We start from the raw sequence: 55160 nt of genomic DNA, 5'->3' as shown, positions 1-55160 counted from the left end.
GTTCGTGGGCCAGGTCGTCGGAGAATTGCGACAGTTGCTGCACGCCCGCGTCCAGGCGGTTGAGCATCACGTTGAAGCCCTGGGCCAGCTCGCGCAGTTCCTGGGGCAGGTTGTCCAGGGCCAGGCGATGGGTCAGGTCCTGGGTGGTGACTTGGGCGGCGACGTGGCTGAACTGCTTCAACGGTGCCAACCCGCGCTGCACCAGCCACCAGGCGCCCATGCCGATCAATAGCAACAACAAGGGCAATGCCACCACCGTGGCACGCAGGTAGGCGCTGAGCAGGGCCTGGTCGTCCATGCGGTCCAGGGACAGCAGCACGCGCACGCGTTCGCCACTGGCCAGGCGCATCAGGCTGGACGCGCTGAGCACCTGGTTGCCGTCGCTGTCTTCCCAGTTGAGGTAGCCGAGGGTTTCCCGGTGCGGGTAGTCGGTGAGCAGCGGCACCTGGGGCTTGGCACCGACGCTGAGCAGCACACGCTCGTCGGGCGCGGTGCCGACGATGCTCAGGTAGAAGTTATCGTGGCCGACGACCAGGTCCAACAGCGAGTGCGGGCGCGCGCGGATGTCGCGAGCGTCCAGGCCCTGGGCGAGGCTGTGCTGGATCTGTTCCATCTTGCTTTCCAGACCCTTGCGCGCAAGTTTTTCCAGCTCATGGGTCAGGGCCAGGTAAGCCAGGCTGGCCAGCAGCAGCACCAGGCCGGCACCCATCAGGCTGACCGTCAGGCCGAGGCGCATCGACAGGCTTCCGGTCTTCATGGGCGCGCTTCCAGCACGTAGCCGACGCCACGAATGGTGTGGATCAACTTGACCTCGCTCTGGTCATCCACCTTGGCGCGCAGGCGGCTGATGGAGACTTCCACCACATTGGTGTCGCAGTCGAAATTCATGTCCCACACCAGGGAAATAATCTGCGTGCGGGTCATCACTTCGCCGGTCTGGCGCATCAGTACCTGGAGCAGGGCGAACTCTTTGGTGGTCAGGTCGATCCTGCGGTTGCCGCGATAGGCGCGATGGCGGCGCGGGTCGAGTTCCAGGTCCGACACGCAGAACACTTCCGGCTGTGGGATATGTTCACTGCGTCGCAATAACGTACGCACCCGCGCGAGCAATTCGGGAAACTCGAAGGGTTTGACCAGGTAATCATCGGCCCCCATGTCCAGGCCCTTGATCTTGTCATCCAGGCGCCCACGGGCGGTGAGCATCATCACGCGCTGGCTGCCGTCGCGGCGCAGTTGTTCGAGTACTTCCCAGCCATCCTTGCCTGGCAGGTTGACGTCGAGAATCACCAGTTCATAGGCATGCTGCCGGGCCAGGTGCAGGCCGTCGATACCGTTGGCGGCGCAATCGACCACGTAGCCGCTTTCAGTCAGGCCTTGCTGCAAATAAGCGGCGGTTTTTTGCTCGTCCTCAACCACAAGGATACGCATGGGGGGTTTACCTTTTTCGAAAAGAGAAGGGAGTCCATTTCCTTATGGAGGCTGTTGTTGGGGGAGTAGGAAAATTCTGAACCGTGAAGTGACTTCAGGGTCAACTGCGACGTTCTGTCGCAACTAAGTGAGCACGCAAAAAAAACGCCCCAATGGGGCGTTAAAAAATCCATCTCTTTCCAAAGGAGCTACACAAAAGCTTCAGAGATGAATGTGCTCGGTGTTGCAAGTTGAAGCCAGTCTATAAAGTTCAACTTAACGAGAAGGTGAGGCCAATATTACAATTTTGATAACTGGCTAGTTGTGAACAGATGTTAGTCAAGCGCGAACGAATGTAATGATTCAGAGAATCGCCAGCGGGTATTCGGCAATCAAGCGCACTTCTTCCAGGTCCGACTCGAATGCACTGGAACGCACCGTGGCTTGGCGCAAGCGCAGCGACAGGTCTTTCAAGTTGCCACTTTGCACCACATATTTGGCTTCGATGTCGCGCTCCCAGCGGCGCTGATCGGTCAGTGGGTCGCCTGCTGCATCGCGGCGCATATACACCGCGTTGGCGTTGCTGTAGTCGGCGCCTGTGCCTTTGCCGTAGCGGGTCATGAACGACAGGCCGGGAATGCCGAACGGCTGCATGTCCAGGTCGTAGCGCACCATCCACGAACGCTCCTTGGGGGAGTTGAAGTCGCTGTATTGGATCGAGTTGTTGAGGAAGATCGAGTCCGACTGGCGCAGGTAATCGAAGTCGTCATCACCGTTGTTGCGCTGGTGCGACACGGCCACGCTGTGGGCGCCCATCTTCACGCCGAGCCTGGCGCTCCAGATGGTGTTGTCGAACTCACCCAGCCGTTTCTTGCCCTCATCCACCGCCTTGTAATAGTTGAAGTCGCCGAACAGCGAAACCTCATCGTTCAGCGGGTAGTTGGCGGCGCTGCCGAAGTAGTACTGGTCCCAGGCGTCCTTCAAGCGGCTGCTGTACAGGCTCAGGCTCAGGTGTTTGTTGAGTTGGTAATCACCGCCGAAATAGCCGATCCACGGTGAGTCGACCTTGCCCGCATAGAACGTCGCAAAGCCTTTGTCCATGCCGCTCTCGGTGGGCTGGCTCATACTGCTCAAGCGTCCGCCTTGCAGGCTCAGGCCCTCCAGGCTGGTGTTTTGCGCGGTCACGCCACGAAAGCTTTCCGGCAACAGCCGCGAGTCGCCGTACGCCACCACCGGCGTGAGCGGGAACACGTCACCGGCCTTGATCACGGTGTCCAGCACGCGCAATTTTGCGGCGCCGCCGAATTTACTGTAGTCGGACTCTGGATGGTTGCCGCTGTCCACCGGCAGCACGCCAAACGAGCCCTTGCCGCCGCTGCGGCCGGTGCCCGAGTCGAGCTTGAGGCCGTACATGGCAAACGCGTCCAGGCCAAAACCGAGCGTGCCCTGGGTAAAGCCGGATTCGAACTTGCCAATGAACCCCTGCGCCCAGGCTTCGGAGTAGCCATTGCCGGTAGGGCTGGACTGGCCCTTGCGGTCATCGCGGTTGAAGTAGAAATTGCGTGCCAGCACGTTCACGCTGCTGCCTTCGATAAAACCTTCGGGCTTGTCTTCCACGGCCACGGCGGCCAGGGGCAGCGCCGCAATCAATGAAAAGGGAAGGGTGTAGTAAGCACTGTGCATGTTGCGCTCCTCGGTATTGGCAGTGATCAGCTTCTTATAGAGGTGGGCGTTCTTATTGATTTGGCCCGGGCTGATAGTTGCAAATCACAGATAACAGTGAAGTGGCACGCACATTACAATTTTGGAATCTCACGGTTACCTAACAAATAAGTAATGTTCTGGTGAACGTCGCGTCAGGGTTCGCTCGTTACTCTGGGCACTCAACTTTGAGCGAGGAACTTGTGATGAACTTTTATAAACTTGGCCTGGGTGTATTGGCGGCAGTCTTGTCGTTCGGTGCTTTAGCCGAAGGCGGCGGCGACCGGACCTTTGCCTTGATGATGGAGCGCAATGAAAAGGCCATGGCCGATTACGCCGCGCGCAATGGCAAGCCCGCGCCCCAGGTGCAGGTGTATCGCTACGGCATGCCACTGGATATTGCCAAGGTGGTCAGCGTGACGCCGCCGATCAGCGGCTGCCGCCCGGTGCCGTCGCGCATGACCTATGAAGACTCCAGCGGCAAGCTGACGACGCTTGAGTATCAAGTGATGGGCGCGTGCCGCAGCAATGGCGGCTGAGGGGAGCAAAAATATAGTTGGGCCCGGGGCTAAAGGCCTATTAAGAAAACGCCGGCAGGGCCGATGCAGGTCAGATCTTTCTCTCCCATTGACCATTGGTGCCCCATGTTCAACACCCGCCTGAAGCAGGAGCTGTCCGCTCTTCGCGAAGAACTGTCCAGCTTGGAGCAGGTCAAGGAGAGCCTGGAAAGCGAGATGCTGTGCCTGACGCTGGACGCCGCAGGTCGTATTGAATGGGCCAATAGCAACTTCCTGCAAGAGTTGGGTTACCAGAGCACGCAGTTGTTGGGGCGCCCTGTTGAAGAGCTGGTGCCGGCCCATGTGCGCCGGGACGAGTTCCAGCAGCGCTTCAACAACGCCCTGACGCGTGGCGAACACTACGCCGGCACCGTGCGCTTGATGCGCGGCAATGGCGAGGAAGCCTGGCTGCGCTCGATCGTGCAACCGGTGCGCGGTTCGGACGGGCGCATCAAGCATTTTTCGATTTATTCCAGCGACCTCACGCGCACCATCGAGGCGTCGCGCGAGCATGAAAACCTGATTGCCGCGTTGGTGCGTTCCACGGCGGTGATCGAGTTCGACCTCAGTGGCCATGTGCTCACCGCGAATGATCGCTTCCTGGGCGGCATGGGTTACAGCCTGGCGCAGATCAAGGGCAAGCATCACCGCATGTTCTGCGAACCGGAGGAATACAACAGTGCCGAGTACCAGAACTTCTGGAAGCGCCTGAACAACGGTGAGTTTGTGGCAGCGCGCTTCAAGCGGATCGACAGCCATGGCCGCGTGGTGTGGCTGGAGGCGACCTACAACCCGGTGATGGACGCCACCGATCGCTTGTACAAAGTGGTCAAGTTCGCCACGGTGATCACCGATCAGGTCAACCGTGAGCAAGCGGTGTCCGACGCGGCCAACATCGCCTACGGCACCTCGCTGCATACCGATGAAAGCGCCCAGCGTGGCACCAGGGTCGTGACCCAGGCAGTGGACGTGATGCGTGACCTGGCCACGCACATGCAACAGGCCGGCGAAGGCATCGAGGCGCTGAATGCCCAGTCCCAAGTGATCGGCAGTATCGTCAAGACCATCAGTGGCATTGCCGAGCAGACCAACCTGCTGGCGCTCAACGCGGCCATCGAAGCCGCGCGTGCCGGTGAGCAAGGCCGTGGGTTTGCGGTGGTGGCCGATGAAGTGCGGCAATTGGCGTCACGCACCAGCAAGGCCACCGAGGAAATCGTCGGGGTGGTCCGTCAGAACCAGGACATGGCCCGCGACGCGGTGGCGCTGATGACCGACGGTCGCCTGCAAGCCGAGCAAGGCCTGGCCCTGGCGGCTGAAGCGGGCACGGTGATCGTCGAGATCCAGGACGGCGCGCAGAAGGTCGTCAGTGCGGTGGGCCAGTTCGCCAACCAGCTGACCAACTGACCCGTCGGGTTCATGCTTGAGGTATCGTAGGTTTTTTCTCGTTTGAAGAGCCGACCTTTCATGAGCCCGATCCACCGTCGCCCCGTTCCGCTGTCCAAGGCCTACCGCTTGCTCAACCACGGGCCGACTGTGCTGGTCAGCGCGGCGCATAACGGCCAGCGCAACATCATGGCTGCCGCCTGGGCGATGCCGTTGGATTTCGAACCGCCGAAAGTCGCCGTGGTGCTGGATAAGTCCACCTGGACCCGCCAGTTGCTGGAGGCCAGTGGCACCTTCGTGCTGCAAGTGCCGTGCGTGGCCCAGGCCGATCTCGTACAGACCGTTGGTAACACGACTGGCACCGAGACAGACAAATTCGCTACCTATGGCCTACAGGTGTTCAGCGGTGAACATACCGAGGCGCCGTTGCTGGAAGGTTGTGTCGCCTGGCTGGAATGCCGCCTGCTGCCTGAACCGCACAACCAGGACACCTACGATTTGTTCCTTGGCGAAGTGGTTGCGGCGTATGCCGATACGCGGGTGTTCAGCGACGGCCACTGGCACTTCGACGGCCAGGATTCGTTGCGTACCTTGCATCACATTGCCGGCGGCAACTTCCTGAGCATCGGCGCACCGATTATCGGGCGCCAGCTTTAAGCCTTACCAGCGCGCGTTTGCCAGCGCCTCGGCAAACGCCACCAACTTCGGCGAATACTGGCGGGACGGCGGATACACCAGCGAGATGGCCCGGCTGCGCCCGGCGAAGTCCTCCAGGATCGGCACCAGGCGGCCGTCGGCCAGGTCGTCGCGTACGGCAAAATCCATCACCTGGGCGATGCCAAAACCGCCCACGGCGCCGTCCACCAACGCGTCGCCAATGTCAAAGATCAGCCGCCCTTCGACGTTCACGTCCTGCACCTTGCCATCGAGCATGAACTGCCAGTCCACCATGCGCCCGCTGCGCAGGTTGCGTACGGTCAGGCAGTGGTGGTGCTTGAGGTCCTCGACGCGTTGCGGTGTGCCGAAGCGGGCGAGGTACGCGGGGGCGGCCACCGTGACCCAGCGCAGCGGCGCCAGGGCGCGGGCGATCAGGCGTTGGTCCTGGATCTCGCCGGTGCGCAGCAAGGCGTCGAAGCCTTCGTCGACGATGTCCACCAGGCGGTCGGTCATGACCGCTTCGATGCGTAACTCGGGGTAGCGCAGGGTCAACTCGCCAATGACCGGCATCACCACCTTGCGCCCGAACAGCGACGGCGTGCTGATCTTCAGCAGGCCGGAGGGGCTGCCACGGCGGTCGAGCATCAGCTTTTCGGCTTCGGCCAATTCCGCCAGCAACGGCGCGCTGCGTTCGTAGAGCATCTGCCCGTCGGGCGTCAGGCTGACGCTGCGGGTGTTGCGTTGCAGCAGGCGTACGCCCAGCTCGTTTTCCAGGCGCGAGATGGCGCGCGACAGCCCGGACTGAGTCAGCCCCAGGTCCGCGGCCGCACGGGTGAAACTGCGGGTTTCGGCCACGCGGACCAACAGGCGGACAGCGTTCAGATCCATGATTAAAGTCATTACTGAAAGAGAGGTAGCGCTATTTATCATCTATTGCGCATAAAACACACTGGCCGCACTTCATTTTCGGACAGGACGCTGTGATGTCTCCCTCTCAACCCTGCGGCTGGATGCTGATGCTGCTGGCCACTGCTCAACTGATCATCGCCCTCGATGCCACCATCGTGTTTGTCGCGTTGCCGCAGATCGGTGCGCACCTGGATTTTTCCGCCCAGCAATTGCAGTGGGTGGTGAGTGCCTACAGCGTGGCATTCGGCGGCTTTTTGTTGCTGGGTGGCCGGGCCACGGATTTGCTCGGCAAGCGCCGCTTGTACCGGGTCGGGCAGTCGCTGTATGCGCTGGCCTCCCTGGCGGCGGTGCTCGGTGGCAGCGCGGTGTTGCTGGTGCTGGCGCGGGCGGTGCAGGGTGTGGGCGGGGCGTTGTTGTTCCCGGCGACCCTGGCGCTGATCAATACCCACTACGCCGAAGGGCCTGCGCGTAATCGTGCGTTTGCGGTGTGGAGCGCGGCGTCGGCGGCGGGCCTGGCGCTCGGCGCATTGCTCGGCGGCGTGCTGACCCAGGTGTGGGGCTGGGAAGCGGTGTTCCTGGTGAACGTGCCGCTGGCCGGCGGGTGTGCGTGGGCGGCGCGCTATTGGATTCCCGCCGATGGCGAACGGGCGCGCGGGCGCAATTTTGACATCAGCGGCGCGCTGACCGTGACTGTCGGCGGCACCTTGCTGGTGTTCGCCCTGGTGCAAGGCCCGGAGTGGGGCTGGACGGCGCCGCCGACCCTCGGTTGCCTGGCCCTGGCCATGGCGTTGCTGGCGATGTTCGCCTGGATCGAACATCGCGGCCGCGACCCGCTGATGCCGCTGCGGCTGCTGGCCTACCGCGAACTGCGCATGGCGATGGTGCTGACAGCGGTGTTCATGAGCAGCTTCGGCGTGCAGTACTACTTCCTCGCGCTGTATTACCAGCAGGTCTATGGCTACAGCGTGTTGCAGACGGGCTTGGCGTTTCTGCCGGCGACCTTGGTGTGCACGTTCGGCATCGGGTTGGCGGAGCGTGCGTTGGCCAGGATTGGCTTGCGTAATACGCTGGTCAGCGGGCAATTGGCGGGGGCTGTGGGGATTGCGCTGGTGTGCTGGGCATTACCGACTGGCGTGGGATTCTGGTCGCTGCTGCCGGGGATTTTCATCTTGAGCATCGGCCAGGGCATGACGTGGACGGCGATGTGGGTGGCGGCGGGGTTGGGCATCCGGCCGGGCGAGCAGGGCGTGGCGGCGGGGATGGCGTCCACCAGCCAGCAGATTGGTGGGGCGCTGGGGCTGGCGGTGTTGGTGTCGGTGGCCAATGTCGGCGGGATCGAGCGGGCGTTGTGGTGGAGTGCGGGGATTGCGTTGGTGGGCGCGGTGGTGGCATTGGGGTTGAAGGATCGCAGCATTGAGCCGAGCTCAATTCTGGAAACAACTTGAAGACCAATGTGGGCGCTGACTTGCCTGCGATAGCGGCCGGTCAGCCGACATGTGCAGTGACTGACACTCGGCCATCGCAGGCAAGCCAGCCCCACATTGATGGCATTGCAAATCAGGTTTTTTCAGCGCCCGAGCATCTTCACCCAGCGCGACGGCGGCATGCCGTAGGTGCTGCGAAATTGCCGGGTCATATGGCTTTGGTCGGTGAACCCGGCAGTCATCGCCGCATTCACCAGCGATTGTCCCTGTGCCAGCAGGCTGCGTACCAGGTCCAGGCGGCGCATGGTCAGGTAACGGTAGGGGCTGGTGCCGAACAACAAGCGAAAATCCCGCGACAACGCCCAGCGGTCACGCCCGACGTGCTCGGCCATTTCATCCAGGGTGATGCTGCGGCCCAGGGCGCTGTGGATGAATTCCCGCGCGCGTTCGGCGGCGACGTAGTCGAAGCTCTTGCGGCTGGTGATCACCCCGGACGCCTCGCTCAGGGCTTGCGCCAGGTCATACATCGCGTCCTGTTCCTGCAGCGGATCAATCGGGCAGTCCAGGCTTTGCAGCAGTACTTCGCTGGCGCGGAACAGGCGCGGGTCGGTGGTATGGCCAAAGGGAATGAATGGCAACGGCTTGCCGCCGAGGATCTGCTGGATCAGCGCCGGCTCCACGTAAATCATCCGGTACTTGAAGCCCTCCTCGCTGCTGGCGCGGCCGTCGTGGGTTTCGTCAGGATGAATCACCATGGTCGTGCCGGGCAGGCTGTGGGTCATACAGCCGCGATAGTGAAAGCTCTGCACGCCGAACAACGTACGGCCGATGGCGTAAGTGTCATGGCGATGCGGGTCGAACGCGAAGCCGGCAAAGTACGCCTCGATACGGTCCATGCCGCTGGCGTGCGGGGCGCGGTGCATCCAGTCGAGAGGAGAAATTGGATTGCCCATGGTGGCTTGTCACAAATTGAGGTGGAAACACGTTAGCCGAGTCTGCGCTCCCTGTCTGCCGAGGTCTTGTACGATTGTGCAGGGTAACGGCGAGGTCTATGATCGCCGTTCGCACCCTGCGCAGATGGAGTTGCCTCCCATGGACTTTTTCAACCCCGCCTATGCGGCACCGCTGGTCTCTCTGGCGCTGTTGTGGACCGTGGCCGTGGTGACACCAGGCCCCAACTTCTTCAATGCCGCGCAGTTGGCCGCCAGTTGCTCGCGCCGCCATGGCGTGGTGGCATCGGCCGGTGTGGCCACGGGCACCATCATGTGGGGGCTGGCCGGTGGCCTGGGGATCAAGTCGCTGTTTACTGCCGCTCCGATGCTGTACCTGGCCTTCAAGATTATCGGCGGTTGCTACCTCATCTACCTTGGGCTGAAACTGTTCAAGCGCTCGGCGCCGACCATGGCGCAGAGCTTGCTGGCGGATGAGCCGCGGCGCTCGTTGTTCTGCGCGTGGCGCCTGGGTTTGCTGGGTAACCTGTCCAATCCCAAGGCCGCGCTGTTTGTCGCCACCATTTTCGCTTCCACCATGCCACCTTCGCCGTCGCCGATGCTATTGACCCTGGCGGTGATGACCATGGCTACCTTGTCCTTCAGTTGGTATTCCTGCGTCGCCCTGGTGTTTTCCAGCCAGCGTATGGCCAACCTGTACAGCCGTTCGCGCAGGTGGCTGGACCGTTTTGCCGGCAGTTGCTACCTGTTGTTCGGCGCACACCTGGTAGCGAATCGCTGACGGCCCGTGGTAAGAAGCCTTACTTTCAACCGTGAGGCCGAGTCATGAGCAAGCTGCGTGTAGGGATTATTTTTGGTGGGCGTTCGACCGAGCACGAGGTCTCGCTGCAGTCGGCGCGCAATATCGTCGATGCCCTCGACCGCACGCGCTTCGAGCCGGTGCTGATCGGCATCGACAAGGCCGGTCACTGGCACCTCAACGACACCTCGAACTTCCTGATCAACGGGGAAGACCCAGCGCTGATCGCGCTCAACCAGTCCAACCGCGAGCTGGCGGTGGTGCCAGGCAAAGCCAGCCAACAACTGGTGGAAACCTCCGGCGGCGGTCTGCTGGCTCATGTCGATGTGATATTCCCGATCGTCCACGGCAGCCTGGGTGAAGACGGCTGCCTGCAAGGCTTGCTGCGTATGGCCGACCTGCCTTTCGTCGGCTCCGACGTGCTCGGTTCGGCGGTGTGCATGGACAAGGACATCAGCAAACGCCTGCTGCGCGATGCCGGGATTGCCGTCACACCGTTCATCACCCTGACCCGGCGTAACGCGGCCCGCACAAGCTTTGAAGCGGCCGTGGGCAAGCTTGGCCTGCCGATGTTCGTCAAGCCGGCCAACCAGGGCTCGTCGGTCGGCGTGAGCAAAGTCGCTGACGCAGCCGAGTACTACGCCGCCGTTGAGCTGGCGTTGGGTTTTGATGAAAAAGTGTTGGTGGAGTCTGCGGTGCGGGGGCGCGAAATCGAATGCGCCGTGCTGGGCAACGACGATCCCATCGCCAGCGGTTGCGGTGAAATCGTGGTGAACAGTGGTTTCTATTCCTACGACAGCAAATACATTGACGCCCAGGCCGCTCAGGTCGTAGTGCCGGCGGCGATCAGCGCCGAGGCCAGCGAACGCATTCGCCGCCTGGCCCTGGAGGCATTTGAAGTCTTGGGCTGCTCCGGCCTGGCGCGCGTCGACGTGTTCCTGACCGACGACGGCGAAGTGCTGATCAACGAAATCAACTCACTGCCCGGCTTCACCCGCATCAGCATGTACCCCAAGCTGTGGCAGGCGACGGGGATGAGTTACAGCGAGTTGGTGAGCCGGTTGATTGAGTTGGCGTTGGAGCGGCATGTGGGGCGCAGGGGGTTGAAGATCAGTCGGTGATCGCTCTACGAGCAATCCACGAATACAGCAGGGTCTTGGGCTCGTCCGGGTGGTGCGTCCTGCGCCGATAGCTGGCAAACGCTGGCGAGGTGCAGTAGGTGCACACTGCGCTGACTTCGATCTGCTCGCGCCGAATGCCCGCTGCTTGCAACAGCATCACGCCGTACCCGCTGAGGTCGAACCAGGCGCTGCCCGTTTGTTGCGCCTGGGGCGGCGCAATTTGCGCTGGCAGCAGCGGCGCAGGTTGCACAACGCTCCACGGCGCCGGAGTGTCCGGCCACAGGTGTCCCTGATCTGCCTGGAGCTGCCCGATAAACCCTTCGCTCACTTCATAGCAGCACGGTTTGATCGACGGCCCGATTGCCACCAGCAACTGCTCGGCGGCAATCCCTTCCTCGGCAAAGCGCTGCACGGCATTGGCGATGATTCCCGCTTGCAGCCCCTTCCAGCCGCCATGCACCGCCGCCACGCTTGCGGCGTTTTTTGCGGCGATGAGAATCGGCAGGCAGTCGGCGGTGATCACCGCGATCGGTTGCCGCTCGCCGGTGAACACCCCGTCGGCCGGAACCGTGTTGCTCTGCTGATCCGCCTCCCACTCAATCACCGTTGCACTGTGCACCTGCTTGCAGATGAACACGTCATCCGGGCGCAGTGGGTCGTTGATCGTACAAAAACCGTGATCGACGCCGGGGAGGGCGCCGAGATTGTCTGCTTGCTGCATGGGGTGCTCTCCGTCGATTGAATGTTCAGTCGCCCAGGGCTTGGCCTTCACGCCGCGGGTCGGCGCCGCCGCTCAATGACACCTTGCCCTGGGCATCCCGCGTGCGCACGATGGCCTGGATGCCGCTGGTCATGTCGATTTCATTCAGCGCGTGATCTTTGTCCTTCAACGCCTGTTTCAACGCCGGGCTGAACAAGCCGGCTTCCAACTCGGTGGCGCCGTTGCGACTGCCGAAGTTGGGCAGGTTGATGGCGGCTTGTGGGTCGAGTTTCCAGTCGAGCATGGCCACCAGGGACTTGCTCACGTACTCGATGATCTGCGAGCCGCCCGGTGAACCCATCGTGGCCAGCAACTCGCCGCTGTTGCGGTCGAACACCAACGTCGGGGCCATCGCCGAGCGCGGGCGTTTGCCTGGTTCGACGCGGTTGGCGACTGGCTGGCCGTGTTCTTCGGGGATGAACGAGAAATCGGTCATCTGGTTGTTGAGCAAAAAGCCCTGGACCATCAGGTGCGAACCGAACGCCGCCTCGACGGTGGTGGTCATCGACACGGCGCCGCCGCGGTCATCCACCGCCACCACTTGCGACGTGGAAATACGCAATGGCGAGCGGTCCGGTGCGTACGCCACCTGGATGCCCGCAGGCTGGCCCGGCTTGGCGATGCCCATGCTGCGCTCACCGATCAGCGCGGCGCGCCTGGCCAGGTAGTCCGGGGCGACGAGACCGGCGACCGGCACGGGGACGAAATCCGCATCGGCCACGTACAGCCCGCGATCGGCGAAGGCCAGGCGGCCCGCTTCGGCGAGCAGGTGCACGGCTTCAGGCACAGGTTCCAGGCCAGCGGGGGAAGCGCTCTTCAGCGGTTTCATCGATGCGATTGCCAGTGGCGGGTCGCGGCTTTCCAGGGCTTGCAGCGTGCCCAGGATTTGCGCGATGGCAATCCCGCCCGACGACGGTGGCGGCATGCCGCAGACTCTCCACTGTTTGTAGTCGGTACACAGCGGCGTACGTTCCTTGGCGGAGTAGCCCTTGAGGTCAGCTTGGGACAGGCTTCCCGCGTTGCGATGGCCTTGCACCTTGCGGGCAATTTCAGCGGCAATCGGCCCGTGATACAACGCGTCTGGCCCTTCGTTGGCGATGCGTTTGAGTACGGCGGCCAGCGCCGGATTTTTCAAGCGTGTGCCGGTGGCCTTTGGCGTGCCATCGGCATTCAAGAAGTAAGCCGCCATGTCGGGGGACTGGGGGATATAACGGTCGGCGGCAATCAGCGCGTGCAGGCGCGGGGAAATCGCGAAACCCTGTTCCGACAGGCGGATCGCCGGTTCGAACAGCGTGGCCCAGGGCAAATGCCCGCTGTCTTTGTGTGCCCGTTCCAGCGCACGCAGCACCCCCGGCGTGCCGACCGAACGTCCGCCGATCTGCGCCTCGGCAAACCCCATCGGCGTACCGTCGGGGCGCAGGAACAAACGCTCCCTCGCCCCGGCCGGTGCGGTTTCGCGGCCGTCGTAGGCGCGCACGTTCTTGCCATCCCACAGCATGATGAACGCACCGCCGCCGATGCCCGACGACTGCGGTTCCACCAAGGTCAACACGGCTTGCATCGCAATCGCCGCATCAATTGCCGAACCGCCCTGGCGCAACATCTGGCGCCCGGCTTCGGCGGCCAGTGGGTTGGCGGCCGCTGCCATATGACGCTCGGCATGGCGGGTGGCGAGGTCGGTACGGTAGCCCGAGCCCAGCTCCGGTGCCGGTGGTTGATCGGTGATCGGGGTATGGCAGGCCGCCAGGGCGAGGGTTGCCACCATGACCGACAACTGCCGGCGGGAAATCGAAAGCACGCGTTGAACTCCGTTCATTTTGAGAATGATCTGTTGTCCTTGGGGTAGTGCTTTTTACAGGTAAATCGTGCCTTGCAGGTAAAGCACTGCGCTGCCGGAGATGATCACGCGGTCGCCCTTGAGTTCGCAGCGCAACTGGCCACGGCGTGTACCGCCTTGCTCGGCGGTCAACACCGGCTTGCCCAGGCGTTCGGCCCAGAACGGCGTCAGCGACGTATGGGCGGAGCCGGTGACCGGGTCTTCATTGACGCCCACGTTCGGTCCGAACCAGCGCGAGATAAAGTCGAACCGTGCGCTTTTGGCGGTCACCGCGATGCCGCGTTTGGGCAAGCCCTTGAGGCTGGCGAAATCCGGGGTCAGTGCGGCGACCTGGGCTTCATCGTCCACCAGCACGATGTAGTCATCGGTGCTGAACACCTCGGCGTGTTCGATGCCTAGCGCGCTCAACATCCCTGCTGGAGGCTTGCACGGCTGGGGCTGCTTGGCCGGAAAGTCCATCGCCAGCTCGTCGCCGTTGCGCGTCACGCGAAGCTCGCCGCTGCGCGTGGCAAAGCGCAGCACCTCAGGTGCACCGGCCAGTTTGTGGATCAACACCCAGGCGGCGGCCAACGTGGCATGGCCGCACAGGTCCACTTCGACTTGCGGGGTAAACCAGCGCAACTCATAGACCTCGCCGCGCGGTACAAAAAACGCGGTCTCCGAGAGGTTGTTCTCGGCGGCGATGTTATGCAGTTGTTCGTTGGGCAGCCATTCGGTCAGTGGGCAGACCGCTGCGGGATTACCGCCGAAGACGTGGGAGCTGAACGCGTCGACTTGGTAGATATCCAGTTTCATCGGGGATGCTCTCCGTGTGGGGAGGTTGGACACTAGCAGTGGGCCAGGGGAGCGTCGCCGTACAGATGGCGGTTTTTTTTGCGCGCATGTGCGCTGCACTTTCTTGCAGGCATAAAAAAACGGCCTACCTTTCGGTAAGCCGTTTTTAGTACTTGGTGGCTACACAGGGACTTGAACCCCGGACCCCAGCATTATGAATGCTATGCTCTAACCAACTGAGCTATGTAGCCAAGTGGCGCGCATTATTCGCTCAGAACGCTAATGCGTCAAGTATTTATTTTGAATTTTTATCTGCGCTTTCAACTGTTTAAGCAAAATCGGCTGAAACGGCGACGAGTGGCGTGCCACTGTCGGTGTTCCCCCATGGGCTTTGCGTCGATTTTCCGGTGTGCGACTCGGTTGGGCAGATATCCCTGCTGCCCAACGCGGGGTCTGGCTTACCGGGGCATCGGGCTGTGGGTGACACGCTTGAGTTGTTCGCGGGCGCGCGACAGGCGTGAGCGTACTGTGCCGATCGGAATATCCAGCACGTCGGCGGTGTCCTGGTAGCTGCCGTCGGTTTCCAGTGACGCGTACAGCGTCTTGCGCATCTCGGCCGGCAGGCGGTCGATGGCGCTCAAGGTTTTCTCCAGGCGACGGTTGATCTCAAATTCCCAATCCAGGTTGTGATTGTCTTCGTGTCCATGCCAGAGCGCCTCATCAAACTCGCAATGCACGGGCTTGGCGTACAGGCGCCTGAAGTGATTGCGGATCAGGTTTTGCGCAATGCCGCACATCCAGGTACTGAGGGTGGCGTTGCCGCTGAAGCGCTCGCGGTTGCGCCAGGCTTCCAGGTAGGTCAGTTGCAGAAGATCGTCTGCATCTTCCGGGTTGAGCACACGCTTGTGAATGAAGCGCCGAAGTTTCTTTTGCTGGTCGTCTGTCAGTTGGAGCATGAATTGAGGCGAGCTGCCAACGAGGTGAGCCAGAGCTTCAATTGGGATATTCATGTTGTTTTTCCTCAGGGTAGACGCTGCCGAAATGGTTTCGACGAGAACCCCTTTAGCACTGGCTGTGCCAAACTAAAAAACTACATAAATATATGATTTATAAGGATATATATCTTTATGCGAGGTGTATTTGCGCAAGAGTTTGCAAATATCCTTGATGGTGTTGTGCAGGCTTTTTCAAAAAGCCTGCGTCGATGATTTTGATGGAACTGTTTGGAGACGGTTTGCCACATAGGGAAACACTCTTCCAATCCTGATCTGTCCATGAAAGTTGAATCGCCCAGCGATGTACAAAAAGTCCTGCAACAGGATCTGCCCAACGTCGATGCCGCCCAGGCGCAGACGAGGAGTCCGGGTGTCGATGAGCTTGCCTTCAATCAGGACCTGATGTTTAACAACGTGCCGAGGCGCCAGGCGGTGGGTGAGAGCGTCATGCCTATCGAGCAACTGGCGCAGCTTTACGACCAGTTGGGCCACCCGGCTCAGGCGAAGCTTGCCGCGATCACCCGCATGGTGCGGCACTATCTGATGCGCGAGCCAAGTATCGACACGCTGCTGGAAATCACCGGCAACGATCCAGCGCGAACGTTTGTGGTGCTCCACCAGGTAATGGCCCAGGCGCAGGCCGCAAGGGACAAAGACGAGGCAAGGTTGGCCCAGGATGCCCTTGCCAGGCTCAATATTCGCTTTAAAAGGGAAATCCAGGCCGGCCTGAACATCGCCATGACCTTGCAGGCCGCGGGTGCCGACCCGCAAGAACGCCAGGCGGTGCGCGATCTCTATTACGCCAGCGTGGTCACTCGTCAGTCCCTGGCGACGATGATGAAAGAGCTGTTGCGCGTGTACGGTGCCGAACGGTTTTCGCAAGGCCTGAAGGTCATGCGGGGCGCCTTGTCGGACGACATCGCGGCTCACGTGCCGTCGGTGCCTACCGCCTTGTTGCGCTCGTTGCTGCGGGGGCTGCAAAGCTGCTCACAGCTGAGCGGCGTGTTGTCCAACTGCGAATCGTTGATCCGGCGCCTGAACCTTGAGCAGGATGCGGTGAGCCTGTTGCAGCGCCTGCTGGGCTATGCCGGTACGGGCGTTGCGGCCTCTGAAGTGCAGCGCCTGGCGGATGATCTGTTGGCCGCTGGCCGGCCTTGCCAACTGATCTCCCTCAATGCGCTGTACCCAGTGATTCAACAGATACCCCTGGGTATTTGGCTGGACGGCCAGACGCGCCGAGACGCGCTGCACAACTTTTTGTTGGTGATGGATGAGTTTGCCCGGGTCGAGCGGGGGCCTGGGGGCCCGGTTGCTCAGAGGAGGGGTCTGTGACTGCGCTGTCGAGCATCAATGGGCTGCTGCTCAAGGTTGCGCAGCGCGCCGAAGTGCTGGGCGCCGTGGTGGTCATGGCCATTGTGTTTATCTTTATCGTGCCACTGCCCACTTGGCTGGCGGACATCCTCATTGCGGTAAACATCTGCATCTCGTGCCTGTTGATCGTACTGGCCCTGTACCTACCGGGGCCGTTGGCGTTTTCGTCGTTTCCGTCGATTTTGTTGCTGACCACCATGTTCCGCCTGGCGCTGTCGATTGCCACCACACGCCTGATCCTGCGGCGACGCTGTTTATCATGGCGCCTGTCGGCTACCAGATAGCGGAGGTGGTCAAGGTTTCGCCGCTGGACCTCAGCAGTGTGCAAAGCATGCTGCAGACCGGCCAGGAGGCCATCCAACCGCTGCGTACATTCATGCTGCGCAATGTTGACCCGGATGTGCTGACCCATCTGCTGGAAAATACGGCGCGCCTGTGGCCTGCCCAAATGGCCCGGGAGGTCCAGCGTGAAGACCTGATCCTGCTGGTCCCGGCGTTCGTGTTGTCGCAGTTGCAGGCCGGGTTCGAGATCGGCTTTCTGATCTACATCCCGTTTATCGTGATCGACCTGATCGTCTCCAACCTGCTCTTGGCGCTGGGCATGCAGATGGTCTCGCCGATGACCATTTCCCTACCGCTCAAATTGCTCCTGTTCGTGCTGGTCTCCGGCTGGTCACGGTTGCTCGACAGCCTGTTCCTTTCTTATCTCTGAGTCGCTTATGGAACCTATCGTGCTGTTCAAGCAGGGCATGTTGCTGGTGGTGGTGTTGTCGGCGCCGCCGTTGATCGTGGCCGTGGTGGTAGGGGTGATGACCTCGCTGGTGCAGGCGCTGATGCAGGTTCAGGATCAGACGCTGCCCTTTGGCATCAAGCTGGTGGCGGTGGGGATCACGCTGATCCTTACCGGCCGCTGGATCGGTGTTGAGTTGATCCAGTTGATCAACCTGACCTTTGAAATGATCGGCCGTTCGGCCCTGAACTGAGGTCTGGCCTGTGCTGCCGTATGTGGAGTATCTACCGAGCCTGGTCATCGCCATGGCGCGGATCTATCCGTGCGCCATATTGGTGGCGGCATTCTGTTTTCAACATATTCGCGGTATGCCCCGGCATGCCATCGTGATGGTGCTGGCCTTGCTGCCGGCACCGGGCATCCATGCGCTGTTGGCGGGCCAGGACTATTCGATGCTGATGCTTGGCGGGTTGGTCCTCAAGGAGGTCATCCTCGGGCTTCTGCTGGGGGTGTTGCTGTCGATGCCGTTCTGGATGTTCGAGTCGGTGGGGGCGTTGCTGGACAACCAGCGCGGCGCCCTGGCCGGTGGGCAGCTCAACCCGTCGCTGGGGCCGGACGCGACACCCTGCGGGCACATGTTCAAGCAACTGGCGATATTTCTGTTGATGGTCAGCGTCGGCTTGGGGGCACTGACCCAGGTGATCTGGGACAGTTATCGGATATGGCCGCCCACGGTCTGGTTCCCGTTGCCGTCGGCCAACGGGATGGGGGTGTTTGTGGATCTGCTCGGCGACACCTTCATGCACATGATGCTCTACGCCGCGCCTTTCATTGCGGTGCTGTTGTTGCTGGAATTCGGTATTGCGTTGCTGGGGGTTTACAGTCAGCAGTTGCAGGTAAGCACGCTGGCGCCGCCGCTCAAATGCCTCGCGGGGCTCGGCATTCTGCTGTTGTATTTTGCGTTGTTACAGGACTTGATTGTCGGTCGCATGGGCCTGCTCGGTGATCTCAAGCATTCACTGGCGCTGCTGTTCAAGGTCGGTTCAGCATGAGTGACTCAGGCGAAAAGAAGCACCCCGCGTCGGCCAAAAAACTGCGGGACCAGCGTAAGAAAGGCCAGGTCTCCCAAAGCCAGGATGTGGGCAAGTTGATGGTGTTGACGGCCATCAGCGAGATCGCGCTGATGACGGCCGAGACCAGTATGCAACGTTTCCAGCAGTTGATAGTGCTGCCGATGTCGCGCATGAACCAACCCTTCATGCGAGCACTGGAAGAAGTGTTGTTCGAGGGGCTGGCGCTGTTTTTTTCGTTCGCCCTGTTGATGGCCGGGGTGGCGATTGCGATGAAGCTGATCAGCAGTTGGATGCAAATCGGGTTGCTGTTTGCACCGGAGGTCCTGAAACTCGATTTCAATCGCCTCAATCCGCTCAATCAACTCAAGCAGATGTTCTCCGCACAGTCGTTGATCAACCTGTTGATGAGTATCGCCAAAGCGTTGCTGCTGGGCCTGGCGTTGTACATGGTGATCATGCCGTCGCTGGGTGCATTGATTAACCTGGCCAATAGCGACCTGCAAAGTTACCTCCTCGCGTTGATCACGTTGTTCCGCCACTTGCTGCACGCTTGTCTGGGGTTGCTGCTGGTGTTGGCGCTGATCGATTTTTCCATGCAAAAACACTTCTTTGCCAAGCGCATGCGCATGACCCAGGTGGAGGTGCTCAAGGAATACAAGGACATGGAAGGCGACCCCCACGTGAAAGGGCAACGGCGCTCGCTCGCCTTCCAGTTGTCCCAGGAGGAGCCCAAGGTCAAGCTGCCCAAGCTGGAGGAGGCCGACATGCTGGTGGTCAACCCGACGCACTTTGCCGTGGCCTTGTATTACCGCCCTGGAAAAACCCCACTGCCTCTATTGGTGGACAAAGGTACGGACGCCGATGCTCGCCAGTTGATCGCGCGGGCGAAGGCCGCAGAGGTTCCGGTGATTCAGTGCGTATGGCTGGCCCGCACCCTCTACCCCCAAAAGCTGGGGGCCAGCATCCCTCGGGAAACCTTGCAGGCCGTAGCCATCATCTATCGCACGTTGCGTGAGCTGGATGATGAAGCCAAGCGTGAAACCCTCGAGCTGCCTGAGCTTGAACAGCGTTGAGCAGCAGGCAGCTCGGGGGCAGTCATCGCTCCAGCGACACCGTTTGATAGTCCGCACGTTCTCCCGCCGGGCCGGGTTCGACGCGCATCTGCGGTGGCCACCAGATGATCAGCTTGTTCGGAGACGATTGCGGGCGAGAGCAGGAGTCGCCCTTGCAGGTTGGGGTGCAACCGGCGACAAGCAACACCGCGCCGATCAGGGAGGCGTATAACATTTTGTGCTTCATGGTTTGGCCTTCTGGGCTGGGCTGATCAATGAGGGGCGAGGTACACCGAGATGTTCATCCTTGACCACCGGGCGCATGGCGATAAACACCTCGGCTTCTTCACCCGGCTTGAGCCACGCACGTGGCCAGACGCTGACGGCCAGGGTGTGCGAATTGCTGCACTCCTTCTCATCGATGCGCACATTGCGGTTGAACGTGTTGCGCAGCACCACGACGGCCACGTTGTATTCCGGGCCCGCATACCACTGGCTGCGTTCGGTGTTTAGCTCAAGTAATTTTCGGGTATCGCACAAGGTGTTCAGGCTCAGTGGCATGGGGGCCGCCTTGAACGTCTTGGGCACTTCGCCACTGACCAGGCGCGCCAAGGTGTTGATAATGTCGCTGCGCTTGATCACCGGTGCGTGAGGGGCCGTGCGCCTGGCCAGCGGCGCGAGGGCGGTCTGCAGTTCTGCCTGGTCGGCCTGCGGCAGGTAGCGCGACGGGTCGGACTGGTCGCCGATCACGCGTGGGGTCAGGATGAACAGGCGTTCACGCCGGTTGTTCTGCCGTTCGGTGGAGGAGAACAGCGCCTTGCCCAGCAGTGGAATATCCCCCAGCAGCGGCACCTTGTTTTGCTTGTCTGTGCTTTCGGTGACATGGAAGCCACCGACCACCAAGGAGCGTTTTTCCGCCATGACCGCCTGGGTGCTGACCTTGCCCTGGCTGGTACTGGGGTTGCCGTTCACGGGGTTGGGCGCACCGAAATTACCGTCCTCGATATCGATCGCCAAATGCACTTGATGGCTGCCGCGGCTGGTGATGACCCGCGGTATGACACGAAAGCTGGTGCCAACGACGATCGGCATGATCGTTACGTTGTCGCGGCCGGGCGTGAGGTACTGGGTGCGGTTGAAGTCGATGACCGCAGGCTGGTTTTCCAGGGTCAGTACGGAAGGGTTGGAGACCATGGTTGCCAGCCCCTTGGCCTCCAGCGCGCGGATGTCGGCGTAGAAGCGATCGCGGTTTTCAATTGATAGCTGGGAAGTGGTACCGGGTGCGAAATTCGTGAAGCCCGCGCTGAAGCGGCTGTTCTGGAAGCCCCAGTTGACCCCGAACTCACGCAGTTGCGTGCGCTCGATGTCGAGGATGATGGCATCGATTTCCACCAGCTTGCGTGCGACGTCGAGTTGGGTGATCAACTCGCGGTACATGACCTGGCGCTCGGGTAAGTCGTAGATCAGCACAGCGTTGTTGCGCACGTCGGCTTCGACGCGGATGCGGCTGCTGCTCGCAGGCGCGCGAGGGGTCAGCGTCGCGCCCGTTTCCAATTGCCCGGTGTTGGTGCCGAGCATCTGGCCTAGCAGCGGGTTTCCCAGGCGCGGAACATTCGGCACCAGAGGGGAGGGCTGGGTAGCCGCGGGACGTGAGTTCATGCCTGGGATCGTCGACGAGGGACGTGGCTCCAGCAGCCCTCGCAAAATGCTGGCCACCCCGGGGATTTTCAGCTTCTCTCCGCGATAATCCACCAAACGATCCGCCGCGTTAGCGAACTTCAACGGGTAGCTCAACACATTTTGCTTCTCGTCCGGCGAGCGACGCTGGCTGCTGAATTGCTTGATCTGCTCGATGTACCGCCGCGGGCCGGAAACCAGTACGACGCCTTCCTCGGGCAACTCGCCCCAACCGAACCGGCTGTCGAGCAAGCCGATATCAGTCAGTGCCTGCTTGAGGTCGGCGATGGTCTCGGAGGAAACCTCCAGTCGCGTCGACTCTTGCTGGTCCAAGGTGCTGATATAGAGCGTGTTGTTGTACAGATACCACTGGAAGCGGTGTTCCACGCCCAGCCTGTCGAGCATCGATTGTGGGGTGTTTGCGCGTATCTTGCCGTTGACGATGCCTTCCAGCAGGCCTTCGACTTGCAGTTGGGTACCAAAGGTCTGTGCGAAGTCTTCGAGCACCTCGCGCAGCGGTTTGTGCTCGGCCTCGTAGGCGTAGGCCGTGTTTTTCCATTCGGGAGGGACGGCAGCGAAGCTACTGTGTGAAGCGCTCAGCAGCCAAGGCAGTACGATCAGACCAGGCCAACAGCGGCGTTTTTGCGTGTGATTGGGCGAAACGTTGCGCAAGCAGTCAGGCTTGTCAGTCTTGTTATTCATGGGAAGTCTCTGTATTTGGCGGGAGCGGAGGTTGCGGGGTGAACGAGGACTACAGCGTGTTGGCAGGGAGGGGGCCTCGATTCGCGAGTGCCCACGTCCTGTATTCAACCGATACTCAGGGAATACCATCGAAGACGATTTTTCCCTGATCGGCCCGGTAGTTGGTCAGGGCCTGAGTGGTAGTCAGAAGCTGGTTCGCACTCATCTTTATGTCCAGCGCCTGATTCAACAACGCCGCGAATGTTTCGCTATCCAGTTCCTCGTCGGGCGTTTTTCTTATCTGATCCATTTGTTTTCTGACGGTGTCCAGCTCTCGGTACTGCCGTTGGTGCTGCCGGTAATCAAAGTTCATAGGGGCATCCTCCAGTGACGTGCCCCTGTGTGTGGTTCAAATTTGGTAACGGTTCCAGGCGCCGATCATGCAGTGGCAATGTCCGGGCATTTCCTACTTGCGCGGCGGCTGCGGGTCCAGCAGAAACAAGCTCTCGACGGCGCGCTGCCATTCAACGTGGAAACTGCCTTCTTCTGTTTCCAGGATGAGTGTCTGGGGCGGGAGGGCGTCGTCCAGACGCAGGCTCCAGCGTACCTCGGTGTTGATATGCAGCCACTGCTCCACGTGTGCTTGATCAGCGGGGTGGCAGGCCAGCGCGGCGTTGGGGCGGGGGATCAGTGGGTCCAGCAACTTGTTGAGCAAGGCACTGATGCGCTCTGCGGGAGGGGTCATCTCCAGCAAGCTGCTTAGCGCTTGTTGGGTGATGGTGGTGGCGAATCTTTCACACTGGTCGCCGATTGTCTGTCGTTCGGCTTCCCACCGCTGCAGTTGGTGGTTGGCACGTTGCCAGAACTCTTCGTGCGCCTGCTTGAGTATTTGCGCGCTCTGCTCTTGCGCCTGCTGCAGCAGCGTCTCGGCCTGCGCCTGGGCGTTGTCGAGCACATGCTCTGCGCGCTGGTTGTCGGCGAGCAGTTCCCTTGAGATCACGGGCTGCGACAGGCTTGCAGAAGACGTCAATAATTCAATCTTGCGTCGGCAGAGCATGATTGAGGTTCTCCGCGGGTAGGGTGACATTGTTGGCCAGGGCGCTGGCACGCCAGATCACGGCTTGCCAGACAGTGTCGAGCTTGCTGGCGGCTGGCATCTGAAGTGCGCTCTCGAGTTGTTGCACCCGCTGGCGGGAGAAGCTGAGCCGCAGGCGCTGCCAGATGGCTGGGTCAACCCAGCTACGCAGGTAATACAGAGGGTCTACGCTGGGTTTGTGGGACGCGGGGGGGAGCGCCATGGACAGACGCGCGCACCATTCGCGTTGATCCGTGCTCAAGGCGCTGTCGTGCTGTGGATGGTAAATGCCCTCGACCAGCGCCAGCATCAGTTCCCGTTGCGCGGTCGGTGCCAGCACCAAGTGCAACAGGGCTGGGGAGGGGTGAATCGGCAGGCACGGGGTAATGCCCATTGCGACACCTATGCGTTCATGCCGGCTTCGGCACAGTGTCTTGGCGGCAGGTGAGTCCAGGTCGAAGGGCCACCAGTCCTGTTGCGAATGGCTCCAGGGAGATGTCCACCAGCGTGCCCATTGGTACAGCTCATTCATGGAGTGCGGTGCTTGGTGGGTCATTGACCTGTGCCATTTCCGGGCGTAGTTTTTTCCGAAGCCAGAATGCCAGCCCTGCGGCCGATAGCGCCAACGCAATCAGCAGTGCTGCCAGCGCTGTCTGCCAAAACGTCAGATCTTTCTCGGGTACCAAGAAAGCCCCGAAATAGGTCAGGCGTTCCTGTTCGACATAGGCGGTTGCAGGTACGAAGGTGACGGTGAGTTTTTCTGGGTTGTCCACCGTGGTAGTCATGCCTGGGATGCTGCTGGCGACCATTCTGCGCACACGTGGCCTGATGTTATCGGGGTCCAGGCGCGGGTCATGCTTGATAAAGACCGAGGCCGATGCAGGTTGAACGGGTTCGCCCGGGGCCACGCGTTCGGGTAACACGACATGCACCCTCGCGACGATGACCCCGTCGATGTTGGATAACGTGGCCTCCAGTTCCTGTGATAACGCGTAGATGTAACGGGCCCGTTCCTCCAGGGGGGTGGAGATGACACCCTCCTTGCGGAAAATCTCTCCCAGCGTGGAACGCGCGGTTTTGGGCAGCCCCGCAGCCTCCAGCGTGCGTACCGCGCGGGCGATGTCGCTGGTTTTCACCCGAACGACCACACCGTCCTTTTCCAATGTCTTTTGGGCGCGGATTTGTTTATCCGCCAGCTCGGCAATGACATCGTTGGCTTCCTGCTCGGACAGTTGGCGGTGAAGTTCGATGCGTTCACTACAGCCGGCAAGGAGGAGTGCCAGCGTTAACAGTAAACAAGTGATGAGACGGCTGCGCATAGGTTTCCTATTGCAGATTGGTGGTTTTTTCCACCATCGCAATACCGTGTTTGATGACTTTCACTGACACTGACAGGAGTTCCTTGCTTTCAACCAACGCCAGGGGCACTTGTGCTGCCTTTAGGGAGTGCTTGCCGCTGGCGAAGTCTTTCAACCCTCTGGATACCAGGTCTGACTTGCTCTTGAGGGCAGTGGATTGCTCCGCCAGATAGTGAGCGCTAATGGCCGGAGCCGAGGGCTTTGGACCGCTATCGTTCATCAACGCCGAGGCAAAAAAATGGCTGTCGAGCGTGGAGTCGGCAGGCGTTGCCATGTCGTTTCTTTGTACAAGAGTTTGAGGCTGTGAGACCCACTCGGTTTTCGAAAGCATTTGACACTCCAAGTATATCGGTGGGGACTTGCCTCCTCCATCAATGAACTGAGGAGACAAGTCGTTTTATGCTTAAGCCCTTGCGGAGCCAATCTGCGTCATAAGTTTGGTGGAGAAGTCGAGCTTCATGCCTTCTACGGTTTGGTGGTAGTTCTGCGCATTTTTCTTGCGCAGATTTTGTTGTTGAAGCACCGCCGCGGTGTCGCTGTCCATTTCGCCGAATGCGCCGCTGACATCGTTTCCGCTTCCGTATCCGTTTGTGTAAATATTATTACTGTTGTATCCGGTAATAGTGTCAATAGTCATATTAATTACCTGCTTTCAATATGGTTAGTGCCTAAATAATAGACATATAGCATGCCTAAAATCTTTAGAGCCTAGGCTCATCAATTGAGTGGTCGAAGAGGTAGAAAACGTTCCAGAATTATATTTCTAAAGTGTTTCTGAAGTGTTTCTAAAGATGTTGTCGTCGAGTTTAGGTGGATGCCTAGGTCAATATATTCAAATGCTTCAAACGGTAATACAGTGTTCGCTTGGCAACGCCCAGTTCTGCGGCGACACGCTCCACGCAGTCCGCATGACGTTTCAACGACTCCTCGATCAATGACTTTTCGATTTGCTGCAGGCGCTCTTTCAACGGCATGAACCGAGCATCTTTTACCGGCGAATCGAGGGGCCGCATGCCCAACACAAAGCGTTTGGCTGCCGAACGTAATTCGCGGACATTACCCAGCCAGCGGTGGCAGAGCAATTGTTGGAGTAACGTATCGGTTGGTGTAGGCGCGGGGCAGTCGAAGTATTGCGCTTCTTGTCGCACCATATCCATAAACAGCGGAATGATTTGCTCTTGCCGGTTACGCAGTGGCACAAGGTTGATGCTCACGACATTCAGGCGAAAGTAAAGATCACGTCGAAAGGTGCCTTGTTCGACCATGTCATGCAGCGATTGCTGAGCGGACGCGATGACGCGCATGTCCACTGGGATGAACCGGGTCGACCCCAAGCGCTCGACACCGCGCGACTCCAAGACTCGAAGCAGTTTGGCCTGCAGGGGCAGCGGCATGCTGTCGATTTCATCCAGGTACAACGTACCCAGGTGTGCGGCTTCGATAAAGCCTGCCCTCGACTGCACTGCACCGGTATAGGCGCCACTATTGACCCCGAATAATTGGCCTTCGGCGAGAGTTTCCGGGATGGCTGCACAGTTAACGGCGACCAGGTTTCCACGGCGGCCAGACAATCGATGTACCCGCTGCGCCAAGGTATCTTTGCCGGTGCCGGTTTCTCCTAGTAATAGGATGTCTATATTAAGTGTTGCGGTCGTATTGAGGGTGCTTTCAATTTCCGAGCCTGCAATAAAGAGGGGATCTACTTCATTGTGCTTGTGAATAAAGACCGACATTGTAAAGAGGCTCCGCCAACGCTATTGCTTTATGGCTGGGCGAACGACCTGTTAGCCTCGCCAGCAGGTCGAAACTTATCAGGGTGGGAGGTAGGGTTGAAAGGGGTAAGCAGCTAAAGTGTTGTAGGATAAACGGAGGGCCTATGGTGGTTGAGTGGTTTTGATGCTCACTGTATATGTAAGATTAATCTTAAATTTGTTTATCTATGACAATCAGGCAGGTACAAAAAAGCCGATGCATTGCATCGGCTTTTTATCTGCAGCGTGAAACTTATACGTTGAAACGGAAGTGCATCACATCGCCATCTTTCACGATGTATTCCTTGCCTTCCAGGCGCCACTTACCCGCTTCCTTGGCACCGGCCTCACCCTTGAACTGGATAAAGTCGTTGTAGGCGATCACTTCGGCACGGATAAAGCCTTTCTCGAAGTCGGTGTGGATCACGCCGGCGGCCTGTGGCGCTGTGGCGCCGACCTTGACGGTCCATGCACGGACTTCTTCGACACCGGCGGTGAAGTAGGTCTGCAGGTTGAGCATTTCGTAACCGGCGCGGATCACGCGGTTCAGGCCAGGCTCTTCCAGGCCCAGGGCCTCAAGGAACATGTCCTTCTCTTCGCCGTCATCCAGTTCGGCGATTTCGGCTTCGATCTTGTTGCACACCGGCACCACGATCGCGCCTTCTTCGTCGGCGATGGCCTTGACCACGTCTAGCAGCGGGTTGTTTTCGAAACCGTCTTCGGCGACGTTGGCGATGTACATCACCGGCTTGGTGGTCAGCAGGTGGAAGCCTTTGATCACGGCCTTCTCGTCAGCGCCCATGTTCTTCATCAGGCTGCGTGCCGGCTTGCCTTCGGTGAAGTGCGCGATCAGCTGTTCCAGCAGCGCTTTTTGAACCACTGCGTCTTTGTCGCCGCCCTTGGCGTTACGCGCGACCTTCTGCAATTGTTTCTCGCAGCTGTCGAGGTCGGCGAAGATCAGTTCCAGGTCGATGATCTCGATGTCGCGTTTCGGGTCGACGCTGTTGGAGACGTGAATCACGTTCTCGTCTTCAAAGCAGCGGACCACGTGGGCGATGGCATCGGTTTCACGGATGTTGGCCAGGAACTTGTTACCCAGGCCTTCACCTTTCGACGCGCCAGCCACCAGGCCCGCGATGTCGACGAATTCCATGGTGGTCGGCAGGATGCGCTTTGGATTGACGATGGCCGCGAGGGCGTCCAGGCGTGGGTCCGGCATCGGCACGATACCGCTGTTGGGTTCGATGGTGCAGAAGGGGAAGTTCTCCGCCGCAATACCGGACTTGGTCAGGGCGTTGAACAGGGTGGATTTGCCGACGTTGGGCAGGCCGACGATGCCGCAATTGAATCCCATGGTGTTTCCCCTCGGATAAAGAGTCAGGCCTTCTGGCTGTGCAGGTTTTTCATCGCGCGGTTCCATTCACCGGCGAAGATATCCGGCAGCACGCCGAGGGCAAAGTCGATGCTGGCATCGAGTTTTTCCTGTTCGGCGCGTGGCGCACGACCCAGGACGAAATTTGAAACCATACTGGCAACGCCTGGGTGGCCAATGCCGAGCCGCAGACGGTAGAAATTATTCTGATTGCCCAACTGCGCGATGATGTCGCGCAGGCCATTGTGCCCGCCATGCCCACCGCCGAGCTTGAGCTTGGCAACACCGGGTGGCAGGTCCAGTTCGTCATGGGCCACCAGGATTTCTTCGGGTTTGATCCGGAAGAAGTTCGCAAGCGCCGCCACGGCTTGGCCGCTACGGTTCATGTAGGTGGTGGGAATCAGCAGACGAACATCCTGACCCTGGTGCGAGAAGCGCCCGGTCAGGCCAAAATACTTGCGATCGGCCACAAGGTTCACACCTTGCGCGTGGGCGATGCGCTCAACAAAAAGGGCCCCCGCGTTATGCCGGGTCTGTTCGTATTCGGCGCCTGGATTTCCCAGGCCAACGATCAGTTTAATGGCAGTCACGACAGGGGCCCTTCCTTTGGAGTTGTGGATAACATCGCCAAACCAAGGTGCGGCGAAAGTGGACAACAGTAGCTCATTTACTCAAGAGTAAACGTCGCGTTATCGCCCGCTTTCTCGCTACGTTTCGGTCCGCGATGTTTCCTCAAGCTCCGACGTTACAGAGTGATTTACTCTGCAGCGTCTGCTTCTGGAGCAACGCGTGGAGCGTGTACGTTTGCAACAGCTTTGTCATCACCGTGAGCCAGTGCAACAAACTCAACGCCTTTAGGGGCCTTGAGGTCGGACAGGTGGATGATGGCGCCAACTTCAGCGGTCGACAGGTCGACTTCGATGAACTCAGGCAGGTCTTTCGGCAGGCAGGTCACTTCGATTTCGTTCACAACGTGAGAAATCTCGCCGCCTTTCTTGACCGGAGCTTCTTCGCCGACGAAGTGCACAGGCACGACAGCGGTCAGTTTCTGGCCAGCTACAACGCGAACGAAGTCAGCGTGCATGATGAACTGCTTGGACGGGTGACGCTGCATCGCTTTAACGATGACGTTCTGCTTGGCGCCGTCGACGTTCAGCTCGATAACGTGGCTGTAGGCAGCTTCGTTTTCGAACAGCTTGGCGATTTCCTTGGCCAGGATGGTCACGGATTCAGCAGGCTTGTTACCACCGTATACAACGGCTGGGATGTTGGCGGCGTGACGCAGGCGGCGGCTCGCACCTTTCCCCAGGTCAGTACGCGCTTGAGCGTTCAGAGTAAAGTCAGTCATTTTGTATCTCCAAAATAGCCATCATCGAGTGGCGTTTGCGACCAGCGCCGTTCTCGATATGGGCAAAAAAGCCCCGCCCCGACAGAATGCCGGGGCGGGGCGCTTTTCGTCAGTGAAATGATCCGAAGGTTTGACCCTTAACGGAACATCGCGCTGATCGATTCTTCATTGCTGATGCGGCGAACCGCTTCGGCAACTACCGGTGCAATATCCAGTTGGCGGATACGCGAACAGGCTTGAGCTGCAGCGGACAACGGGATGGTGTTGGTCACCACCAGTTCGTCCAGCATGGAGTTCTCGATGTTCTCGATCGCTCGACCCGACAGCACAGGGTGTGTGCAGTAGGCGAAGACTTTTGCGGCACCGTGCTCTTTCAAGGCTTTCGCCGCGTGGCACAGGGTGCCGGCGGTGTCGACCATGTCATCAACCAGAATACAGGTACGCCCTTCGACATCACCGATGATATGCATCACTTCAGAGTGATTGGCTTTTTCACGGCGTTTGTCGATGATCCCGAGGTCCACGCCCAAGGATTTGGCAACAGCCCGTGCACGCACGACGCCACCAATGTCCGGGGACACGATCATCAGGTTTTCAAAGCGCTGGTCTTCGATGTCATCCACCAGGACTGGGGAGCCGTAGATGTTATCTACCGGAATATCGAAGAACCCCTGGATTTGGTCAGCGTGCAGGTCAACCGTGAGAACACGGTCGATACCTACCACGGTCAGCATGTCAGCGACAACTTTCGCGCTGATGGCCACACGTGCGGAGCGCGGACGGCGATCCTGACGGGCATAACCAAAGTAAGGGATTACAGCTGTGATTCGAGTCGCTGAGGAGCGGCGGAAGGCATCAGCCATCACGACGAGTTCCATCAGGTTATCGTTGGTCGGAGCGCAAGTCGGCTGAATAATGAAGACGTCTTTACCGCGGACGTTTTCATTGATCTCGGCTGTAATTTCACCGTCGGAGAATTTACCGACAGAGATGTCACCGAGAGGGATATGCAGCTGACGTACGACACGTCGAGCCAGATCGGGGTTGGCGTTCCCCGTAAAGACCATCATCTTGGACACGCGCAGTACCTAGAGGCTGAGGGTAACCTGGATGAGTATTAGAAAATGGCAGGGGCGGCTGGATTCGAACCAACGCATGGCAGGATCAAAACCTGCTGCCTTACCGCTTGGCGACGCCCCTGTATCTGTTGCAACGAGTGCCTAACACTCGGTTCCTTTTAGAGCAGACTTTGCAGCTTGCGATGCAACATCGAAACGTTGCTTCCCTTTGCTACAAACCCTGTAAGGGTCTCTGTAAGAAGGGCCGAGACTTTATCAGCTTCAGCTTTGTTTGGGAAGCCCCCAAACACACAACTTCCAGTTCCGGTTAATTTTGCTTCGGTAAAATTACCTAACAAATTCAAAGCGTTACGTACCTCTGGATAACGCCTTGCTACAACCGGTAAGCAGTCATTTCGACTGTTTCCCTTGGGAACGGGGCGCACTTTAATGGGAGAAGAGTTACGTGTCAACAACGGATCTGAAAAAATTTCTGCTGTACTTACAGATACTTGCGGCACAAGTACGACATACCACGGTTCTTCGGGCTCTACAGGGGTGAGTTTTTCCCCGACACCCTCAGCAAATGCGGCGTGTCCACGCACGAAAACCGGGACGTCCGCGCCCAGCGTAAGGCCCAGCGCCGCCAGGCGATCGTGGTCCCAGCCGAGTTGCCACAAGTGATTCAGACCCAGCAGTGTGGTGGCCGCATTCGAACTGCCGCCGCCGATACCACCGCCCATGGGCAAGATTTTATCGATCCAGATGTCGATGCCGAGCGAGCAGCCAGATTGTTCCTGAAGTTTTTTTGCGGCCTTCACGATCAGGTTGCTGTCGTGGGGCACGCCTTCGAATTCGGTATGCAACTGGATCACGCCATCGTCGCGTACGGCGAACGTCATCTCATCGCCGTAGTCGAGAAATTGAAACAGCGTCTGCAACTCGTGGTAGCCGTCTTCACGACGACCCAGGATGTGCAACATCAAATTGAGTTTTGCAGGGGAGGGCAGGGTCAAGCGTTCTACGGTCACGTTATTGTCCCAGTTTGCGTGGTTGCCAGTCCTTGATCACCAGCGTGACGTCAAGGTCGGTGCCATGCAGCTTGATTCGTTCAGGCAGCCAGTAACCGCTTTGCTGCACGTAGCTCAAATATTCGACTTGCCAGCCATCCTGCTCCAGGGTGGCCAGGCGGCTATCACTGTTAAGGCGCAAGCGGCTTTTGCTCTCAGGCGCGGGCAAGCCGCGTACCCACCACACCAGATGCGACACTGGCAGCTTCCAGCCGATCTGTTCTTCCAGCAATGTTTCCGGCGATGTCGCTTCATAGCGGCCCTGATTGGCCACTTCCAGGCTTACTTGCCCCGGTCGGCCGGTCAGGCGTGCCGCGCCACGGCCCAATGGGCCGGACAGGCGGATGTCGTAGTAATCCTGGCGTTGCAGCCAGAACAACGTACCGCTCCCGGAATCTTTCGGCGCACGAACACCGACTTTCCCTTCGATCTGCCAGCCATCGATGCTGGCGAGCTGATCCTTGTGCTGTTGCCATTGCGCCGGGTTGCCCTGGCCCTCAACGGATTCGCGGGTGCCGACGCCCGCGCAACCGGCGAGCAGGGCGATGAGACTGAAGACTGCAACGTGGCGCAAGAACATAAGCTTAAAGGGTCTCGGATCCGGTCAGGCGTTTGATGGTGCCGCGCAGGATGGGGCTTTCGGGTTGTTCCTTGAGGAATTTTTCCCAGATCTGGCGCGCTTCGCGTTGTTTGCCATTGGCCCACAGGACTTCACCCAGGTGGGCGGCGACTTCCTGGTCGGGGAAACGCTCCAGTGCCTGGCGCAGCAAGCGTTCGGCTTCATCCAGGTTGCCTAGGCGGTAATTCACCCAGCCCAGGCTGTCGAGCACGGCCGGGTCTTCCGGGTTGAGCTTGTGCGCTTGTTCGATCAGCGCCTTGGCTTCGTCGTAGCGCGTGGTCCGGTCGGACAAGGTGTAGCCCAGGGCGTTGAGGGCCATGGCGTTGTCCGGATCACGCTTGATGATCAGGCGCAGGTCTTTTTCCATCTGCGCCAGGTCGTTGCGCTTTTCCGCCTGCATGGCGCGGGTGTACAGCAGGTTCAAGTCGTCGGGGTATTGCAGCAACGCTTGTTGCAGCAGTTTCCAGGCGCGCTCGCCCTGGTTATTGGCCGACAGGGTTTCGGCCTGGATCAGGTACAGCTGGATCGCGTAGTCAGGCTCGGCATCACGCGCAGCCGCCAGGCGTTTTTCCGCCTCGTCGGTGCGACCGTTGCTCATCAATATGTCGGCCTGGCGCAGTTGCGCCGGCAGGTAATCGTTGCCAGGGCCGACCTGGGCATACTCAAGCAGGGCAGCCTGTGGGTCATTGTGCTCCTCGGCGATGCGGCCCAGGTTCAGGTGCGCCGAATCCACGTGGCTTTCGCGTTCGATCAGCTCTTGCAGGTAACCCTTGGCCTCATCCCAGGCCTTGGCTTCCAGGCACACCAGTGCGAGGGAGTAGCGCAGTTCGTCGTCGTCCGGGTATTGCTGGACCAGGTTGGCGAACTGCACTTTGGCGTCTTCCATGCGGTCCTGCTCCACCAGCATGCGCGCGTAGGTCAGGCGCAGGCGCTTGTCGTCCGGGTACTTCTTGATACTTTTTTCCAGCAGCGGAATCGCTTCCTTGCCGCGATTGAGGTTTTGCAGCAGGCGCGCACGCAGCAGGATCGGCGCGATCTCACCCTCTTCCGGTGGGTTCTGCTCCAGCAGCTTCAGCGCCGCATCGGCCTCGTCGTCTTGCTGCAACAGCAAGGCCTTGCCGAAAATCAGCTGACTGTTCTTGGGATGTTTTTGCAGCAGGCGGTCGAAGCTCTTCATCAGACCATTGCGCGTGTCCTGGTCGGTGTCGGCAGCCGACAGCGCAAGAAAGTCGAAATGGGTGTCGCCCTTGCCCTGCAAGACCTTCTCCATATAGACCATGGAGTCGTCGTAGCGCCCCGCACGCGCCAGTTGCACCGCCGCGGCGCGCTGCGCCTCGAGGTCGTCCGGCGCGTTTTTCGCCCAGATCAGCGAGGTATCCAGCGCAGCCTGATCGGCGCCCAGGTACTCGGCGATACGAAACGCCCGCTCGGAAATCCCCGGATCCTGCGTATTTATGGCCTGCGTCACGTAGTTATCCAACGCAATGTCGAAACGATTGCGCTGGCCAGCCAGCTCCGCGCTCAGCAGGCTGAACACCGTTTCTTCACTGAATGAAGAATAAACCTTGGGCTTTTCAGGGGCGGGGGTGCTGTCTTCCACCGGCGGCGTACCGTCCGGCGACACGGGGGCCAAGGCCTGGCAGCCGCTGAGGAAGACAAAAGCAAGGAGCAACGCGGAGGATCTATTCATATAGGAAGAGGACGACTAACCTGCGGTCGGATCATCATGACACAAGCCTTCGGCCAAACATAACCGAGACTCAGTTGGCGTATTTATAGGTACAAGGTATAGGGACAATAGACGACGGTGGTTGTTCTGAATCTTTCGAAGTAGGACAATTGTCGGCTTCCCGACATCATCAGCGATATTGAATGGCCTTCCTCGCACTCGGTATTAACCACAAGACTGCCTCCGTAGACGTGCGCGAGCGCGTGGCGTTTACGCCAGAGCAGTTGGTTGAGGCCTTGCAACAGCTCTGCCGGCTCACCGACAGCCGCGAAGCTGCAATCCTTTCAACCTGCAATCGCAGCGAGCTTTATATAGAGCAGGAACATCTTTCCGCGGATGTGGTACTGCGCTGGCTGGCCGATTTCCACCATTTAAGCCTCGATGAGCTGCGCGCGTGTGCTTATGTGCACGAAGAGGATGCGGCAGTTCGTCACATGATGCGTGTGGCGGCCGGTCTCGATTCGCTAGTGTTGGGCGAGCCGCAGATCCTTGGCCAGATGAAATCCGCCTACGCCGTGGCGCGTGAGGCTGGCACGGTGGGGCCGCTGTTGGGCCGCCTGTTCCAGGCCACGTTCAACTCGGCCAAGCAGGTGCGGACCGACACCGCCATCGGCGAAAACCCGGTGTCCGTGGCGTTTGCTGCCGTCAGCCTGGCCAAACAGATTTTCAGCGACTTGCAGCGCAGCCAGGCCCTGCTGATCGGCGCTGGCGAGACCATCACCCTGGTCGCCCGCCACCTGCACGACCTGGGCGTGAAACGCATTGTCGTCGCCAACCGCACCCTTGAGCGTGCGAGCATCCTCGCCGAGCAGTTCGGCGCCCATGCGGTGTTGCTGTCGGACATCCCGGCCGAGTTGGTGCGCAGCGATATTGTCATCAGCTCCACCGCCAGCCAGTTGCCGATCCTCGGCAAAGGCGCGGTCGAAAGCGCGCTGAAGCTGCGCAAGCACAAACCGATCTTTATGGTGGACATCGCCGTTCCCCGGGACATCGAACCCGAAGTCGGCGAGTTGGACGACGTTTACCTCTATAGCGTCGACGATCTGCACGAAGTGGTCGCCGAGAACCTCAAGAGCCGCCAGGGTGCAGCCCAGGCGGCCGAAGAGATGGTCAGCGACGGCGCCGAAGATTTCATGGTGCGCTTGCGTGAACTGGCGGCAGTGGACGTGCTCAAGGCGTATCGTCAGCAGGGCGAACGCCTGCGCGACGAGGAACTGAGCAAGGCCCAGCGTTTGCTGGCCAACGGCAGCAACGCCGAAGAGGTGCTGATGCAACTGGCCCGTGGCCTGACCAACAAGCTGCTCCACGCCCCCAGCGTACAGCTTAAAAAGTTGACTGCCGAAGGCCGCCTCGATGCGCTGGCCATGGCCCAAGAACTCTTTGCCCTCGGTGAGGGCGCGTCAGATAGCTCTTCGGATAAAAAACCGCAATGAAAGCGTCACTGCTCAATAAACTGGACGTGCTCCAGGACCGTTTCGAAGAACTGACCGCCTTGCTCGGCGATGGCGAAGTCATCTCCGATCAGACCAAGTTCCGTACCTATTCCAAGGAATACGCGGAAGTTGAGCCGATTGTGACCACCTATGGCCAGTGGCTGAAAACCCAGGCCGACCTCGAAGGCGCCCAGGCGCTGCTCAAGGACAGCGACCCGGACATGCGCGAAATGGCCGTGGAAGAAGTCCGCGAAGCCAAGGAAAAACTGATCGCGCTGGAAGGCGATCTGCAACGCATGCTGCTGCCCAAAGACCCCAACGACGGGCGCAACGTGTTCCTCGAAATCCGTGCCGGCACCGGCGGCGACGAGGCGGCGATCTTCTCCGGCGACCTGTTCCGCATGTATTCGCGGTATGCCGAGCGACGCGGCTGGCGAGTCGAGATCCTCTCGGAGAATGAGGGGGAGCACGGCGGCTATAAAGAAGTCATCGCACGGGTTGAAGGCGATAACGTCTACGGCAAGCTCAAGTTCGAGTCTGGCGCACACCGCGTACAACGCGTGCCGGCCACCGAGTCCCAGGGCCGCATCCACACCTCGGCCTGCACTGTGGCTGTATTGCCCGAGCCGGACGAGCAGGAAGCCATCGAGATCAACCCGGCCGACCTGCGCGTCGACACCTACCGCTCGTCGGGCGCCGGTGGCCAGCACGTCAACAAGACCGACTCGGCGATCCGCATTACCCACTTGCCGTCCGGCATTGTGGTGGAGTGTCAGGAAGAACGTTCCCAGCACAAGAACCGGGCGCGGGCCATGTCCTGGCTGTCAGCCAAGCTCAACGACCAGCAGACCAGCGCCGCTGCCAATGCGATTGCCAGCGAGCGCAAGTTGCTGGTGGGCTCGGGCGACCGCTCCGAACGCATCCGCACCTACAACTTTGCCCAGGGCCGGGTCACCGACCACCGGGTCAACCTCACGCTCTACTCCCTCGACGAGATCCTCGCCGGTGGCGTCGATGCAGTGATCGAGCCGTTGCTCGCCGAATACCAGGCCGACCAACTTGCAGCGATAGGTGACTAAATGACCATTATCGCCAGCCTGCTGCGCGCTGCCGACCTGCCCGACTCGCCCACCGCGCGCCTGGACGCCGAGTTATTGCTCGCCGCGGCCCTGGGCAAGTCGCGCAGCTACCTGCACACCTGGCCGGAGAAAATCGTCAGCAGCGAAGATGCGCTGACCTTTGCCGGCTACCTGCAACGCCGCCGCGGCGGTGAGCCGGTGGCCTACATCCTCGGCCAGCAAGGCTTCTGGAAGTTGGACCTGGAGGTCGCGCCCCACACGCTGATCCCGCGTCCGGACACCGAGTTACTGGTGGAAACCGCCCTGCAATTGTTGCCGGCCACGCCGACCCAGGTTCTCGACCTCGGCACCGGCAGCGGCGCGATTGCCCTGGCCCTGGCCAGCGAGCGCCCGGCCTGGACCGTCACCGCCGTCGATCGCGTGCTCGAAGCGGTGGCCTTGGCCGAGCGCAATCGCCAGCGCCTGCACCTGAATAACGTCACCGTGCTGAACAGCCACTGGTTCAGCGCCCTGCAAGGCCACACCTACGATCTGATCATCAGCAATCCGCCGTACATTGCCGACAACGACCCGCACCTGGTCGCCGGTGACGTGCGCTTCGAACCGGCCAGTGCGCTGGTGGCGGGCCGCGATGGCCTGGACGACTTGCGCCACATCATCAAGCAGGCACCCCAGCACCTGAATGCCGCTGGCTGGCTGTTGCTCGAACACGGTTACGACCAGGCTGGCGCCGTGCGTGACCTATTGCTGGGCGAAGGTTTTGACAACGTGCACAGCCGCATCGACCTTGGCGGCCACGAGCGCATTACCCTGGGACGCCGGCCGTGCTGACCGACCAGGAACTGCTGCGCTACAGCCGACAGATTCTGTTGCAGCATGTCGACATCGACGGCCAGTTGCGCCTGAAACACAGCCGCGCCCTGATCATCGGCCTGGGCGGGCTGGGCGCGCCGGTTGCGTTGTACCTGGCTGCTGCGGGGGTCGGTGAATTGCACGTGGCGGACTTCGACAGCGTCGACCTGACCAACCTGCAACGCCAGATCATCCACGACACCGCCAGCGTCGGGCAGACCAAGGTCGATTCGGCCCTGCGGCGCCTGGGCGCGATCAATCCTGAAATCACGCTGGTCGCCCATCGCAGCGCGCTGGACGCCGACTCACTCGCCGCGGCGGTCGCGGCGGTGGATGTGGTCCTCGATTGCAGCGACAACTTCTCCACCCGCGAAGCGGTCAACGCCGCCTGCGTCGCCGCGACCAAGCCGTTGATCAGCGGCGCGGCGATTCGCCTGGAAGGGCAACTGTCGGTGTTCGACCCGCGTCGCGCCGACAGCCCGTGCTACCACTGTTTATACGGGCACGGCAGCGACACCGAACTGACCTGCAGCGAAGCCGGCGTGGTCGGGCCGCTGGTGGGCCTGGTCGGCAGCCTGCAAGCGCTGGAAGCCTTGAAGCTGCTGGCCGGTTTCGGCGAGCCGCTGGTGGGCCGCTTGTTGCTGATCGATGCATTGAGCAGCCGTTTCCGCGAGTTGCGCGTCAAGCGCGACCCCGGTTGCAGCGTGTGCGGGACTCACCATGGTTAAGGACGCGCCGATCGGTGTGTTCGATTCCGGCGTCGGCGGGCTGTCGGTGCTGGAGGAAATCCAGCAGCTGCTGCCCCACGAATCGCTGCTGTACGTGGCCGACTGCGGGCATATCCCTTACGGCGAGAAAAGCCCGGCCTTTATTCTTGAGCGCTCGCGGCAGGTTGCCGGGTTTCTGCGGGAGAAGGGGGCCAAGGCGTTTGTGATTGCCTGCAACACCGCGACCGTTGCGGCCGTTGCCGATTTACGCAAGGACTTCCCGGATTGGCCGTTGGTGGGCATGGAGCCTGCCGTCAAACCTGCGGCCGCCGCGACCCGCAGCGGTGTGGTCGGCGTGCTCGCCACCACGGGCACCCTGCAAAGCGCCAAGTTCGCGGCACTGCTCGATCGCTTCGCCACCGATGTCCGCGTGATTACTCAGCCGTGCCCGGGCCTGGTGGAACTGATCGAAACCGGCGACCTGAGCAGCCCGGCACTGCGCCAGTTGTTGCAGGGGTATATCGACCCGCTGCTAGGCGCCGGCTGCGACACCATCATCCTCGGCTGCACCCACTATCCCTTCCTCAAGCCGCTGCTGGCGCAGATGCTGCCCCCCAGCATCATCCTCATCGACACCGGCGCCGCCGTGGCCCGCCAGCTCAAGCGCTTGCTCGGCGAGCGCAACCTGCTGGCCGACGGCAAGCCCGAGCCAGCGCAGTTCTGGACCAGCGGCGATGTGTCTCACCTAAGAAATATCCTACCAACACTATGGAAATATCCGGGCGTTGTGCGAAGCTTCGGTGCGTGAAAAATTCGTGAAATTCCCGCGTTAAAAGCTGGAACTTCCGTCTATTTGCCAGCTTCTATAGCGAGATAGCTTGTACAAAACCAAATAACTTCGTCGGGAAAGGATGTTTCTTATGAAGCGCTTGTTCTGTTTGGCTGCGATTGCGGCCGTCGTTGTAGGGCACACCGTTTCAGCCCAGGCCGCTGGCCTGGAATTAGGGGTGGGGAGCACCAGTGATTCGACACTGACCTATCGGCTGGGGCTGACGTCGCAGTGGGACAAAAGCTGGTGGCAGACCGATACCGGGCGCTTGACCGGCTACTGGAGCGGTGCCTACACCTACTGGGATGGTGACAAGCACGCCAGCGTCAGCAGCCTGTCGTTCTCGCCAGTGTTTGTGTATGAGTTTGCCGGTGAGAAGGTCAAGCCGTACATCGAGGCGGGGGTGGGCGTGGCGCTGTTCTCGCGCACACGGGTCGAGGACAACAATATTGGCCAGGCTTTTCAGTTCGAAGATCGGCTGGGATTCGGCCTGCGCTTTGCCGGTGGGCATGAGGTGGGGATTCGCGCCACGCACTATTCCAATGCCGGGCTGAGCAGCAACAACGATGGGGTCGAGAGCTACTCGTTGCACTACACCCTGCCGTTGTAAGTCTTAAGAACACTGCAAACCAAATGTGGGAGCTGATCCAAAGTGGCAACCCAATCCCCTGTGGGAGCGGGCTTGCCCGCGATGGCGGCCTGTCAGTCAACATAGATTCGGCTGACCCACCGCTATCGCAGGCATGCCAGCTCTCACATTTTGATCGGCGTTGATCAAAGGTTCAGCGATAGGCGGTCGCGATCCCCTGCCGCTCTTCCAGGCACTCCGGCGCACCCATCTCGAACTCCCGGCAGATCAAGGGCCGGCGCTCGTAGATCGTGCACATCATCGTGTCCCGGTCCAGCGCTGCGCACCAGCCGTCGTCGAGGCGCAGCATCACTTCGCCGCCCCAATCGTCCGTATCGATGTAGCGCTCCGGCACGCCGGTATCGGTGATCAGCATCACTTCCAACTGGCAGCAGCAGGCCGCGCACGTCGAGCAGGTGACGGCGGGTTCGGTGATTTGGGTGTGGGGGATGTTGGTCATAGGCGCGCAGTGTAAGGCAAGCTGATCAAGAGCGTGTGAATGCTCTGACAGACGTCAGTGTCCCAGCTGTCGGGCGACCCAATGCAAGACGGGGAATAATAGTCCCCACAGCAGCGCCAGGCCAATCACGGTCGGTGCCGTGCCGTAGCCGAAACTCACCCCGGCCAATTGGCTGCCTGCGTAATAGGACAGCGGCCCACCCACGGCTCCCAGCAGGCTGGCCCGCCACCAGGGGCGTGCGCTCCAGGCCAGGCAATGGCGCAAGGTCGTCGCCAGCAGCGCCCACAACACCATCAGCCACAGCGGAATCAGCGGCCCCGGCAGGCTGAAATGAAACACGCCAAAGGAGCGCAACGAGGTGTCGATCAGCGTGCCGAGCAAGGTCACGGCGAGAATCACCTGGCCCTCGCGCGACCACGAACTTATCCACAGCAGGTGCACGGCCAGCGCCGCCACCGCCACCAGTAGCCACCGACTGTCGCCGCCCAGCACGCAGGCAAACCAGCCGCACTGGAACAGCACGGCATTCACCAGCGGTTTAAGCATCGAAGCGCCCGAGCAACGGCGGGTTGATCGCAGCGGGCTTGGCCAGCAGCAGTTGTGCGGTGCCGATCGTGCGCTCCATGAAGCCCCCTTCGCAGTAGCACAAGTAAAATTCCCACAGCCGCAGGAAGTACTCATCGTAGCCCAGCTCCGCGAGGCGGCCATGGGCGCGGCGAAAGTTCTCATGCCACAGGCGCAGGGTTCGCGCGTAGTGCAGGCCGAAATCCTCCATGTGCATCAGGTTCAAGTCGGTATCGCGGCTGACGATCTCCAGCATCTTCTGCACACAGGGCAGGGCGCCGCCGGGGAAGATGTAGCGCTGGATAAAGTCGACGCTGCGCTTGGCCTGTTCGTAGCGTTGGTCGCGGATGGTGATGGCTTGCAGCAACATCAGGCCGTCGCTCTTGAGCAGTTGCGCGCACTGTTTGAAGTAGGTCGGCAGGAAGCGATGGCCCACCGCTTCGATCATTTCAATGGAGACCAGCTTGTCGTACGCGCCGGTCAGGTCGCGGTAGTCCTGCAGCAGCAGTGTCACCCGATCACCCAGGCCCAGTGCGGCGATGCGTTTTTCGGTGTAGACAAACTGCTCTTTGGACAAGGTGGTGGTGGTGACCTTGCAGCCATAATGCTGCGCGGCATACAGCGCCATGCTGCCCCAGCCGGTGCCGATTTCCAGCAGGTGGTCGGTGGCCTTGAGCGCGAGTTTCTGGCAGATGCGCTCCAGCTTGTTCAATTGCGCCTGTTCCAGGCTGTCGTCGGGGCTCAGGAATTGCGCCGCCGAGTACATCATGGTGGGGTCGAGGAATTCTTCGAACAGGTCATTGCCCAGGTCGTAGTGGGCGGCAATGTTTTTCTGCGAGCCCTTGCGTGTGTTGCGGTTGAGCCAGTGCAAGCCCTGGGTCAGTGGGCGCGCCAGGCGCGCGAGGCCGCCTTCCATCGCATCGAGCACATCGAGGTTGCTGACCATCACGCGCACCACGGCAGTCAGGTCCGGGCTGCTCCAGTAACCATGGATAAATGCCTCACCCGCGCCGATGGAACCACTGGCCGCCACCAGGCCCCACACCGCCGGATCGAGGATATGGATCTCCCCCAGCAGGTGCGCTTCCCGTGCGCCGAACACCTGGCGTTCGCCGTCCTCGATCACCACCAACTGGCCGTGGCGCAGTTGGCTCAATTGACGCAGCACGGCCTTGCGCAGCAGTGCGCTGGTCATGCCGTTGACGTTCAGACGGTGGGACTTGACCGATAAACTAGGGGTTTTCATGGCGGCGATCCTTGGTATACCCGACTGCAGTGCGAGAGGTGCCTTCGGCAGCCCTGTGGGAAAAAATCGGTGTGCGTTTGAGTAACAGGCGCAGGGCCTGCCAGTAAATTGCGAGGCAGGTCTTGGCGGTCATCCAGGGGAAGCGCCATAGGTAGCGATGCAGGCTGGCGCGGTTCAGTGCATGTTTTTCCAGGCTCAAGGTGGCGTCGAAGACTTTTTGCGTGCCCTGCCAATCGGCCATGTGCACGCCAAGCCTGGCGGCGGGCGGGCTGAAGCTCATGCGGTATTCCAGGTCGCGGGGCAGGAACGGCGACACATGAAACGCCTTGGCCACGGCGAAATGCTGATGTTCATCCGCGTCCAGCGCCTGGGCCGGCAGCACGTAGTGATAGCGCTCGCGCCAGGGCGTGTTGGTCACTTCACACAGGATCGCGGCCAATTGTCCGTCAGCCTCGAAGCAGTAGAAGAAACTCACCGGGTTAAAAGCCAGGCCCCAACTGCGGGCCTGGGTCAGTAGGCAGATAACGCCCTGGGGTGTACGCCCCAGAGCCTTGCCGACTTCATGGCGCACGGCATCGCTCAAGCTCATGCCGGTGCGCGTGAACTCACTCAGGTAGTCCTGCTGGCGAAAACCGAACGCGGCAAAACGGCTGCGCCCGGCCAAGGGCGAGAGCCCGAGCACCGTGTGTTCTTCGCTCAAATCCAGGTACAGCAGGCCGATGCGGTAGCGAAAGGCGTGGACCTTGGGGGCAAACCGGCGATGGGCGATCCAGCCGCTGTACAGGGCGCTGTTCACAGGCTTTCCCCAAAGGCCTTGGCCACGCGCAGCGCGCTGACCACGCCGTCTTCGTGAAAGCCGTTGGCCCAGTAGGCGCCGCAATAATAGGTGTTGCGCATGCCGAACAACTCTTGCCAGCGCGCTTGGGCGGCCACCGCCGCGAGGCTGTATTGCGGGTGCGCGTAGGCGTAGCGGGCGAGGATCTTCAGCGGGTTGATCATGGCCGTCTGGTTCAGGCTGACGCAAAAGGTGGTGGCGCTGTCGATGCCTTGCAGGATGTTCATGTCATAGGTGACGGCGGCCTGGGTCTGCGCATCGCCGCTGAGCCGGTAGTTCCAGCTGGCCCAGGCGAGTTTGCGATCCGGCAGCAGGCGGGTGTCGGTGTGCAGCACCACGTCGTTGTCGGCGTAGGGCAGGGCGCCGAGGATGTCGTGTTCGGCCTGGCTTGGGTCGGCCAGCAGCGCCAAGGCCTGGTCGCTGTGGCACGCGAATACCACGCGGTCGAACGTCTCGCGGCCGGCGGCGCTGTGGATAACCACGCCGTCGGCGGTGCGCTCAACGTTATGCACAGGGCAGTCGAGGCGGATCTGTTCGCGAAAGCTGCGGGTCAGCGGTTCGATATAGCTGCTCGAACCACCCTCGATCACGCACCACTGCGGGCGATTGCTCACCGACAGCAAGCCGTGGTTCTTGAAGAAGCGCACAAAGAACTGCAACGGAAACCCGAGCATGTCCGCCAGGGACATCGACCAGATCGCCGCGCCCATCGGCACGATGTAGTGTCGGATAAACCGCTCGCCATAACCGCCGGCCTTGAGGTACTCACCCAGGGTCATCTCGGCGTTGATGCGCTGTTCTTGCAGGTCCTGCGGGGCCTCGCGGTTGAAACGCAGGATGTCGCGCAACATGCCCCAGAACCCCGGCGACAAGATATTGCGACGCTGGGCAAACAGGCTGTTGAGGTTGTTGCCGTTGTACTCGAAGCGCTGGCTCTCGTCGTGTACCGAAAAGCTCATCTCGGTGGGTTTGAACGTGACGCCGATCTGCCCCAGCAGTTGGATGAAGTTGGGGTAGGTCCAGTCGTTGAACACGATGAAACCGGTGTCCACCGCATGGCTTTGACCGGCGACGCTGACGTTGACCGTATGGGTATGCCCGCCGATGCGGTCGCCCGCTTCGAACAGCGTGATGTCGTGGCGGCGGCTGAGCAGGTAGGCGCTGGTCAGCCCGGCGATGCCGCTGCCGATGATGGCGATTTTCACAGGCGATCCTTCTGCGGTAGCGGGCTGCGCAACATGCGCCTGCCGATGAACAACTGCACGCGGGCCGGCAGCTTCGACAGCGGCCAGAGGGTGGCGATAAACAGTGCCGGGAAGGCGATTTCCAGCGGACGTTTCGCAAGTTTTACGAAGATATGTCGCGCGGCCTTGCCGGCCGGCCAGCTCAGGGGCATGGGGAAATCGTTGCGTTCGGTCAGCGGCGTGTCGACGAAGCCCGGGCTGATCACCGTGACGTCGATGTGTTCCGGCGACAGACCGATGCGCAAGGATTCCAACAGGTAGCGCAAGCCGGCCTTGGACGCGCCATAGGCTTCGGCGCGCGGCATCGGCAAGTACGTCACGGCGCTCGCGACGCCCACCAGGTGCGGGCGGATTCCGGCGCGCAACAGCGGCAACGCGGCCTCGATGCAATAACTGCTGGCCAGCAGGTTGGTGCGTACCACCTGTTCGACAATCGCGGCGTCAAAGTGCTGGGCATCGATATATTCACAGGTGCCGGCGTTGAGGATCGCCGTGTCCAGCGCGCCCCAGGCGGCGCTGATCTGTGCGCCGATCTCACGCACGGCCTGGCTGTCGGTCAAGTCGCCGGGCACCAGCAGCACTTGCCCCGGATAGCGTTCGGCCAGGGTTTGCAGCGGGGCTGTGGTGCGCGAACTGAGCGCGACTTGGGCGCCGCTTTCCAACAGCTCGATCGCCAGTGCTGCGCCGATGCCACTGCTGGCGCCGGTCAGCCAGTAACGGCGGGGGGGTGTCTGGCTCATGCGATTCTCCTTTTCAGCCAGCGGACCACGCGGCCCAGCACGGGCAGGTGCTCGTAAAGCAGGGCGCCGGCGTCGAAATAGTCGCGATGGCGATACACCTTGCCGTCGCGCCACTGCAGGTGCGAGCAGCCTTCCACGCGGATCACCTTGCCGTTGGCCAGGCGCGGGTGGCAGAAGCTCATTTTCCAGCGCAGGTAGCCTTCGCCTTCAGCCACCTCGTCGAAGCTGTGAAAGTCGAAGCGCAACTGGCGGACGTTGCCGTACAGCTCGGCGAAGTAACGGCGCAGCGCGGGCAGGCCGTGGACTTCATGCAGCGGGTCGGCAAAGGCGATGTCCTGGCTGTAGAGGCTGTCGAGCAGGTGCAGGTTGTGCTTGTCCAGCGTGGCAAAGGCCTGGGCGAACCGGCGCAGGAAGTCACTCATGCTCGCCCCCGATCGCCGCGCGTGACGGCAGGCTGCGGAAGGCCGCCAGGGCGCGTTCGCGGGATTTTTTCAGGTCGACGATGGCCCTTGGGTAATCCGCCACGCCGAATAGGCCGCCGACCGCCTCGGGGTTATGCACTTCCTTTTTATTCAGCGCGGCCAACTCGGGCAGCCAGCGCTTGATGAACACGCCGTCGCCGTCGAATTTTTCCGACTGGCTCAGCGGGCTGAAGATGCGGAAATACGGCGCCGAGTCGGTGCCGGTCGACGAACTCCACTGCCAGCCGCCATTGTTGGCGGCGAGGTCGCCGTCGATCAGGTGGCGCATAAAGAAGCGCTCGCCTTCGCGCCAGTCGATCAGCAGGTTCTTGGTCAGGAACATCGCCACCACCATGCGCAGGCGGTTGTGCATCCAGCCGGTTTCGAGCAGTTGGCGCATGGCCGCGTCGATGATCGGCAGGCCGGTGCGCGCTTCTTGCCACGCCGCCAGGTCCTTGGGCGCATCGCGCCAGGCCACGGCTTCGGTCTCGGGACGGAACGCACGGTGACGGGACACCCGTGGGTAGCCGACCAGGATGTGTTTGTAGAACTCGCGCCAGAGCAGTTCGTTGATCCAGGTGATGGCGCCGATGTCGCCACTTTCGAATTCGCCCCGGTTGGTTTGCAGCGCGGCGTGCAAGCATTGGCGCGGTGACACCACGCCCGCCGCGAGGTACGCCGAAAGCTGGCTGGTACCGGGCTTGGCGGGGAAGTCGCGCTCGTCCTTGTAGTAGCTGATCTGTTGCTCGGCGAAGGCGTCCAGGCGCCGACGGGCTTCGTCTTCACCGGCGGGCCAGAGCGCGCGCAGGCTGTCGCTGGGGGGCTCGAAGCCGTCGACGGCCTGGGGGATCGGATCGCGTTTGATGGCGAGTGGCGCCTGGGCTTTGGCTGTCGGCACCAGGCGCGGCAGGGCGCTGTGCAGGCGCGTGTAGCAGACCTTGCGGAACTGGCTGAACACCTGGAAATACGTGCCGGTCTTGGTCAGCACACTGCCGGGTTGGAAGAACAGTTGGTCGAGGTAGCTGTGGAACGTCACGCCGTCGGCGTCCAGCGCCGTGGCCACGGCAGCGTCGCGGCGGCTCTCGTGGATGCCGTATTCCTCGTTGACGTGCACAGACGTCACCGACAGTTCGCGGCACAGTTCACTCAAGACGCCTGGCGCCTGATCCCAGGTGGCGGCGTGGCGGATCAACAGGGGAATGTTCAGCTCCCCAAGGGCGTTGCTCAGTTCGCGCAGGTTGCGCAGCCAGAAATCCACCTTGCACGGCGCGTCATCGTGGGCCTGCCACTGCTCGGCGGTTATCAGGTACACGGCGGCGACCGGGCCACGCTGGCTCGCGGCGGCCAGGGCGGTGTTGTCGTGCAGGCGCAGGTCGGTGCGCAACCAGATCAAATGCATTTAAACGATTCCACGCTGGATCAGTAGCTGGTGGGCCGACAACGGGTCTTCGGCCACGCACAATTGAGGGATGTCAGTGCTTAATACGGCCAACTCGGCTTGGTGGATGCATACCGTTGGTCCGGCAATCAGCGTTGGGCAATCGACACCGCCCAGCAGTTTGCCGAGGGCCGGCACATGCAGGGCCTTGCTCGAATACAGCAGCACGGCGCGCGGTTTCAGATGTTCCACCGCCAGCGCGAGTTCGCCGGCCGGCAGCGGCCAGTCGAAGACTTCCACCGGGCAGTCGGCGCTGCTGGCCAGCCAGGCGCTGAGCCATAAGTGCGGTTCCAGCGGCAGGTCCGAGTGGTTGACCAGCAGCAGCGGCGCGCCCTGGAGCTGACGGTTGTTGTGGTAGATGCGTGCGCCAAACTTGCTGCGCAGCCACGACAGGAAAAACACCCGCTCCATCTGTGCGCCGAACTGGCCTTGCCAGCGCAACTCCAGATCCTTGAGCAGTGGCAGCAAGAGTTGCTCGCACAGGGTACGCGGCGGGTACAGCGCCATGGCCTGGTTGAAGGCATCGTCGACCCGACGCTCGGCCAATTCGCTGATCGCTTGCACCAGCGTCTGGCGCAAGGTGTGCCATTCATTTTCAACGACGTCGGTGGCGGGTTGGGCGGAGTCGATCAAGGTTTTCACCTGGCCGACCGGCACGCCACGGTTGAGCCAGGTGAGGATGGTATGGATGCGTTGCACGTGTTCGGCGCTGAACAGTCGATGGCCCTTGGGTGTGCGCTGGGGCACGATCAGCCCGTAGCGGCGTTCCCAGGCGCGCAGGGTCACGGCGTTGACGCCGGTCTGGCGCGCCACTTCGCGGATCGGCAGCCAGCCGTCTTCGACGGCTTGGGCGAGGTCTTCGGGTGGGGCTGCTTTCATGGGTTAGATCGCATTACGCAGGCTGAGGTTTTCCGGGTGCGGCTGCAGGTAGGCCTGCTGCGCGATGTAGCGGTCCGGATGTTGGCGAAAGTGATGCTTGAGCAGGGTCAGCGGCACTACCAGCGGCACGATGCCGTGGCGGTATTGGCCGATGACGGTTTGCATTTCCTGTTTGTCGTCGGCGCTGATCGCCTGCTTCAGATGCCCGCTGATGTGTTGCAGCACGTTGCTGTGGGTGCCACGGGTGGCGCACTGGCTCAGGCCGGTCATCAGGTCGCTGAAATAGCAGGCGGACAATTCTTCCAGTTGCGTGCTTTTGCCCATGCTGCCGAGCAAGTGGCCGAGGCGTTTGTAGTGCGCCGGGCTATGGGCCATCAGCAGGTATTTGTAGCGCGAGTGAAAGGCCAGCAGGCGGTGGCGGGTCAGGCCGTCGGCCAGCAGCTGTTGCCAGCTGGCGTAGACGAACACGCGGGTCAGGAAGTTTTCCCGCAGCACCGGGTCATTCAGCCGACCGTCTTCTTCCACTGGCAGGTTGGGATGGCGTGAGCAGAACGCCTGGGCGTAGATGCCGCGCCCACCGCCGTCCACCGGGGTGCCGTTGGCGCGGTAGACCTTGACCCGCTCCAGGCCGCACGACGGGGATTTTTGCATGAAGATGTAACCGCACAGGTCGGTGTGTTCCAGCGCCATCTGTTGGCCGTAGTCGTTCAGCGGCTGGGTGACGTTGAGTTCGCGGTGCACCGTGCCGACGGCTTGCGGATGGGCCGGGTCGCCCACCAGGCGGATCGGTTCACGGGGGATGCCCAGGCCGATGGCGACTTCGGGGCAAAGTGGCACGAAGTCGAAGTAGTCGGCGAGGGTCTGGCTGCACAGCAGGGATTGTTTATGCCCGCCGTTGAAGCGCACGTTTTCGCCGAGCAGACAGGCGCTGATGGCGATCTTGGGTTTGGTGGTGCTGGACATACGCGAACCCCGGCAAGATTCCTGTACAAGATAATATTCTTGTACAACTAAATCTCATCATAGGTTCGAAGCTGTACAAGTCAAACTTTTTGTACAGGTTATTTCCAGCCGATCTTCCAGTCCTCGGCGTTTTGCAGGGTTTGCCACGCCAGGCGCTCGGCTCGGCGGGTCAGCACGGCTTGCAGTTCGATTTCCAGCACGGTGCCTTCCTCGTCGCGAAACAGCTCGGTGACGAGGAAGTGTTTTTCTTTGTGGCGAGGCTGGGCTGCTGTCCACTTCGACAGCAGCAACTTGGCGGGGTTGATGCGGTTCATTGCAGGTGCTCGATCAAGCGTCGCGCCGCTTCCTGGCCGCTGAGCCAGGCGCCTTCCACGCGGCCGGACAAGCACCAGTCACCGCACACATACAGGCCCAGGTCGGCGTCGGCCAGCACGCCGAACTCGTGGCTGCTCGACGGTCGTGCGTAGAGCCAGCGGTGCGCCAGGCTGAACGACGGCGCAGGCATGGCGCTGTGCAGCAGTTCGGCGAAGGCGCCGTGCAGGTGTTCGATCACCGCTTCCTTGGCCAGGTCCAGGTGCGCCCGGCTCCATGCGCTGGTGGCGTGCAGCACCCAGGTGTCCTGGCTGGCGTCACGCCCTGGTTTGCTGCGGTTGCGCGCCAGCCAGTCAAGAGGGCTGTCTTGGACGAAGCAGCCTTCCATCGGTGTATCCAGGGGTTTGTCGAAAGCCAGGGCGATGGCCCAGGTCGGGTCCATCTTCACCCCGGCGGCGGCGCTGGCCAGTTTCGGCGCGGCGGCGAGCAGGGCGGTGGCCTGGGGCGCGGGCGTGGCGATGACCACGTGGCTGAACGGGCCGTGGCTGCCGCCGTCGGCATCCAGCAGGTTCCAGTGCTGTGTGCCCTGGAACACTTCGGTGATGCGGCAACCGAATTGCACCGGCAAGTCATCGAGCAAGGCGCGGGTGATCGCGCTCATGCGCGGCGTGCCGACCCAGCGCACCTGTTCATCGGGGGAGGGTGTGAGTTGGCCGGACTTGAAGTTGTACAGCTGGGGTTTCCACTGCTCGGCCCAACCGTTGCTTTGCCAGCGTTGCACTTCGTTGACGAAGCGCCGGTCGCGGGCGGTGAAGTACTGCGCGCCCATGTCCAGTGAGCCGGCATCGCTGCGCTTGCTGGACATGCGGCCACCACTGCCGCGGCTTTTATCGAAGAGTTGTACAACGTGCCCCGCGTCTCGTAACGCTTGGGCGGCGGAGAGACCGGCAATGCCGGTGCCGATGATCGCGATGGGAACAGTCATGGGAGGCCTCGTTTTACCTTTGGGTACAGACTACGCCGACACCAATAGCTGTACAATATTGTTTTTTGGTATAAGTTTTGGCGTGCCTGTTCTTACGGCGTGGCCTATGGTTAACGTTGAGGCTACGCCCGATTGCAAATGATCCCTGCCTATAAAATAGACCAGTGATCGGCGGCGAACGTTACATGAGGAGTGTCCCATGCATATTTTGCTGACCGGCGGTACGGGTTTGATCGGCCGCCAACTCTGCCAACACTGGCTTGCCCAGGGCCATCGCCTGACCGTGTGGAGCCGTCACCCGGAACAGGTTGCCAAGGTCTGCGGCGCTCAGGTGTCGGGAGTCGGCCGCCTACAACAGGTTATCGGCCCGGTGGACGCGGTCATTAACCTCGCCGGTGCGCCCATCGCGGATCGCCCTTGGACCCACAAGCGCAAGACGTTGTTGTGGAACAGCCGGGTCGGCCTGACCGAAACCCTGCTGGCGTGGCTCGACGAGCTGGCGCAAAAACCGGCGGTGCTGATCTCCGGTTCCGCCGTGGGCTGGTACGGCGACGGCGGCGAGCGTGAGTTGAGCGAAGCCAGCGGCCCGGTGCAGGACGATTTCCCCAGCCAACTGTGCATCGCCTGGGAAGAAACTGCGCAGCGCGCCGAAGCCCTGGGCATACGCGTGGTGCTGGTGCGCACGGGCCTGGTGCTGGCGGCCGAGGGCGGCTTTTTGTCGCGCCTGTTGCTGCCGTTCAAGCTGGCGCTGGGCGGGCCGATCGGCAATGGTCGGCAGTGGATGCCGTGGGTGCATATCAAGGATCAAATCGGCCTGATTGATTTTCTTCTGCACAACGCCGACGCCAGCGGTCCTTATAATGCGTGCGCGCCACACCCGGTGCGTAACCGCGAGTTCGCCAAGACCCTGGGCCAGGTGCTGCATCGCCCGGCGTTCATGCCGATGCCGGCTTTTGCGTTGAAGGTCGGGTTGGGCGAGTTGTCCGGGTTGCTGTTGGGCGGGCAGAAGGCCGTTCCGGAGCGGTTGCTGGCGGCCGGTTTCACTTTTCAGTTCACTGAGTTGCGCGCGGCCCTGGATGACTTGTCCAGCCGCCTCTAAAGATAGGATGTTGCATGACGGATCACGCGTTGTTACTGGTCAACCTGGGCTCACCGGCGTCCACCTCGGTGGCCGATGTGCGCAGCTACCTCAATCAGTTTTTGATGGATCCCTACGTGATCGACCTGCCGTGGCCGGTGCGGCGCTTGTTGGTGTCGCTGATCCTGATCAAGCGCCCCGAGCAGTCGGCCCACGCCTACGCTTCGATCTGGTGGGACGAAGGCTCGCCGCTGGTGGTGCTCAGCCGCCGCCTGCAACAACAAATGACTGCGCAATGGAGCCAAGGCCCGGTGGAATTGGCGATGCGCTACGGCGAGCCGTCGATTGAAAGCGTGCTGACCCGCCTCGCCGGCCAGGGCATCCGCAAGGTCACGCTGGCGCCGTTGTATCCGCAGTTTGCCGACAGCACCGTGACCACGGTGATCGAGGAAGCCAGGCGTGTGGTGCGCGACCACAAACTCGACGTGCAATTCTCGATTCTGCAACCGTTTTACGACCAGCCCGAATATCTCGACGCCCTGGTCGCCAGCGCGCGGCCGTACGTGGAGCAGGATTACGACCACCTGCTGCTGAGTTTCCATGGCTTGCCTGAGCGCCACCTGACCAAGCTCGACCCTACCGGCCAGCATTGCTTCAAGGATGCCGACTGTTGCAAGAACGCGTCTGCCGAGGTGCTCAAGACCTGCTATCGCGCGCAGTGCTTCAGCGTTGCCCGTGACTTTGCCGCACGCATGGGGTTGCCCGAAGACAAGTGGTCGGTGGCGTTCCAATCGCGCCTGGGCCGCGCCAAGTGGATCGAACCCTATACCGAAGCCCGCCTGGAAAGCCTGGCCCGGCAAGGCGTGAAGAAGCTGCTGGTGATGTGCCCGGCGTTCGTGGCCGACTGCATTGAGACGCTGGAGGAGATTGGTGATCGCGGGCTGGAGCAGTTCCGCGAGGCGGGGGGCGAGGAGTTGGTGCTGGTGCCGTGCCTGAATGATGATCCGCAGTGGGCGAAGGCGTTGAATACCTTGTGTGAAAAAGCACCCGTTGAGCTGTAACTGAACCTGGCGCAGTCTAAATGTGGGAGCGGGCTTGCTCGCGAATGCGGTGGATCAGTCAAATAATAAGTGACTGACATACCGCATTCGCGAGCAAGCCCGCTCCCACAGTTTTTACCGCGTTACAGATTGAGGGTCAGGCTGACCGTGAGATTGCGCGGTTCACCCGGGTTGACCCAATAGTTGCTGTAAGACCGCTCGTAGTACTTCTCATCAAACAGGTTATTGAGGTTCAGTCCTACGGTGACATTCTCTGTGGCCTTGTAATGCGCCAACACATCCACCGTGTGATACGCCGGCAGCTCAAAGCCCGTGCCCGCCTCACCGGAACGATCCCCCACATAAGTAAACGCCGCCCCCAGGTCTGATCCACGCAAGGCGCCGTCCTGGAATTCATACACGCCCAACAGGCTGGCGCTGCGCTTGGCCACGCCAAGGATGCGGCTGCCGGCGGGAATGGCTGTGTCGCCTTTGGTGACTTGGGCATCGATGTAGGCGAAGGCCCCGATCACCCGTACGGCGTCCGTCACTTGCCCGGTCAGCCGCAGGTCAAAGCCCTGGCTGCGCGCCTTGCCCATGGCGCGGTTGAGGTTGGTGGCCGGGTCGAGGGTGAGCACGTTTTCCTTCTCGATATGGAAGGCGGCGAGGGTGGCGCTGAGGCGGTCGTCGAACAGCTCGCTCTTGATCCCCACTTCGTAGCCCACCCCTTCTTCCGGCTTGAAGCCTTTGCTGTTGGCGTCCAAGCCGCTGTTGGGTTTGAACGAGGTGGAGGCGTTGGCGAACACGCCGACTTCTGGCGTGAGCTGGTAGAGCAGGCCGGCGCGCTGGGTGAGGGCGTCGTGGGTCTGCTTGCCCGGCGGCGCGTTGCGGGTGAAATCGTCGATGCGTTGCTCGAAATGCTCGAAACGTGCGCCGACCATGCCGCGCAGGCGCTCGGTGAAGACGATCTGATCTTGCAGGTTCAGCGCGTGGCTTTTGGTCTGTTCGAAGAAGTCGGTGCCGCTGCGTGTGCCGTTGGGTTTTGCCTGGCCGTAGACCGGGTTGTAGAGGTCGATGGCGTAGGGGCTGCCGGCGATGGCGGTGACCCGTTCGTTCTTGCGGTAGTCCTCGTATTCGGTGCCGACCAGCAGTTCGTGTTGCCAACTGCCGATGTCGAACAGGCCGCGCAGTTCCAGTTGGGTGATGCTGTCGTGCCAGCCCATGGAGCGTTCGCGGTAGCGGCGGTTGAGGGTGTGGCCATCGGCATTCAGTGCGCGGTTTTCCGAGGCGTCGCCCCACAGGCTGCCCTGTTTGTAATGGCTGGCCAGGCGCAGGCTCCAGGCGTCGTTGAGGTGATGTTCGAGGGCGGCCTGGATGCGATTGTTGTGGTTGTCGATGTCGCCGTCGTTGGGTTCGCCGAGGAAGGTTGAGCGAGATACGCCGGGGGCGGCGACGATGCCGCGGTCGAAGGTGGAGCTGTGGCGCACGAATTCGCTTTCGACGAGCAGCGTGGTATCCGGGTCCAGCTGCCAACTGAACGAAGGGGCGACGAATACGCGCTTGCTCTGCACGTGATCGCGGAAGCTGTGGTTGTCCTCCACTGCCAGGTTGACCCGTGACAGCACGTGGCCTTCGCTGTCCAGCGGCGTGTTGACGTCCAGGGCGGTGCGGTAGCGGTCCCAGCTGCCGGCGCTAGTTTGCAGGGTGGTGAAGGCTTCAGGCTGGGGCTTTTTAGTGACGATATTCACGGTGCCGCCGGGATCGCCGCGCCCGTACAGGCTGGCGGCGGGGCCCTTGAGCACTTCGATGCGTTCGATATTGGCCGTGTCCGGGGTGCTCGGGTAGCCACGGTTGGCGCTGAAGCCGTCCTGGTAGAACTCGGACGTGGTGAAGCCGCGCACGCTGTATTCGTAGAGCGTCAGGCCGCCGAAGTTGTTCTGCTTGGACACGCCGCCGGCAAATTCCAGGGCGCGCTCGACGTTGGTGCTGCCCAGGTCTTTGAGCACCGTGGCCGGAATCACGCTGATGGATTGTGGGATGTCGCGAAGGGCGGTGTCGGTTTTGGTCGCGCTGGCCGAACGGGTAGCGCGGTAGCCGTTGACCGGGCCTGTGGCGGACTCGTAAGCGTCGGTGGTGACGCTGATGGCATCGAGTTCCAGGGTGTTGTCTTCGGCGAAGGCGGGGTCAAGCAATAGACCCAAGGCCAGGCCAGCCAGGGGGGCAATTCTTCGAGACGGCATGATAGAGCGTTCCAATGTCGATATTGAAACAATATAACATGCCTAATGAGAATGAATCGCTATGAAATATGAGCTTTCAGGTGCCCGCGAACAGGCACCTCGCCGAGGGCGTTTATTCCTCTTCTTTCACCGGCGCCGGTGGTGGGCGCAGGCCGATTTCCGCTGAGAGCTTGATCTCCTTGCCGTTGCGCATCACCAGGATCGTCACCTTGTCGGTCGGTTTGATCCGCGCCACTTGGTTCATCGACTTGCGGCCATCGCCGGCCGGTTCGCCGTCGATGCTGAGGATCACGTCGCCCAGTTGCAGGCCGGCTTTCTGTGCCGGGCCGTCACGGAAGATCCCGGCGACCACGATGCCCGGCCGCCCGGTCAGGCCAAACGATTCGGCCAGGTCCTTGGTCAGCGGCTGTACTTCAATGCCCAGCCAGCCGCGGATCACCTGGCCGTGCTCGATGATCGACTTCATCACTTCTGTCGCCAGCTTCACCGGGATCGCAAAGCCGATGCCCTGGGAGCCGCCGGACTTGGAGAAAATCGCCGTGTTGATACCGGTCAGATTGCCATTGGCATCCACCAGCGCACCGCCGGAGTTGCCCGGGTTGATCGCCGCGTCGGTCTGGATGAAGTCCTCGTAGCTGTTCAGGCCCAACTGATTGCGCCCAGTGGCACTGATGATGCCCATGGTCACCGTTTGGCCCACGCCGAACGGGTTGCCGATGGCCAGCGCCACGTCACCTACACGCAGGCCGTCGGAGCGGCCGAGGGTGATGGAGGGTAGGTTCTTGAGGTCGATCTTCAACACGGCGAGGTCGGTTTCCGGGTCGCTACCGACCACGCGGGCCAGGGTTTCGCGGCCGTCACGCAGGGCCACCACGATCTGGTCGGCGCCGGTGGTCACATGGTTGTTGGTGAGGATGTAGCCCTCCGGGCTCATGATCACGCCGGAACCCAGGCTGGATTCCATGCGGCGTTGCTTGGGCCCGTTGTCGCCGAAATAGCGGCGAAACTGCGGGTCTTCAAACAACGGGTGCGACGGTTTGTTGATGACCTTGGTGGTGTACAGGTTGACCACCGCCGGCGCGGCGATGACGACCGCGTCCGCATAGGTCACCGGGCCTTGCACCACCGCGCTGGTTTGCGGTGCCTGTTGCATGTTCACATCCAGGCTGGGCAGGCCCACCCATTGGGGATAACGCTGAATGATCAGCATCGCGATCAGCACGCCAGCCAACAATGGCCATCCAAAAAAACGCAGTGCCTTGAGCATCAAGTAAGTCCTGACAGGTTGCAGGGGGCGGGAGAGCGCCCATAATGGCGCGCATTATACGAGGCTGTGAGTGCCTTCGAACGGGATATTTAGGAGTCTTTTATGGCCGTTGCCCTGAGCACATTAGTCGACGAAGCTGACCGCTACCTGAACAGCTCCAAAATTGCCGATTATTGCCCCAATGGCCTGCAAGTCGAGGGGCGCCCGCAGGTGATGCGCATCGTCAGCGGTGTGACCGCCAGCCAGGCCCTGCTGGACGCGGCCGTCGAGGCCGGGGCCGACCTGGTGCTGGTGCACCACGGTTATTTCTGGAAAGGCGAGAACCCCTGTATTACCGGCATGAAGCAGCGGCGCCTGAAAACCCTGCTCAAGCACGATATCAGTCTGCTGGCCTATCACCTGCCGCTGGACCTGCATCCCGATGTCGGCAACAACGTGCAACTTGCCCGGCAATTGGACATCACCGTCGAAGGCCCGCTGGACCCAAGCGACGCCAAGGTCGTCGGCCTGGTCGGCTCCCTCGCCGAACCGCTGTCGCCCCGCGACTTTGCCCGCCGTGTGCAGGAAGTCATGGGCCGTGAGCCGCTGCTGATCGAAGGCAGCGAAATGATCCGTCGCGTCGGTTGGTGCACGGGGGGTGGC

58 protein-coding genes, 2 tRNA genes and 3 pseudogenes (2 of these 63 running past the window's edge) are annotated in these 55160 nt (G+C 61.1%); 22 read left to right on the top strand and 41 right to left on the bottom strand.

Going from position 1 to position 55160, the window contains the following annotated elements; genetic code table 11:
* From LIY36_RS18820 to LIY36_RS18810, 3 genes are all read right to left on the bottom strand, one after another.
* A protein-coding gene (locus tag LIY36_RS18820; RefSeq protein WP_226456578.1) for a heavy metal sensor histidine kinase crosses the window boundary here: on the bottom strand, positions 1-757 show its 5' portion. Its footprint begins 644 nt before the window's first position; only the first 757 of its 1401 coding nucleotides appear in the window; its start codon is at positions 755-757; the stop codon falls past the left edge of the window.
* Entirely contained in the window at positions 754-1428 is a 675-nt protein-coding gene (locus LIY36_RS18815; RefSeq protein WP_192297818.1) for a heavy metal response regulator transcription factor, read from the bottom strand. Before LIY36_RS18815 ends, LIY36_RS18820 begins: the two co-directional genes overlap by 4 nt.
* Positions 1429-1770: 342 nt before the next feature.
* A complete protein-coding gene (locus LIY36_RS18810; protein WP_226456577.1) occupies positions 1771-3090 on the bottom strand; it encodes an OprD family porin in 1320 nt (439 codons plus the stop codon).
* Positions 3091-3314: 224 nt separating this feature from the next.
* Here LIY36_RS18810 and LIY36_RS18805 point away from each other — a divergent pair, with 224 nt between their 5' ends.
* The 4 genes and pseudogenes from LIY36_RS18805 to LIY36_RS18795 all read left to right on the top strand — a co-directional run bounded on the left by LIY36_RS18805 (position 3315) and on the right by LIY36_RS18795 (position 5705).
* Complete coding sequence (locus LIY36_RS18805; protein ID WP_226456576.1) at positions 3315-3647, top strand: DUF2790 domain-containing protein; 333 nt, start codon at positions 3315-3317, stop codon at positions 3645-3647.
* A 63-nt stretch (positions 3648-3710) separates the two neighbouring features.
* Positions 3711-4529: pseudogene (locus LIY36_RS27900) on the top strand (PAS domain-containing protein); the annotation flags it as partial.
* Between the two features lie 108 nt (positions 4530-4637).
* Entirely contained in the window at positions 4638-5069 is a 432-nt protein-coding gene (locus tag LIY36_RS27895; protein WP_412547865.1) for a methyl-accepting chemotaxis protein, read from the top strand.
* A 60-nt stretch (positions 5070-5129) separates the two neighbouring features.
* Positions 5130-5705, top strand: coding sequence for a flavin reductase family protein (locus LIY36_RS18795; RefSeq protein WP_226456574.1), 576 nt, complete (start codon positions 5130-5132; stop codon positions 5703-5705).
* Positions 5706-5708: 3 nt separating this feature from the next.
* On the opposite strand, the gene LIY36_RS18790 is transcribed toward LIY36_RS18795, so the two are convergent.
* The gene (locus LIY36_RS18790) at positions 5709-6593 is read right to left on the bottom strand and encodes a LysR family transcriptional regulator (RefSeq protein WP_226456573.1); all 885 of its coding nucleotides are present in this window, start codon (positions 6591-6593) and stop codon (positions 5709-5711) included.
* 122 nt (positions 6594-6715) lie between these two features.
* Here LIY36_RS18790 and LIY36_RS18785 point away from each other — a divergent pair, with 122 nt between their 5' ends.
* Positions 6716-8059: an MFS transporter gene (locus LIY36_RS18785; protein WP_226456594.1), complete on the top strand. Its 1344-nt coding sequence runs from the start codon at positions 6716-6718 to the stop codon at positions 8057-8059.
* A 122-nt stretch (positions 8060-8181) separates the two neighbouring features.
* Here the strand turns inward: LIY36_RS18785 and LIY36_RS18780 are convergent, their stop codons facing one another.
* Positions 8182-8991, bottom strand: a complete 810-nt coding sequence (locus LIY36_RS18780; protein WP_226456572.1) for an AraC family transcriptional regulator — start codon at positions 8989-8991, stop codon at positions 8182-8184.
* A gap of 139 nt (positions 8992-9130) precedes the next feature.
* On the opposite strand from LIY36_RS18780, the gene LIY36_RS18775 reads away from it, so the two are divergent.
* Both LIY36_RS18775 and ddlA read left to right on the top strand, forming a co-directional pair.
* Positions 9131-9769: a LysE family transporter gene (locus tag LIY36_RS18775; RefSeq protein ID WP_226456571.1), complete on the top strand. Its 639-nt coding sequence runs from the start codon at positions 9131-9133 to the stop codon at positions 9767-9769.
* 44 nt (positions 9770-9813) lie between these two features.
* A complete protein-coding gene (ddlA, locus tag LIY36_RS18770) occupies positions 9814-10908 on the top strand; it encodes a D-alanine--D-alanine ligase (RefSeq protein ID WP_226456570.1) in 1095 nt (364 codons plus the stop codon).
* On the opposite strand, the gene LIY36_RS18765 is transcribed toward ddlA, so the two are convergent.
* The 5 genes from LIY36_RS18765 to LIY36_RS18745 all read right to left on the bottom strand — a co-directional run bounded on the left by LIY36_RS18765 (position 10898) and on the right by LIY36_RS18745 (position 15289).
* Entirely contained in the window at positions 10898-11629 is a 732-nt protein-coding gene (locus LIY36_RS18765; protein WP_226456569.1) for a polyphenol oxidase family protein, read from the bottom strand. The genes ddlA and LIY36_RS18765 overlap by 11 nt on opposite strands.
* Positions 11630-11654: 25 nt before the next feature.
* Entirely contained in the window at positions 11655-13466 is a 1812-nt protein-coding gene (locus tag LIY36_RS18760; RefSeq protein WP_442962221.1) for a gamma-glutamyltransferase family protein, read from the bottom strand.
* Between the two features lie 54 nt (positions 13467-13520).
* Positions 13521-14300: a PhzF family phenazine biosynthesis protein gene (locus tag LIY36_RS18755; protein ID WP_226456567.1), complete on the bottom strand. Its 780-nt coding sequence runs from the start codon at positions 14298-14300 to the stop codon at positions 13521-13523.
* A 153-nt stretch (positions 14301-14453) separates the two neighbouring features.
* Positions 14454-14530: transfer RNA gene (locus LIY36_RS18750), tRNA-Met, on the bottom strand.
* Positions 14531-14737: 207 nt separating this feature from the next.
* Complete coding sequence (locus tag LIY36_RS18745) at positions 14738-15289, bottom strand: RNA polymerase sigma factor (protein WP_226456565.1); 552 nt, start codon at positions 15287-15289, stop codon at positions 14738-14740.
* A gap of 264 nt (positions 15290-15553) precedes the next feature.
* Between LIY36_RS18745 and sctW the strand changes: the two genes are divergently transcribed.
* From sctW to sctU, 6 genes and pseudogenes are all read left to right on the top strand, one after another.
* A complete protein-coding gene (gene sctW / locus LIY36_RS18740; protein WP_226456564.1) occupies positions 15554-16606 on the top strand; it encodes a type III secretion system gatekeeper subunit SctW in 1053 nt (350 codons plus the stop codon).
* Positions 16603-16887, top strand: a pseudogene (locus LIY36_RS18735) (FHIPEP family type III secretion protein); the annotation flags it as partial. The gene sctW and the pseudogene LIY36_RS18735, both read left to right, overlap by 4 nt.
* Positions 16887-17357, top strand: a pseudogene (locus LIY36_RS18730) (EscR/YscR/HrcR family type III secretion system export apparatus protein); the annotation flags it as partial. The pseudogenes LIY36_RS18735 and LIY36_RS18730, both read left to right, overlap by 1 nt.
* 7 nt (positions 17358-17364) lie before the next feature.
* Positions 17365-17628, top strand: coding sequence for a type III secretion system export apparatus subunit SctS (gene sctS / locus LIY36_RS18725; RefSeq protein ID WP_192297799.1), 264 nt, complete (start codon positions 17365-17367; stop codon positions 17626-17628).
* A gap of 10 nt (positions 17629-17638) precedes the next feature.
* Positions 17639-18427, top strand: coding sequence for a type III secretion system export apparatus subunit SctT (gene sctT / locus LIY36_RS18720; protein WP_226456562.1), 789 nt, complete (start codon positions 17639-17641; stop codon positions 18425-18427).
* Positions 18424-19521 (top strand): type III secretion system export apparatus subunit SctU, encoded by a 1098-nt coding sequence (gene sctU, locus LIY36_RS18715; protein WP_226456561.1) that lies wholly within the window; start codon positions 18424-18426, stop codon positions 19519-19521. The genes sctT and sctU overlap by 4 nt, the downstream gene beginning before the upstream one ends.
* Before the next feature lie 22 nt (positions 19522-19543).
* On the opposite strand, the gene hrpT is transcribed toward sctU, so the two are convergent.
* From hrpT to LIY36_RS18630, 17 genes are all read right to left on the bottom strand, one after another.
* Entirely contained in the window at positions 19544-19747 is a 204-nt protein-coding gene (gene hrpT, locus LIY36_RS18710; protein ID WP_226456559.1) for an HrpT family type III secretion system protein, read from the bottom strand.
* The gene (sctC, locus tag LIY36_RS18705) at positions 19744-21879 is read right to left on the bottom strand and encodes a type III secretion system outer membrane ring subunit SctC (protein ID WP_226456558.1); all 2136 of its coding nucleotides are present in this window, start codon (positions 21877-21879) and stop codon (positions 19744-19746) included. Before sctC ends, hrpT begins: the two co-directional genes overlap by 4 nt.
* Positions 21880-21994: 115 nt before the next feature.
* Positions 21995-22231 (bottom strand): hypothetical protein, encoded by a 237-nt coding sequence (locus LIY36_RS18700; protein ID WP_226456556.1) that lies wholly within the window; start codon positions 22229-22231, stop codon positions 21995-21997.
* Between the two features lie 93 nt (positions 22232-22324).
* Positions 22325-22888: a type III secretion system stator protein SctL gene (sctL, locus tag LIY36_RS18695; RefSeq protein ID WP_192297793.1), complete on the bottom strand. Its 564-nt coding sequence runs from the start codon at positions 22886-22888 to the stop codon at positions 22325-22327.
* Between the two features lie 4 nt (positions 22889-22892).
* Complete coding sequence (locus tag LIY36_RS18690; RefSeq protein ID WP_226456555.1) at positions 22893-23327, bottom strand: type III secretion protein; 435 nt, start codon at positions 23325-23327, stop codon at positions 22893-22895.
* A 130-nt stretch (positions 23328-23457) separates the two neighbouring features.
* Positions 23458-24252, bottom strand: a complete 795-nt coding sequence (gene sctJ, locus LIY36_RS18685; RefSeq protein ID WP_226456554.1) for a type III secretion system inner membrane ring lipoprotein SctJ — start codon at positions 24250-24252, stop codon at positions 23458-23460.
* Positions 24253-24259: 7 nt separating this feature from the next.
* On the bottom strand, positions 24260-24565 hold the full coding sequence (locus LIY36_RS18680; RefSeq protein ID WP_226456552.1) for a hypothetical protein: 306 nt from the start codon (positions 24563-24565) through the stop codon (positions 24260-24262).
* Positions 24566-24694: 129 nt separating this feature from the next.
* Positions 24695-24928, bottom strand: a complete 234-nt coding sequence (locus LIY36_RS18675) for a hypothetical protein (RefSeq protein ID WP_226456551.1) — start codon at positions 24926-24928, stop codon at positions 24695-24697.
* Between the two features lie 181 nt (positions 24929-25109).
* Positions 25110-26024: a sigma 54-interacting transcriptional regulator gene (locus tag LIY36_RS18670; protein WP_192297789.1), complete on the bottom strand. Its 915-nt coding sequence runs from the start codon at positions 26022-26024 to the stop codon at positions 25110-25112.
* Between the two features lie 271 nt (positions 26025-26295).
* Complete coding sequence (ychF, locus tag LIY36_RS18665; protein WP_192297788.1) at positions 26296-27396, bottom strand: redox-regulated ATPase YchF; 1101 nt, start codon at positions 27394-27396, stop codon at positions 26296-26298.
* A gap of 23 nt (positions 27397-27419) precedes the next feature.
* On the bottom strand, positions 27420-28004 hold the full coding sequence (pth, locus tag LIY36_RS18660; protein WP_017735148.1) for an aminoacyl-tRNA hydrolase: 585 nt from the start codon (positions 28002-28004) through the stop codon (positions 27420-27422).
* Between the two features lie 167 nt (positions 28005-28171).
* The gene (locus tag LIY36_RS18655) at positions 28172-28762 is read right to left on the bottom strand and encodes a 50S ribosomal protein L25/general stress protein Ctc (RefSeq protein WP_226456550.1); all 591 of its coding nucleotides are present in this window, start codon (positions 28760-28762) and stop codon (positions 28172-28174) included.
* 137 nt (positions 28763-28899) lie between these two features.
* Positions 28900-29841: a ribose-phosphate pyrophosphokinase gene (locus LIY36_RS18650; protein WP_003208392.1), complete on the bottom strand. Its 942-nt coding sequence runs from the start codon at positions 29839-29841 to the stop codon at positions 28900-28902.
* Positions 29842-29887: 46 nt separating this feature from the next.
* Positions 29888-29962 (bottom strand) — tRNA-Gln (locus tag LIY36_RS18645).
* A gap of 37 nt (positions 29963-29999) precedes the next feature.
* Positions 30000-30803: a 4-(cytidine 5'-diphospho)-2-C-methyl-D-erythritol kinase gene (gene ispE, locus LIY36_RS18640; protein WP_230412803.1), complete on the bottom strand. Its 804-nt coding sequence runs from the start codon at positions 30801-30803 to the stop codon at positions 30000-30002.
* Positions 30804-30852: 49 nt separating this feature from the next.
* Positions 30853-31470 (bottom strand): lipoprotein insertase outer membrane protein LolB, encoded by a 618-nt coding sequence (gene lolB, locus LIY36_RS18635; protein ID WP_226456549.1) that lies wholly within the window; start codon positions 31468-31470, stop codon positions 30853-30855.
* Between the two features lie 4 nt (positions 31471-31474).
* A complete protein-coding gene (locus LIY36_RS18630; RefSeq protein WP_192297784.1) occupies positions 31475-33199 on the bottom strand; it encodes a tetratricopeptide repeat protein in 1725 nt (574 codons plus the stop codon).
* A gap of 182 nt (positions 33200-33381) precedes the next feature.
* Here LIY36_RS18630 and hemA point away from each other — a divergent pair, with 182 nt between their 5' ends.
* The 6 genes from hemA (at position 33382) to LIY36_RS18600 (ending at position 38748) form a co-directional block, all read left to right on the top strand.
* The gene (gene hemA / locus LIY36_RS18625) at positions 33382-34671 is read left to right on the top strand and encodes a glutamyl-tRNA reductase (protein WP_226456548.1); all 1290 of its coding nucleotides are present in this window, start codon (positions 33382-33384) and stop codon (positions 34669-34671) included.
* Entirely contained in the window at positions 34668-35750 is a 1083-nt protein-coding gene (gene prfA, locus LIY36_RS18620) for a peptide chain release factor 1 (protein WP_226456547.1), read from the top strand. Before hemA ends, prfA begins: the two co-directional genes overlap by 4 nt.
* Positions 35751-36581 carry a peptide chain release factor N(5)-glutamine methyltransferase gene (prmC, locus tag LIY36_RS18615; protein WP_226456546.1) on the top strand — a complete coding sequence of 277 codons (831 nt, stop codon included), beginning with the start codon at positions 35751-35753 and terminating at the stop codon, positions 36579-36581.
* The gene (locus LIY36_RS18610; protein ID WP_192297780.1) at positions 36575-37330 is read left to right on the top strand and encodes a molybdopterin-synthase adenylyltransferase MoeB; all 756 of its coding nucleotides are present in this window, start codon (positions 36575-36577) and stop codon (positions 37328-37330) included. The genes prmC and LIY36_RS18610 overlap by 7 nt, the downstream gene beginning before the upstream one ends.
* Entirely contained in the window at positions 37323-38117 is a 795-nt protein-coding gene (gene murI / locus LIY36_RS18605) for a glutamate racemase (RefSeq protein ID WP_226456545.1), read from the top strand. The genes LIY36_RS18610 and murI overlap by 8 nt, the downstream gene beginning before the upstream one ends.
* A 112-nt stretch (positions 38118-38229) precedes the next feature.
* On the top strand, positions 38230-38748 hold the full coding sequence (locus LIY36_RS18600; RefSeq protein ID WP_226456544.1) for an acyloxyacyl hydrolase: 519 nt from the start codon (positions 38230-38232) through the stop codon (positions 38746-38748).
* 172 nt (positions 38749-38920) lie between these two features.
* Here LIY36_RS18600 and LIY36_RS18595 read toward each other — a convergent pair whose 3' ends face one another.
* The 12 genes from LIY36_RS18595 to LIY36_RS18540 form a co-directional block, all read right to left on the bottom strand.
* A complete protein-coding gene (locus LIY36_RS18595) occupies positions 38921-39226 on the bottom strand; it encodes a YkgJ family cysteine cluster protein (protein ID WP_056859129.1) in 306 nt (101 codons plus the stop codon).
* A gap of 54 nt (positions 39227-39280) precedes the next feature.
* On the bottom strand, positions 39281-39772 hold the full coding sequence (locus tag LIY36_RS18590; protein ID WP_226456543.1) for a DUF2878 domain-containing protein: 492 nt from the start codon (positions 39770-39772) through the stop codon (positions 39281-39283).
* Positions 39765-41036: an SAM-dependent methyltransferase gene (locus LIY36_RS18585; RefSeq protein ID WP_226456542.1), complete on the bottom strand. Its 1272-nt coding sequence runs from the start codon at positions 41034-41036 to the stop codon at positions 39765-39767. Before LIY36_RS18585 ends, LIY36_RS18590 begins: the two co-directional genes overlap by 8 nt.
* On the bottom strand, positions 41023-41832 hold the full coding sequence (locus LIY36_RS18580) for a DUF1365 domain-containing protein (protein WP_226456541.1): 810 nt from the start codon (positions 41830-41832) through the stop codon (positions 41023-41025). Before LIY36_RS18580 ends, LIY36_RS18585 begins: the two co-directional genes overlap by 14 nt.
* Positions 41829-43076, bottom strand: coding sequence for an NAD(P)/FAD-dependent oxidoreductase (locus tag LIY36_RS18575; protein WP_226456540.1), 1248 nt, complete (start codon positions 43074-43076; stop codon positions 41829-41831). The genes LIY36_RS18580 and LIY36_RS18575 overlap by 4 nt, the downstream gene beginning before the upstream one ends.
* Entirely contained in the window at positions 43073-43855 is a 783-nt protein-coding gene (locus LIY36_RS18570; RefSeq protein ID WP_226456539.1) for an SDR family NAD(P)-dependent oxidoreductase, read from the bottom strand. Before LIY36_RS18570 ends, LIY36_RS18575 begins: the two co-directional genes overlap by 4 nt.
* Positions 43852-44277, bottom strand: a complete 426-nt coding sequence (locus LIY36_RS18565) for a nuclear transport factor 2 family protein (RefSeq protein ID WP_192297772.1) — start codon at positions 44275-44277, stop codon at positions 43852-43854. The genes LIY36_RS18570 and LIY36_RS18565 overlap by 4 nt, the downstream gene beginning before the upstream one ends.
* A complete protein-coding gene (gene phrB / locus LIY36_RS18560) occupies positions 44270-45715 on the bottom strand; it encodes a deoxyribodipyrimidine photo-lyase (protein WP_226456538.1) in 1446 nt (481 codons plus the stop codon). The genes LIY36_RS18565 and phrB overlap by 8 nt, the downstream gene beginning before the upstream one ends.
* Positions 45716-46633 carry a MerR family transcriptional regulator gene (locus tag LIY36_RS18555; protein WP_226456537.1) on the bottom strand — a complete coding sequence of 306 codons (918 nt, stop codon included), beginning with the start codon at positions 46631-46633 and terminating at the stop codon, positions 45716-45718.
* Positions 46634-46636: 3 nt separating this feature from the next.
* Positions 46637-47596 carry a YbgA family protein gene (locus tag LIY36_RS18550; protein ID WP_192297769.1) on the bottom strand — a complete coding sequence of 320 codons (960 nt, stop codon included), beginning with the start codon at positions 47594-47596 and terminating at the stop codon, positions 46637-46639.
* Positions 47597-47694: 98 nt separating this feature from the next.
* Positions 47695-47910, bottom strand: coding sequence for a TIGR02450 family Trp-rich protein (locus tag LIY36_RS18545; protein WP_192297768.1), 216 nt, complete (start codon positions 47908-47910; stop codon positions 47695-47697).
* A complete protein-coding gene (locus LIY36_RS18540) occupies positions 47907-48893 on the bottom strand; it encodes an NAD(P)/FAD-dependent oxidoreductase (RefSeq protein ID WP_226456536.1) in 987 nt (328 codons plus the stop codon). The genes LIY36_RS18545 and LIY36_RS18540 overlap by 4 nt, the downstream gene beginning before the upstream one ends.
* 199 nt (positions 48894-49092) lie before the next feature.
* Here LIY36_RS18540 and LIY36_RS18535 point away from each other — a divergent pair, with 199 nt between their 5' ends.
* A complete protein-coding gene (locus LIY36_RS18535) occupies positions 49093-49992 on the top strand; it encodes a TIGR01777 family oxidoreductase (RefSeq protein ID WP_226456535.1) in 900 nt (299 codons plus the stop codon).
* Positions 49993-50006: 14 nt separating this feature from the next.
* Positions 50007-51032 carry a ferrochelatase gene (gene hemH, locus LIY36_RS18530; protein WP_226456534.1) on the top strand — a complete coding sequence of 342 codons (1026 nt, stop codon included), beginning with the start codon at positions 50007-50009 and terminating at the stop codon, positions 51030-51032.
* 122 nt (positions 51033-51154) lie between these two features.
* Here hemH and LIY36_RS18525 read toward each other — a convergent pair whose 3' ends face one another.
* Both LIY36_RS18525 and algW read right to left on the bottom strand, forming a co-directional pair.
* The gene (locus LIY36_RS18525; RefSeq protein ID WP_226456533.1) at positions 51155-53251 is read right to left on the bottom strand and encodes a TonB-dependent siderophore receptor; all 2097 of its coding nucleotides are present in this window, start codon (positions 53249-53251) and stop codon (positions 51155-51157) included.
* Between the two features lie 112 nt (positions 53252-53363).
* Positions 53364-54518 (bottom strand): Do family serine endopeptidase AlgW, encoded by a 1155-nt coding sequence (algW, locus tag LIY36_RS18520; RefSeq protein WP_192297763.1) that lies wholly within the window; start codon positions 54516-54518, stop codon positions 53364-53366.
* Positions 54519-54620: 102 nt separating this feature from the next.
* On the opposite strand from algW, the gene LIY36_RS18515 reads away from it, so the two are divergent.
* On the top strand, positions 54621-55160 hold the 5' portion of the coding sequence (locus LIY36_RS18515) for a Nif3-like dinuclear metal center hexameric protein (RefSeq protein ID WP_192297762.1). 219 nt of this gene lie beyond the right edge of the window; only the first 540 of its 759 coding nucleotides appear in the window; it begins with the start codon at positions 54621-54623; the stop codon falls past the right edge of the window.

It is taken from the genome of Pseudomonas sp. AF03-9 (assembly GCF_020515815.1).
GTDB lineage: Bacteria > Pseudomonadota > Gammaproteobacteria > Pseudomonadales > Pseudomonadaceae > Aquipseudomonas.
This window is presented reverse-complemented; position numbering and strand designations above follow the sequence as displayed.

Bases quoted from the DNA above. Each gene is read 5' to 3' on its own strand.
- LIY36_RS18815 (WP_192297818.1), bottom strand. From the start codon at position 1,428: ATGCGTATCCTTGTGGTTGAGGACGAGCAAAAAACCGCCGCTTATTTG.
- LIY36_RS18810 (WP_226456577.1), bottom strand. From the start codon at position 3,090: ATGCACAGTGCTTACTACACCCTTCCCTTTTCATTGATTGCGGCGCTG.
- LIY36_RS18805 (WP_226456576.1), top strand. From the start codon at position 3,315: ATGAACTTTTATAAACTTGGCCTGGGTGTATTGGCGGCAGTCTTGTCG.
- LIY36_RS27895 (WP_412547865.1), top strand. From the start codon at position 4,638: ATGCGTGACCTGGCCACGCACATGCAACAGGCCGGCGAAGGCATCGAG.
- LIY36_RS18795 (WP_226456574.1), top strand. From the start codon at position 5,130: ATGAGCCCGATCCACCGTCGCCCCGTTCCGCTGTCCAAGGCCTACCGC.
- LIY36_RS18790 (WP_226456573.1), bottom strand. From the start codon at position 6,593: ATGGATCTGAACGCTGTCCGCCTGTTGGTCCGCGTGGCCGAAACCCGC.
- LIY36_RS18785 (WP_226456594.1), top strand. From the start codon at position 6,716: ATGCTGATGCTGCTGGCCACTGCTCAACTGATCATCGCCCTCGATGCC.
- LIY36_RS18780 (WP_226456572.1), bottom strand. From the start codon at position 8,991: ATGGGCAATCCAATTTCTCCTCTCGACTGGATGCACCGCGCCCCGCAC.
- LIY36_RS18775 (WP_226456571.1), top strand. From the start codon at position 9,131: ATGGACTTTTTCAACCCCGCCTATGCGGCACCGCTGGTCTCTCTGGCG.
- ddlA (WP_226456570.1), top strand. From the start codon at position 9,814: ATGAGCAAGCTGCGTGTAGGGATTATTTTTGGTGGGCGTTCGACCGAG.
- LIY36_RS18765 (WP_226456569.1), bottom strand. From the start codon at position 11,629: ATGCAGCAAGCAGACAATCTCGGCGCCCTCCCCGGCGTCGATCACGGT.
- LIY36_RS18755 (WP_226456567.1), bottom strand. From the start codon at position 14,300: ATGAAACTGGATATCTACCAAGTCGACGCGTTCAGCTCCCACGTCTTC.
- LIY36_RS18745 (WP_226456565.1), bottom strand. From the start codon at position 15,289: ATGAATATCCCAATTGAAGCTCTGGCTCACCTCGTTGGCAGCTCGCCT.
- sctW (WP_226456564.1), top strand. From the start codon at position 15,554: ATGAAAGTTGAATCGCCCAGCGATGTACAAAAAGTCCTGCAACAGGAT.
- sctS (WP_192297799.1), top strand. From the start codon at position 17,365: ATGGAACCTATCGTGCTGTTCAAGCAGGGCATGTTGCTGGTGGTGGTG.
- sctU (WP_226456561.1), top strand. From the start codon at position 18,424: ATGAGTGACTCAGGCGAAAAGAAGCACCCCGCGTCGGCCAAAAAACTG.
- hrpT (WP_226456559.1), bottom strand. From the start codon at position 19,747: ATGAAGCACAAAATGTTATACGCCTCCCTGATCGGCGCGGTGTTGCTT.
- sctC (WP_226456558.1), bottom strand. From the start codon at position 21,879: ATGAATAACAAGACTGACAAGCCTGACTGCTTGCGCAACGTTTCGCCC.
- LIY36_RS18700 (WP_226456556.1), bottom strand. From the start codon at position 22,231: ATGAACTTTGATTACCGGCAGCACCAACGGCAGTACCGAGAGCTGGAC.
- LIY36_RS18690 (WP_226456555.1), bottom strand. From the start codon at position 23,327: ATGGGCATTACCCCGTGCCTGCCGATTCACCCCTCCCCAGCCCTGTTG.
- sctJ (WP_226456554.1), bottom strand. From the start codon at position 24,252: ATGCGCAGCCGTCTCATCACTTGTTTACTGTTAACGCTGGCACTCCTC.
- LIY36_RS18680 (WP_226456552.1), bottom strand. From the start codon at position 24,565: ATGGCAACGCCTGCCGACTCCACGCTCGACAGCCATTTTTTTGCCTCG.
- LIY36_RS18675 (WP_226456551.1), bottom strand. From the start codon at position 24,928: ATGACTATTGACACTATTACCGGATACAACAGTAATAATATTTACACA.
- LIY36_RS18670 (WP_192297789.1), bottom strand. From the start codon at position 26,024: ATGTCGGTCTTTATTCACAAGCACAATGAAGTAGATCCCCTCTTTATT.
- ychF (WP_192297788.1), bottom strand. From the start codon at position 27,396: ATGGGATTCAATTGCGGCATCGTCGGCCTGCCCAACGTCGGCAAATCC.
- LIY36_RS18655 (WP_226456550.1), bottom strand. From the start codon at position 28,762: ATGACTGACTTTACTCTGAACGCTCAAGCGCGTACTGACCTGGGGAAA.
- ispE (WP_230412803.1), bottom strand. From the start codon at position 30,803: ATGTTGCACATCCTGGGTCGTCGTGAAGACGGCTACCACGAGTTGCAG.
- lolB (WP_226456549.1), bottom strand. From the start codon at position 31,470: ATGTTCTTGCGCCACGTTGCAGTCTTCAGTCTCATCGCCCTGCTCGCC.
- LIY36_RS18630 (WP_192297784.1), bottom strand. From the start codon at position 33,199: ATGAATAGATCCTCCGCGTTGCTCCTTGCTTTTGTCTTCCTCAGCGGC.
- hemA (WP_226456548.1), top strand. From the start codon at position 33,382: ATGGCCTTCCTCGCACTCGGTATTAACCACAAGACTGCCTCCGTAGAC.
- prfA (WP_226456547.1), top strand. From the start codon at position 34,668: ATGAAAGCGTCACTGCTCAATAAACTGGACGTGCTCCAGGACCGTTTC.
- prmC (WP_226456546.1), top strand. From the start codon at position 35,751: ATGACCATTATCGCCAGCCTGCTGCGCGCTGCCGACCTGCCCGACTCG.
- murI (WP_226456545.1), top strand. From the start codon at position 37,323: ATGGTTAAGGACGCGCCGATCGGTGTGTTCGATTCCGGCGTCGGCGGG.
- LIY36_RS18600 (WP_226456544.1), top strand. From the start codon at position 38,230: ATGAAGCGCTTGTTCTGTTTGGCTGCGATTGCGGCCGTCGTTGTAGGG.
- LIY36_RS18595 (WP_056859129.1), bottom strand. From the start codon at position 39,226: ATGACCAACATCCCCCACACCCAAATCACCGAACCCGCCGTCACCTGC.
- LIY36_RS18590 (WP_226456543.1), bottom strand. From the start codon at position 39,772: ATGCTTAAACCGCTGGTGAATGCCGTGCTGTTCCAGTGCGGCTGGTTT.
- LIY36_RS18585 (WP_226456542.1), bottom strand. From the start codon at position 41,036: ATGAAAACCCCTAGTTTATCGGTCAAGTCCCACCGTCTGAACGTCAAC.
- LIY36_RS18570 (WP_226456539.1), bottom strand. From the start codon at position 43,855: ATGAGCCAGACACCCCCCCGCCGTTACTGGCTGACCGGCGCCAGCAGT.
- LIY36_RS18565 (WP_192297772.1), bottom strand. From the start codon at position 44,277: ATGAGTGACTTCCTGCGCCGGTTCGCCCAGGCCTTTGCCACGCTGGAC.
- phrB (WP_226456538.1), bottom strand. From the start codon at position 45,715: ATGCATTTGATCTGGTTGCGCACCGACCTGCGCCTGCACGACAACACC.
- LIY36_RS18555 (WP_226456537.1), bottom strand. From the start codon at position 46,633: ATGAAAGCAGCCCCACCCGAAGACCTCGCCCAAGCCGTCGAAGACGGC.
- LIY36_RS18550 (WP_192297769.1), bottom strand. From the start codon at position 47,596: ATGTCCAGCACCACCAAACCCAAGATCGCCATCAGCGCCTGTCTGCTC.
- LIY36_RS18545 (WP_192297768.1), bottom strand. From the start codon at position 47,910: ATGAACCGCATCAACCCCGCCAAGTTGCTGCTGTCGAAGTGGACAGCA.
- LIY36_RS18540 (WP_226456536.1), bottom strand. From the start codon at position 48,893: ATGACTGTTCCCATCGCGATCATCGGCACCGGCATTGCCGGTCTCTCC.
- LIY36_RS18535 (WP_226456535.1), top strand. From the start codon at position 49,093: ATGCATATTTTGCTGACCGGCGGTACGGGTTTGATCGGCCGCCAACTC.
- hemH (WP_226456534.1), top strand. From the start codon at position 50,007: ATGACGGATCACGCGTTGTTACTGGTCAACCTGGGCTCACCGGCGTCC.
- LIY36_RS18525 (WP_226456533.1), bottom strand. From the start codon at position 53,251: ATGCCGTCTCGAAGAATTGCCCCCCTGGCTGGCCTGGCCTTGGGTCTA.
- algW (WP_192297763.1), bottom strand. From the start codon at position 54,518: ATGCTCAAGGCACTGCGTTTTTTTGGATGGCCATTGTTGGCTGGCGTG.